The organism is Kitasatospora sp. NPDC030952 (assembly GCF_055571335.1).
Window position 1 is genome coordinate 55698 of the sequence record NZ_JBVIFM010000017.1, and the last position, 54286, is coordinate 109983.

General features: G+C 72.8%; 60 protein-coding genes and 3 pseudogenes (2 of these 63 only partly in view). 35 read left to right on the forward strand and 28 right to left on the reverse strand.

The window, feature by feature from the left end; translation table 11 throughout:
- Positions 1-330: the 5' end (the start) of a helix-turn-helix domain-containing protein gene (locus tag ACZ47G_RS26670; protein ID WP_465746760.1), read on the reverse strand. The gene continues 519 nt to the left of window position 1, outside the view; 330 of the gene's 849 nt are visible here — the first part of the coding sequence; it begins with the start codon at positions 328-330; the stop codon falls past the left edge of the window.
- Positions 331-605: 275 nt separating this feature from the next.
- On the opposite strand from ACZ47G_RS26670, the gene ACZ47G_RS26675 reads away from it, so the two are divergent.
- The 11 genes from ACZ47G_RS26675 (at position 606) to ACZ47G_RS26725 (ending at position 6579) form a co-directional block, all read left to right on the forward strand.
- Positions 606-974: an ATP-binding protein gene (locus ACZ47G_RS26675; RefSeq protein ID WP_465746762.1), complete on the forward strand. Its 369-nt coding sequence runs from the start codon at positions 606-608 to the stop codon at positions 972-974.
- The gene (locus ACZ47G_RS26680; protein WP_465746764.1) at positions 971-1252 is read left to right on the forward strand and encodes a hypothetical protein; all 282 of its coding nucleotides are present in this window, start codon (positions 971-973) and stop codon (positions 1250-1252) included. Before ACZ47G_RS26675 ends, ACZ47G_RS26680 begins: the two co-directional genes overlap by 4 nt.
- Positions 1240-1389 (forward strand): hypothetical protein, encoded by a 150-nt coding sequence (locus ACZ47G_RS26685; RefSeq protein WP_465746766.1) that lies wholly within the window; start codon positions 1240-1242, stop codon positions 1387-1389. The genes ACZ47G_RS26680 and ACZ47G_RS26685 overlap by 13 nt, the downstream gene beginning before the upstream one ends.
- A gap of 203 nt (positions 1390-1592) precedes the next feature.
- A complete protein-coding gene (locus tag ACZ47G_RS26690; protein ID WP_465746768.1) occupies positions 1593-1904 on the forward strand; it encodes a hypothetical protein in 312 nt (103 codons plus the stop codon).
- The gene (locus ACZ47G_RS26695; protein WP_465746770.1) at positions 1828-2358 is read left to right on the forward strand and encodes a DUF6879 family protein; all 531 of its coding nucleotides are present in this window, start codon (positions 1828-1830) and stop codon (positions 2356-2358) included. The genes ACZ47G_RS26690 and ACZ47G_RS26695 overlap by 77 nt, the downstream gene beginning before the upstream one ends.
- 34 nt (positions 2359-2392) lie before the next feature.
- The gene (locus ACZ47G_RS26700) at positions 2393-3241 is read left to right on the forward strand and encodes a helix-turn-helix domain-containing protein (RefSeq protein ID WP_465746772.1); all 849 of its coding nucleotides are present in this window, start codon (positions 2393-2395) and stop codon (positions 3239-3241) included.
- A gap of 97 nt (positions 3242-3338) precedes the next feature.
- Positions 3339-3758, forward strand: a complete 420-nt coding sequence (locus ACZ47G_RS26705; RefSeq protein WP_465746774.1) for a hypothetical protein — start codon at positions 3339-3341, stop codon at positions 3756-3758.
- Positions 3759-3847: 89 nt separating this feature from the next.
- Positions 3848-4411, forward strand: coding sequence for a hypothetical protein (locus tag ACZ47G_RS26710; RefSeq protein WP_465747037.1), 564 nt, complete (start codon positions 3848-3850; stop codon positions 4409-4411).
- Positions 4375-5217 (forward strand): serine/threonine-protein kinase, encoded by an 843-nt coding sequence (locus tag ACZ47G_RS26715; RefSeq protein WP_465746776.1) that lies wholly within the window; start codon positions 4375-4377, stop codon positions 5215-5217. The genes ACZ47G_RS26710 and ACZ47G_RS26715 overlap by 37 nt, the downstream gene beginning before the upstream one ends.
- Positions 5214-5693 carry a GNAT family N-acetyltransferase gene (locus ACZ47G_RS26720; RefSeq protein ID WP_465746778.1) on the forward strand — a complete coding sequence of 160 codons (480 nt, stop codon included), beginning with the start codon at positions 5214-5216 and terminating at the stop codon, positions 5691-5693. Before ACZ47G_RS26715 ends, ACZ47G_RS26720 begins: the two co-directional genes overlap by 4 nt.
- Before the next feature lie 67 nt (positions 5694-5760).
- Positions 5761-6579: a methyltransferase domain-containing protein gene (locus tag ACZ47G_RS26725; protein ID WP_465746780.1), complete on the forward strand. Its 819-nt coding sequence runs from the start codon at positions 5761-5763 to the stop codon at positions 6577-6579.
- 59 nt (positions 6580-6638) lie between these two features.
- Here the strand turns inward: ACZ47G_RS26725 and ACZ47G_RS26730 are convergent, their stop codons facing one another.
- Positions 6639-7133, reverse strand: a complete 495-nt coding sequence (locus ACZ47G_RS26730) for a hypothetical protein (RefSeq protein ID WP_465747039.1) — start codon at positions 7131-7133, stop codon at positions 6639-6641.
- On the opposite strand from ACZ47G_RS26730, the pseudogene ACZ47G_RS26735 reads away from it, so the two are divergent.
- A pseudogene (locus ACZ47G_RS26735) lies at positions 7086-7307 on the forward strand (hypothetical protein); the annotation flags it as partial. The gene ACZ47G_RS26730 and the pseudogene ACZ47G_RS26735 overlap by 48 nt on opposite strands.
- Positions 7308-7474: 167 nt before the next feature.
- Here ACZ47G_RS26735 and ACZ47G_RS26740 read toward each other — a convergent pair.
- Both ACZ47G_RS26740 and ACZ47G_RS26745 read right to left on the reverse strand, forming a co-directional pair.
- On the reverse strand, positions 7475-7966 hold the full coding sequence (locus ACZ47G_RS26740; RefSeq protein WP_465746782.1) for an SMI1/KNR4 family protein: 492 nt from the start codon (positions 7964-7966) through the stop codon (positions 7475-7477).
- Between the two features lie 34 nt (positions 7967-8000).
- Positions 8001-8555, reverse strand: a complete 555-nt coding sequence (locus tag ACZ47G_RS26745) for an HAD domain-containing protein (RefSeq protein ID WP_465746784.1) — start codon at positions 8553-8555, stop codon at positions 8001-8003.
- A gap of 313 nt (positions 8556-8868) precedes the next feature.
- Between ACZ47G_RS26745 and ACZ47G_RS26750 the strand changes: the two genes are divergently transcribed.
- Both ACZ47G_RS26750 and ACZ47G_RS26755 read left to right on the forward strand, forming a co-directional pair.
- Entirely contained in the window at positions 8869-9438 is a 570-nt protein-coding gene (locus ACZ47G_RS26750; RefSeq protein WP_465746786.1) for a hypothetical protein, read from the forward strand.
- Positions 9439-9562: 124 nt separating this feature from the next.
- Positions 9563-10123 (forward strand): SMI1/KNR4 family protein, encoded by a 561-nt coding sequence (locus ACZ47G_RS26755; RefSeq protein ID WP_465746788.1) that lies wholly within the window; start codon positions 9563-9565, stop codon positions 10121-10123.
- 22 nt (positions 10124-10145) lie between these two features.
- On the opposite strand, the gene ACZ47G_RS26760 is transcribed toward ACZ47G_RS26755, so the two are convergent.
- A complete protein-coding gene (locus ACZ47G_RS26760; protein WP_465746790.1) occupies positions 10146-10844 on the reverse strand; it encodes an aspartate/glutamate racemase family protein in 699 nt (232 codons plus the stop codon).
- 48 nt (positions 10845-10892) lie between these two features.
- The gene (locus tag ACZ47G_RS26765) at positions 10893-12752 is read right to left on the reverse strand and encodes a CocE/NonD family hydrolase (RefSeq protein WP_465746792.1); all 1860 of its coding nucleotides are present in this window, start codon (positions 12750-12752) and stop codon (positions 10893-10895) included.
- 352 nt (positions 12753-13104) lie between these two features.
- Here ACZ47G_RS26765 and nicT point away from each other — a divergent pair, with 352 nt between their 5' ends.
- A complete protein-coding gene (gene nicT, locus ACZ47G_RS26770; protein ID WP_465746794.1) occupies positions 13105-14241 on the forward strand; it encodes a Nickel transporter NicT in 1137 nt (378 codons plus the stop codon).
- 146 nt (positions 14242-14387) lie between these two features.
- Here the strand turns inward: nicT and ACZ47G_RS26775 are convergent, their stop codons facing one another.
- The gene (locus ACZ47G_RS26775) at positions 14388-15326 is read right to left on the reverse strand and encodes an SGNH/GDSL hydrolase family protein (protein ID WP_465746796.1); all 939 of its coding nucleotides are present in this window, start codon (positions 15324-15326) and stop codon (positions 14388-14390) included.
- A gap of 244 nt (positions 15327-15570) precedes the next feature.
- A complete protein-coding gene (gene lepB / locus ACZ47G_RS26780; protein ID WP_465746798.1) occupies positions 15571-16242 on the reverse strand; it encodes a signal peptidase I in 672 nt (223 codons plus the stop codon).
- 158 nt (positions 16243-16400) lie between these two features.
- On the opposite strand from lepB, the gene ACZ47G_RS26785 reads away from it, so the two are divergent.
- The 3 genes from ACZ47G_RS26785 to ACZ47G_RS26795 all read left to right on the forward strand — a co-directional run bounded on the left by ACZ47G_RS26785 (position 16401) and on the right by ACZ47G_RS26795 (position 19048).
- Positions 16401-16817 (forward strand): (2Fe-2S) ferredoxin domain-containing protein, encoded by a 417-nt coding sequence (locus tag ACZ47G_RS26785; RefSeq protein WP_465746800.1) that lies wholly within the window; start codon positions 16401-16403, stop codon positions 16815-16817.
- Between the two features lie 117 nt (positions 16818-16934).
- Positions 16935-17189: a hypothetical protein gene (locus ACZ47G_RS26790; RefSeq protein WP_270148018.1), complete on the forward strand. Its 255-nt coding sequence runs from the start codon at positions 16935-16937 to the stop codon at positions 17187-17189.
- A gap of 191 nt (positions 17190-17380) precedes the next feature.
- Positions 17381-19048, forward strand: coding sequence for a purple acid phosphatase family protein (locus ACZ47G_RS26795; protein ID WP_465746802.1), 1668 nt, complete (start codon positions 17381-17383; stop codon positions 19046-19048).
- Between the two features lie 60 nt (positions 19049-19108).
- Here ACZ47G_RS26795 and ACZ47G_RS26800 read toward each other — a convergent pair whose 3' ends face one another.
- Positions 19109-19441, reverse strand: a complete 333-nt coding sequence (locus ACZ47G_RS26800; RefSeq protein ID WP_465746804.1) for a YnfA family protein — start codon at positions 19439-19441, stop codon at positions 19109-19111.
- Positions 19442-19460: 19 nt separating this feature from the next.
- A complete protein-coding gene (locus tag ACZ47G_RS26805) occupies positions 19461-20675 on the reverse strand; it encodes a pyridoxal phosphate-dependent aminotransferase (protein ID WP_465746806.1) in 1215 nt (404 codons plus the stop codon).
- Between the two features lie 97 nt (positions 20676-20772).
- Here ACZ47G_RS26805 and ACZ47G_RS26810 point away from each other — a divergent pair.
- Both ACZ47G_RS26810 and ACZ47G_RS26815 read left to right on the forward strand, forming a co-directional pair.
- Positions 20773-21126 (forward strand): annotated as a pseudogene (locus ACZ47G_RS26810) (winged helix-turn-helix transcriptional regulator); the annotation flags it as partial.
- 332 nt (positions 21127-21458) lie between these two features.
- Positions 21459-22238: an SGNH/GDSL hydrolase family protein gene (locus ACZ47G_RS26815; RefSeq protein WP_465746808.1), complete on the forward strand. Its 780-nt coding sequence runs from the start codon at positions 21459-21461 to the stop codon at positions 22236-22238.
- Positions 22239-22314: 76 nt separating this feature from the next.
- Here the strand turns inward: ACZ47G_RS26815 and ACZ47G_RS26820 are convergent, their stop codons facing one another.
- Positions 22315-22956 carry a GNAT family N-acetyltransferase gene (locus tag ACZ47G_RS26820; protein ID WP_465746810.1) on the reverse strand — a complete coding sequence of 214 codons (642 nt, stop codon included), beginning with the start codon at positions 22954-22956 and terminating at the stop codon, positions 22315-22317.
- A gap of 138 nt (positions 22957-23094) precedes the next feature.
- Between ACZ47G_RS26820 and ACZ47G_RS26825 the strand changes: the two genes are divergently transcribed.
- The gene (locus ACZ47G_RS26825; RefSeq protein ID WP_465746812.1) at positions 23095-24012 is read left to right on the forward strand and encodes a pentapeptide repeat-containing protein; all 918 of its coding nucleotides are present in this window, start codon (positions 23095-23097) and stop codon (positions 24010-24012) included.
- 162 nt (positions 24013-24174) lie between these two features.
- Here ACZ47G_RS26825 and ACZ47G_RS26830 read toward each other — a convergent pair whose 3' ends face one another.
- From ACZ47G_RS26830 to ACZ47G_RS26850, 5 genes are all read right to left on the reverse strand, one after another.
- A complete protein-coding gene (locus ACZ47G_RS26830; protein WP_465746814.1) occupies positions 24175-24909 on the reverse strand; it encodes a tyrosine-protein phosphatase in 735 nt (244 codons plus the stop codon).
- 22 nt (positions 24910-24931) lie between these two features.
- Entirely contained in the window at positions 24932-25564 is a 633-nt protein-coding gene (locus ACZ47G_RS26835; protein ID WP_465746816.1) for a TetR/AcrR family transcriptional regulator, read from the reverse strand.
- A gap of 109 nt (positions 25565-25673) precedes the next feature.
- Positions 25674-25997, reverse strand: coding sequence for a hypothetical protein (locus tag ACZ47G_RS26840; protein ID WP_380459546.1), 324 nt, complete (start codon positions 25995-25997; stop codon positions 25674-25676).
- Positions 25994-26503 (reverse strand): DUF6232 family protein, encoded by a 510-nt coding sequence (locus ACZ47G_RS26845; protein WP_465746818.1) that lies wholly within the window; start codon positions 26501-26503, stop codon positions 25994-25996. Before ACZ47G_RS26845 ends, ACZ47G_RS26840 begins: the two co-directional genes overlap by 4 nt.
- Before the next feature lie 84 nt (positions 26504-26587).
- Positions 26588-26986, reverse strand: a complete 399-nt coding sequence (locus ACZ47G_RS26850) for a RidA family protein (protein WP_465746820.1) — start codon at positions 26984-26986, stop codon at positions 26588-26590.
- A gap of 72 nt (positions 26987-27058) precedes the next feature.
- Here ACZ47G_RS26850 and ACZ47G_RS26855 point away from each other — a divergent pair, with 72 nt between their 5' ends.
- Positions 27059-27961, forward strand: a complete 903-nt coding sequence (locus ACZ47G_RS26855) for a LysR family transcriptional regulator (RefSeq protein WP_465746822.1) — start codon at positions 27059-27061, stop codon at positions 27959-27961.
- A 42-nt stretch (positions 27962-28003) separates the two neighbouring features.
- On the opposite strand, the gene ACZ47G_RS26860 is transcribed toward ACZ47G_RS26855, so the two are convergent.
- Positions 28004-29350 carry a methyltransferase gene (locus ACZ47G_RS26860; protein WP_465746824.1) on the reverse strand — a complete coding sequence of 449 codons (1347 nt, stop codon included), beginning with the start codon at positions 29348-29350 and terminating at the stop codon, positions 28004-28006.
- 239 nt (positions 29351-29589) lie between these two features.
- Complete coding sequence (locus ACZ47G_RS26865; RefSeq protein WP_465746826.1) at positions 29590-30489, reverse strand: aminoglycoside phosphotransferase family protein; 900 nt, start codon at positions 30487-30489, stop codon at positions 29590-29592.
- 358 nt (positions 30490-30847) lie between these two features.
- Between ACZ47G_RS26865 and ACZ47G_RS26870 the strand changes: the two genes are divergently transcribed.
- A complete protein-coding gene (locus ACZ47G_RS26870) occupies positions 30848-33376 on the forward strand; it encodes a Tex family protein (protein WP_465746828.1) in 2529 nt (842 codons plus the stop codon).
- A gap of 74 nt (positions 33377-33450) precedes the next feature.
- Here ACZ47G_RS26870 and ACZ47G_RS26875 read toward each other — a convergent pair whose 3' ends face one another.
- Both ACZ47G_RS26875 and ACZ47G_RS26880 read right to left on the reverse strand, forming a co-directional pair.
- Entirely contained in the window at positions 33451-33909 is a 459-nt protein-coding gene (locus ACZ47G_RS26875) for an SHOCT domain-containing protein (RefSeq protein WP_465746830.1), read from the reverse strand.
- An 82-nt stretch (positions 33910-33991) separates the two neighbouring features.
- Positions 33992-34585 carry an NUDIX domain-containing protein gene (locus ACZ47G_RS26880; RefSeq protein WP_465746832.1) on the reverse strand — a complete coding sequence of 198 codons (594 nt, stop codon included), beginning with the start codon at positions 34583-34585 and terminating at the stop codon, positions 33992-33994.
- Positions 34586-34752: 167 nt separating this feature from the next.
- Here ACZ47G_RS26880 and ACZ47G_RS26885 point away from each other — a divergent pair.
- Positions 34753-35723: pseudogene (locus ACZ47G_RS26885) on the forward strand (RNA-guided endonuclease InsQ/TnpB family protein).
- Positions 35724-35758: 35 nt separating this feature from the next.
- Here ACZ47G_RS26885 and ACZ47G_RS26890 read toward each other — a convergent pair.
- From ACZ47G_RS26890 to ACZ47G_RS26905, 4 genes are all read right to left on the reverse strand, one after another.
- Positions 35759-36916 (reverse strand): type III polyketide synthase, encoded by a 1158-nt coding sequence (locus tag ACZ47G_RS26890; protein ID WP_465746834.1) that lies wholly within the window; start codon positions 36914-36916, stop codon positions 35759-35761.
- A gap of 36 nt (positions 36917-36952) precedes the next feature.
- Positions 36953-38161, reverse strand: coding sequence for a cytochrome P450 (locus ACZ47G_RS26895; protein WP_465746836.1), 1209 nt, complete (start codon positions 38159-38161; stop codon positions 36953-36955).
- Between the two features lie 198 nt (positions 38162-38359).
- The gene (locus tag ACZ47G_RS26900; RefSeq protein WP_465746838.1) at positions 38360-39076 is read right to left on the reverse strand and encodes a response regulator; all 717 of its coding nucleotides are present in this window, start codon (positions 39074-39076) and stop codon (positions 38360-38362) included.
- Positions 39077-39168: 92 nt separating this feature from the next.
- Complete coding sequence (locus ACZ47G_RS26905; protein ID WP_465746840.1) at positions 39169-39999, reverse strand: sensor histidine kinase; 831 nt, start codon at positions 39997-39999, stop codon at positions 39169-39171.
- A gap of 139 nt (positions 40000-40138) precedes the next feature.
- Between ACZ47G_RS26905 and ACZ47G_RS26910 the strand changes: the two genes are divergently transcribed.
- The 4 genes from ACZ47G_RS26910 to hemC all read left to right on the forward strand — a co-directional run bounded on the left by ACZ47G_RS26910 (position 40139) and on the right by hemC (position 45655).
- Entirely contained in the window at positions 40139-40867 is a 729-nt protein-coding gene (locus tag ACZ47G_RS26910) for an ABC transporter ATP-binding protein (protein WP_465746842.1), read from the forward strand.
- A gap of 150 nt (positions 40868-41017) precedes the next feature.
- Complete coding sequence (locus ACZ47G_RS26915) at positions 41018-43348, forward strand: ABC transporter permease (RefSeq protein ID WP_465746844.1); 2331 nt, start codon at positions 41018-41020, stop codon at positions 43346-43348.
- An 89-nt stretch (positions 43349-43437) separates the two neighbouring features.
- The gene (locus ACZ47G_RS26920) at positions 43438-44700 is read left to right on the forward strand and encodes a hypothetical protein (protein ID WP_465746846.1); all 1263 of its coding nucleotides are present in this window, start codon (positions 43438-43440) and stop codon (positions 44698-44700) included.
- Positions 44701-44719: 19 nt separating this feature from the next.
- A complete protein-coding gene (hemC, locus tag ACZ47G_RS26925; protein WP_465746848.1) occupies positions 44720-45655 on the forward strand; it encodes a hydroxymethylbilane synthase in 936 nt (311 codons plus the stop codon).
- Between the two features lie 103 nt (positions 45656-45758).
- On the opposite strand, the gene ACZ47G_RS26930 is transcribed toward hemC, so the two are convergent.
- On the reverse strand, positions 45759-45926 hold the full coding sequence (locus ACZ47G_RS26930; RefSeq protein ID WP_465746850.1) for a hypothetical protein: 168 nt from the start codon (positions 45924-45926) through the stop codon (positions 45759-45761).
- 83 nt (positions 45927-46009) lie between these two features.
- Between ACZ47G_RS26930 and ACZ47G_RS26935 the strand changes: the two genes are divergently transcribed.
- Positions 46010-46540, forward strand: coding sequence for a hypothetical protein (locus tag ACZ47G_RS26935; protein ID WP_465746852.1), 531 nt, complete (start codon positions 46010-46012; stop codon positions 46538-46540).
- Between the two features lies 1 nt (position 46541).
- Here ACZ47G_RS26935 and ACZ47G_RS26940 read toward each other — a convergent pair whose 3' ends face one another.
- On the reverse strand, positions 46542-47117 hold the full coding sequence (locus ACZ47G_RS26940) for a winged helix-turn-helix domain-containing protein (protein ID WP_465746854.1): 576 nt from the start codon (positions 47115-47117) through the stop codon (positions 46542-46544).
- Between the two features lie 120 nt (positions 47118-47237).
- Here ACZ47G_RS26940 and def point away from each other — a divergent pair, with 120 nt between their 5' ends.
- The 5 genes from def to ACZ47G_RS26965 all read left to right on the forward strand — a co-directional run bounded on the left by def (position 47238) and on the right by ACZ47G_RS26965 (position 51646).
- Complete coding sequence (def, locus tag ACZ47G_RS26945) at positions 47238-47819, forward strand: peptide deformylase (RefSeq protein ID WP_465746856.1); 582 nt, start codon at positions 47238-47240, stop codon at positions 47817-47819.
- A gap of 9 nt (positions 47820-47828) precedes the next feature.
- The gene (locus tag ACZ47G_RS26950) at positions 47829-48470 is read left to right on the forward strand and encodes a class I SAM-dependent methyltransferase (protein WP_465746858.1); all 642 of its coding nucleotides are present in this window, start codon (positions 47829-47831) and stop codon (positions 48468-48470) included.
- Positions 48471-48678: 208 nt separating this feature from the next.
- Entirely contained in the window at positions 48679-49887 is a 1209-nt protein-coding gene (locus ACZ47G_RS26955; protein ID WP_465746860.1) for a serine hydrolase domain-containing protein, read from the forward strand.
- 113 nt (positions 49888-50000) lie between these two features.
- Entirely contained in the window at positions 50001-51002 is a 1002-nt protein-coding gene (locus ACZ47G_RS26960; protein ID WP_465746862.1) for a uroporphyrinogen decarboxylase/cobalamine-independent methonine synthase family protein, read from the forward strand.
- 125 nt (positions 51003-51127) lie between these two features.
- Positions 51128-51646, forward strand: coding sequence for a hypothetical protein (locus tag ACZ47G_RS26965; protein ID WP_465746864.1), 519 nt, complete (start codon positions 51128-51130; stop codon positions 51644-51646).
- A gap of 96 nt (positions 51647-51742) precedes the next feature.
- On the opposite strand, the gene ACZ47G_RS26970 is transcribed toward ACZ47G_RS26965, so the two are convergent.
- Complete coding sequence (locus ACZ47G_RS26970; RefSeq protein WP_465746866.1) at positions 51743-52381, reverse strand: TetR/AcrR family transcriptional regulator; 639 nt, start codon at positions 52379-52381, stop codon at positions 51743-51745.
- A gap of 112 nt (positions 52382-52493) precedes the next feature.
- Here ACZ47G_RS26970 and ACZ47G_RS26975 point away from each other — a divergent pair, with 112 nt between their 5' ends.
- Positions 52494-53237: an SDR family oxidoreductase gene (locus tag ACZ47G_RS26975; RefSeq protein ID WP_465746868.1), complete on the forward strand. Its 744-nt coding sequence runs from the start codon at positions 52494-52496 to the stop codon at positions 53235-53237.
- 141 nt (positions 53238-53378) lie between these two features.
- On the opposite strand, the gene ACZ47G_RS26980 is transcribed toward ACZ47G_RS26975, so the two are convergent.
- Positions 53379-54286: the 3' portion of an SDR family oxidoreductase gene (locus ACZ47G_RS26980; protein WP_465746870.1), read on the reverse strand. 496 nt of this gene lie beyond the right edge of the window; 908 of the gene's 1404 nt are visible here — the last part of the coding sequence; its start codon lies off the right edge, out of view; its stop codon occupies positions 53379-53381.

Sequence of the window (54286 nt, forward strand, 5' to 3'; positions counted from 1 at the left end):
ATAGGTGATGGCGTCGGCTTCAAGGAGAATCAGGTCGGTTGTAGTGGTGTTGATGACATCGCGATAGCTCAGCCACCAGCCGCGCTTGCTTCCATCTTTTGTGATGGCGATGAGCCCGGCCCGGTAGTCCTCGTCGTCGCATCCGTAGAAGTCAAGGAGTTTGATGACGTCCTCGACCTTGGCTGCGGTGTGAGCGGTCTCGATCCGAGTGAGCTTGGCCTGGCTCATCCCGGTGGCCTCCGCGACGACCTCGGCGGTGAGCTTCCGCTCCTCACGTAGCTTCCGTAGTACGCCGCCGAGCCTCCGTCGGCGCACGGTCGAGACTGCCATCTTTCCCCTCCTGAGCTGTCAGTTGGCCAGTCTGCCCACGCAGAAGGCGTCGGCGCTACCGGCAACGGGCAGTTGGAGCTGCCGAATTCAGGTTCGATTTGCAAATTTGCGAGTGTCGAAGAGTGAGTTGCGCTAGATGCCGCATGGGCACCATGCTGAGAGTAGCGGGCCGCATGCGCTACGTATGCAGCGGCCTGTGATCTCGCCGTTGCCCAAGGCGTGCCTACCGGTATGCGGCGATGAGTGATCCAATTCGCCCCCACGGAGGTTCCTTCGTGTTCTCCCTCGAACTCCCCCCTGACTGGTCCGCCCCGCGCGAGGAGTTGCGCGAGGCCACCTCGCGCGCCGGGTGGAAGCCCGACCTGGTCGCCGACGCCGAGGTCGCCCTCCTCGAACTCTTCGTCAATGCCTGGCGCCACGGCGGCAGTGCGGCGCCCATCGTGGTCGTCCTCATCATCGGCGAGGTCCTCCGCGTCTCCGTCAGCGACGGGAGCCCGGCCTTCCCCGTCCAGCGCGACGACTCCGACCCCTTCGCCCTCTCCGGCCGGGGCCTGCACCTCGTCCGCTCGCTCACCCACCGCTTCGGCACGGAGCCCCGCAAGACCGGCAAGTCCGTCTGGTTCGAGCTGGACGCCGCCGCGTGAGCGCCGACGACCGCGTGCGCGGCCCGATCGAGCCGGCCGACCCGCTGATGCGCACCTACACCGAGCTCGAAGTCGCCTACCTGCTCACCGAACTCGCCGAGCGTGGCCGCAAGTTCGGCCTCCTGTGGCCCTCCGCCACCACCGACAGCGTCGTGGACGGCCGCGTCCTCGTCCGCTTCGGCAACGCGCCGGCCAGCACCGTGCTCAACCTCCTCACCCTCCTCCGCGACCACGCCAAGCACGACACGACCGAGGCGACCGACCCGTGCGACTCCTGATCGGCCTCGCCCTCCTCACCCTCCTGCTCCTCGCCATCGCCGTCGTCGGCCTCGGCGCGCTCGCCGTCCTGCGGATGCCCCACCGCCCGGACGACGCCACCCTCGGCCCCGCCCGCGACCGCCAACCGGCGGCCTGACCCTCGCTGAAACCCACGCCGCCCGGCCGGACCCGCCGGGCGGCAGGCCCTCGTCGACACGGCCTCCACACTGGTCACGGGTCTGTAGGTCAGCCGATGGCGCCAGGGCCCACCAGGTCGGCTGAAGCGCTGACAGCCCCTACGCGTACGCGCCACGATGGTTCACACGAGATCCCGCAAGTGGCATGACAGGAGAGGTAGCCATGAGCCTAGAGTTCTTCGGGATCGACCCTGACACCGAGAAGGAGGGCTCTCCCACCGTTTGGGCGGACCTCGCCCAGCGTCGGCTCGTCATCCAGAGCGACACCCTCACCGGGGACGAGTTCGCTGAGGTCAACGACACCGAGTGGGTCGCCGGGCACAAGGTCGGCGTGCCCACCGATGAGTCCGTCATCAGTGTCCCCGAGAGCATGATCCCGTTCATCAGGAAGGCTTGCGATGCAATCGAACGTGCCGGACTTCGAGACGCTGCTCAGGGCGACGACGAAGTCGGCCGTGCATCTGGAGATGCGTGACGCCTACGATGTCGGCGGCGAGTCGTCGGGCTTCACTCACTGGCTTCGCACCGGGGAACGCGACAATGACCCGAACTCGGACTACTGGCGTGACTGGGTGGAGATGATCCGGGCCACGGTTGACCGTGGTGTCGTCATTCGGCGTGCGCGCATCGTCTCGGAGCCGGTGACCGACTACATCCGGTACGAACACGGCGGCACGAACGTCAACCTCGCCTCCGGCGAACTGGTGCGTTGGCTCCCGCGCCGGCTGGCATCTGACATCGCGCTGCCGGGCAACGACTTCTGGGTGTTCGACGGCAAGCTCGTCCAGTTCAACCACTTCACCGGGGCCGGGGAATGGGCCGAGCCGCCCAAGGAACTGCGGACCGAGCCCGACGTGGCGAAGCTCTGCTCCACCGCCTTCGAGGCCGTGTGGGACCGGGCTGTCCCTCACGAGAAGTTCTCTGTCTGATCGTCCACACCACGAATACCGGACCACCCGCATGATGTCGCCGGCTTCCGCGTCGTCCAGCGCCCAAGCAGCCCGCAAGGCGCTCGCTGATCGTCTCCAGAACCTCCGCCGGGATGCTCAGCTCAACGGCCGGCAGCTGTCGGCACTCTGTGGGTGGCACCCGGCCAAGACTTCCCGCATCCAGGACGCCAAGATCGCGCCGTCAGAAGCGGACATCAGGGCGTGGTGCGTCGCCTGCGGCGCCGAGGATCAGCTGGCCGACCTGATCGCCGCATCCCGCTCCGTCGAGTCCATGTACATCGAGTGGAAGCGGTTGAAGTCAGCCGGCCTTCGGAGCCTCCAAGAGTCCTATATCCCTCTCTACGAGCAGACGCAGTTGTTCCGCTTCTACACGTCGGACGTGGTCCCGGGGATTCTCCAGACGTCTGCCTACGTGCGGGCGATCATGTCTCGGTCGGCCGGAAGCCGCTCCGAAGAGGACATGGAACAAGCCATCGCAACGAAGATGGAGCGGGCCGGCATCATCCACCGGGGCATGCACCGATTCCTGTTCCTGCTCGAAGAGTCGGTGCTGAGGTACCGGCTCGGCGACGCCGAGGCCATGGCCGGTCAGCTTGGCCACCTCCTCACCGTGATCTCGCTGCCCCGTGTCAGCCTGGGAGTGATCCCGTTCGCTGCCCGCCGGACCCTGTGGCCCGTGGAGTCCTTCCGGGTCTACGACGAAGCCCGCGTGCAAGTCGAGCTTGTGACCGCCGCAGTCAACGTGACCGCACCGAGCGAGGTGCGTCAGTACTTGGACACCTTCGCCGAGCTGCAAGCCATGGCCGTCTACGGCCTCAAGGCAAGGGGCCTGATCGCCGACGCCATCGCCTCTCTGGAGTGATGTCGCGCAATAAAGAGCAATCTCGTTGAGCGTCCAGTTCCGGGCTCCCTACGGTCTAACCCACGGACGAGCAGAGCCAACCCGATGGGAGAAGCAGATGAGCACCGCCACCATCAAGGCCGGCGTCGAGCTGGACGAGCTGGGCAAGTTCTTCGCGATCACCGCGCGCCGGATCGACGCGGGTGAGGCCGCGCCGCAGATGTTCTCCGCCGCGATCGACGCGGCCTGGCACGCCCTGGTCACGGACCCGGCCGCGCACGAGGCGTTCACCCTCCACCACGCCGGCCGCAAGCTGACCCACGTCGAGAGTGCGGGCAGCGGCTTCATCTCGTGGGTGAGCGCCTACGAGGAGGCGTACGGTCCCCTGCCGGAGGTCTGGTTCACCGACGTCGACGGCAAGCTCGACACCGAGACCCTGGCCCGCTACCGGGAGACCGGCGAGGTCCGGGCCGAGTGGAACTGCTCGCCCGCCCCGGGCGATGGCGACGACCTGACCCCGGCGGCGTTCTACCGGTGATCGCGGCCTCGTTCGACGGAGCGTCCCGGCCGACCGCCGGGGCGCTCCGCCTCGCCGAGGCCCGCACGGAGAATCCCGTCAGTTTGGACGTGGACGGGTACCTCGCCGGGCTGTACGAGCACTGCCCGTTCCTGCGGCCATCCACCCGGCGCGGCATGACCGGCTGGACGGTCTACGAGATCACCTCGGGCAGCCACCGGTACGCCGTGGAAGCCGAGTTGTTCTACGCCGGGGTCCAGACGGCCGAGTGGGTACGCCCGCTGATGACCCGGCCGTACGGCCTTCTCGCCTGCGAGAACATCGTGCTGCGCGGGCACTGCGCGGGTGCGGACCACCGTGAGCTGCTGGCCTGGCCGCACTGGGCGTTGAAGCACCTGTACGCCCCGGTCGGGGTCATGGTCGGCAAGTTCGCCCAGGGCGCTGTCGAGACCGGCCGGCACGGCCGGAGCATCCCGCCACCGCCCTTCTCGTTCCTCCCGGTGCGGGCGGGCGTCCGGCCGCTGGACCCGAAGTTCCTGGAGACCACCCCCGAGCTCGCGGCAGCCCTGGCGGCCTCGGCCGACGACGGCCGCAACGTCTTCGAGCACATCCCCTGTGAGTGGAAGGCAGTTCGAGAATGGGCGAGTTCCTTGCCGAGGCCCGAGAAGCGCTGAGGGCCGCAGAGGCCGTCTGCGGGCCGGTCGGGCTCAAGGAGATCAGCAACCGCCGGGGCTCGGCGGTGTGGAAGGCCAGCGGCCCGCTCGGCATGGCGAGCGTCAAGCTCGGCACCGGTGAGGCCGCCGAGGTCACCGCCCGCGAAGCCTCCGTGCTGGACCAACTGCCCGGCTACACCGTGACCGTCGGCCGGTTCGAAGGCGGCGTCTGGTACGTCACCCCCTGGCTGGTCGGGCCCTCCACCTGGGAGGTCTTCCGCCCCGTGCGCAACGACGACGGCGGGCGCGACGAGGCCCTGGCCGCTGCCGTCGGGCTGTGCCGCGCCGTGGCCGGCTTCCACGCTGACGGCTGGGTGCACGGGGACCTCCAGCCCCAGCACGGCGTCCACACCGACGACGGTGTCCGCCTCCTCGACTTCGCCTGGGCCCGCAGGCTCGACAGCACCCCTTGGTCGACGTTCGACGGCACGATGATCCACCTCACCGCCCCCGAACTGGCCGCCCGGATCATCAACGGCCCCCAACCTGTCGCCACGACGCAGACGGCCGACGTCCACGCCCTCGCCGGCACCCTGTGGACCTGCGTCACCGGCACATGGCCCCTGGACTACGGGACCGCCGGCCTCGGCAAGGGCACCCCGGTGGAGGCCATCCGCAAGGCCATCGCCCACCGCGCCGTCCCGATGTCCACCGCGATGCCCTGGCCCGCCCTCCAGGCCCGGCTGCGGTACGTCCTGCTGGCCGCCCCCGACGACCGGCCGACCGCCACCGAGCTGACCGAACTCGTGGAAGCGGTGGCCGGGTGATCGAGCTGCGGGAGCTGATCCCCGACGACGCCGGGGCGGTCCAGCTCATCTACGGTCCCGCGTCGGTCAGGTATCTCGGCCGGGGGCCGATGGGCACCACCGAAGCCCGCGCGTCCGTGGCCGGTGCCATCGCATCGGCGGAGTGCAGTCCGCGCACGCTCCACACCCTCGGACTCACCGTGGACGGCGACCTCCTCGGCGTCGTCAAACTCCACCTGGACCGGCCCGTCGCCGCCGTGAGCTACATCCTGCGGGCGGACGCCTGGGGTCGGGGCTACGCCACCGAAGGCGTGCGCAAGGCTCTCGGCCTGGGCCTGGGGCGCCTCGGCCTGCCGGAGATCCACGCCAGGCACCACCCCGACAATCTCGCCTCGGGCCGCGTCCTCCTCAAGGCCGGATTCACCTCCGCCGGCCTCCGCGCCGAGTTCGTGACCTACGCGATCCGGTCACCCCTGGCGACCACCGGTCCCCCCTGAGCTGATTCCGGTATCACCGCACCCCAGGATCGAGGACGACCATGCGCCCTCTCCTACACTGGACGTCGTGTCAGAACAGCACCCCACCTCCGCTTTCCACGCGCCCAACGCCGACCCGGCGGTCACCGACCGGCTGGTCGCCGCACTGGACGTCCAGGCCGCCAACCCGGGCGTGCGGCGGCTGCGCGAGTGGGCGCACGCCCGCTTGGCCGTGCGCCCCGGTGAGCGGGTGCTGGACGTCGGCTCCGGCACCGGCTCGGAGACTCTGGTGCTCGCGGCGGCGGTCGGCCCGGACGGTGCCGCGACCGGGCTCGAACCGAACCCCGGCCTGCGGGCCGTCGCCGAGCAGCGGGCCGCCGCGGCGGGCAGCCCGGCGCGGTTCCTGGCCGGTGACGCGCTCGCGCTGCCGCTGCCCGACGGCGAGTTGGACGCGGTCTGGTGCGAGCGGGTGCTCCAGCACCTGAACGACCCGGCGGGGGCCGTCGCCGAGATGGCCAGGGTCCTGCGCCCGGGCGGCCGGGTCGCGCTGCTCGACACCGACTGGGCCACCTTCGTGCTCCACCCGGTCGCCCCCGAACTGCGGCCCGTGCTGGCCACCATCGCCCAGGGCACCGCCGCCACCCCGGACGCCGGGCGCCGGCTCACCGGCTGGCTGGCCGCGGCCGGTCTGAGCGTCGACCACGTCGGCGCGGACGTGCTGCTGCACGAACCCGGTGCCGTCACCTGGCCGATCGTCCGCGGTCTCGCCACGGCGGCGCTCGGGCGCGGCCTGATCACCGAGGAGCAGCGCGACGGGCTGTACGCCGACCTCACGGCCGCCGCCGAGCAGGGCGCGTTCCACCTGTCGGTGACGCTCTTCGTCGCCGTCGCTCACCGCCCTGGCTGAGCCGCCGCCGAGTGACCGTGCGTAGGAAGTCGGCCCGTCCGACTTCCTGCGCACGGCGGTCAGTCCAGTGCGCCTGCCCAGTCGGCCAGTTGCGTGAAGTCGTCCGCCGTCAGCCCGGTCTTCGGGTCGACGTGGTGGAGGAGCGCCGGCCCGTCGTGGTGGGCCCGGACGAAGGCGCGGTCCGCCTCCGTGATGTTGTCGTCGACCCAGGCGAAGGGGCGGCCCCGCGCCCAGGTGACGATCTCCGGGGTCTTCCAGAACACCCCGCCCCCGGGCTCGGGCCGGGGGTCGGACCAGGTGATGACCGGCAGTTCGGGCAGTCCCAGGACGGGCCCGATGAAGGAGTTGGCCTCCTCCTCCCAGGTCGTCGCCCACACCAGGTCGAAGGGCAGCGCGGACAGCGCCGGCCCGTGCCCCGGGTCGAGCCACACCCGCAGCGGCTTCGGCTCCCTGTGCGGCAGACCCCACGCCGCCAGCCGGCGCCGCTCGGCGGCTGGTTCCCGCCCGTGATCTTCCTCTGGTTCCCCTGGCGGATCGCCTGCGACATCTGGCAGGCCGGTGTCCGGCCGGACGCGTCCGGGGCGCGGACACCGCTCCCGACGACGGTCGTCAACGCCTGGTGGGTCAGCTTCTTCCTGGTCAACGTGGTGGACATGGTGGGAAGCCAGGTGAGCGACGGGGCGCGTTCTCCGGACCGGTACCAGCAGGGCGTGGCCTGGCTGATCGCCTCCGACGCGCTCGAGCTGGTCGCCGCCGTCCTGGCCGTCCTGGTGGTGCGGACGGTGACGGCCATGCAGGAGGAACGTTTCGCCGAGCACAGCGCCGCCACCTCGTACGGGGTGTACGTCTCGGCCGTCGAGGGCCGTGCCGCCCCGCCCCGCCGAGGCGGCACGGTTCAGGCGTATGCCTCGGGATCGGTGAGTCCCTCCACGAACTCCTGGAAGTCCGCGGCCAGGGGGAGTTCGGATCGGAAGTCGGCGTCGAACCATCCGACCGTGGGGGCCGGACCCGTCCGGTAGTCCAGGGCGATCCAGCAGGGGCCCGCCCCGCTGAGGAGCACGAGCGGGGCCGGCAGGCCCCACTCCCCGATCAGGTAGGCGCTGTCGAGCAGGGACAGCGTCCCGGGGCGGTGACCGATCCCCATCAGGTGCTCGAAGGGCACGTGGTCCTCGGCCCAGGAGGTCGGTGCCGAGGTCGGGAAGGCGCACAGGCCGTCCGCGACCTGTCCACCGTTCCGGAGCCGGAGCAGCGCCACCAGGGAGGCCGGGAGGCTCACCCCCAGGGTGTGTTCGGCCTGGTGGACGAGCTGATCGGTCAGTGGCGGCTGAACGCCGCGGTCGGTGGAGCCGTCCCAGAAGACATCCTGCAGAACCTCGAAGCCGGGCATGGGCGGCATCCTACGAGGCGCTGCCCGCCGCGCCTCAGCCCGGGGCGCCGCTGGCCCAGGCTGCGAGCCGGCCGAAGTCGTCCGCCGTCAGGCCGACCTTCGGGTCGACGTGGTGCAGCAGCGCCGGGCCGGGGTGGTGGGCCGCGACCCAGGCGCGGTCCGCGTCCGTGATGTTGTCGTCGACCCAGGCGAAGGGGCGGCCCCGCGCCCAGGTGACGATCTCCGGGGTCTTCCAGAACACCCCGCCCCCGGGCTCGGGCCGGGGGTCGGACCAGGCGATGACCGGCAGTTCGGGCAGTCCCAGGACGGGCCCGATGAAGGAGTTGGCCTCCTCCTCCCAGGTCGTCGCCCACACCAGGTCGAAGGGCAGCGCGGACAGCGCCGGCCCGTGCCCCGGGTCGAGCCACACCCGCAGCGGCTTCGGCTCCCTGTGCGGCAGGCCCCACGCCGCCAGCCGGCGCCGCTCGGCGGTCCGCCAGCGCGGCGTCATCAGCCGGTGGGTGCCGTACCCCGCGGGCCGCCGGTGCGGCTTCGCCGCGTGGGGGTTCAGCGGACCGTCCACGTCCAGCAACAGCAGCGGCCGCACCATGTCGCACCCCCTCGATCGTCCCTGGACGGTACCGGGCGGGCCGGTTGCGCCAAAGCGGATATCGCCTCCCGCCGGCCGACTGTCGTAGGCGAGCGGCAAGCCGGCTCCGTGACCATCGCTCAGTCCCCGCCGCCAGCCGCACCGCCGCCGTGGCGTGCCCGCTCCGGGCTCGCCGAGGCGCTGCGCCTCGTCCAGATCCTGCGAACTGTGCGCGGGGAGAACGCCGTTGAGCTCACGGTGGCGGCTGATCGGCCCGGCTAGGAGGCTGCGCTGGCCATGGTGCCGGAGGGGTTGGTGGGTCTACGTTTGCGCGGTGAACGCTTCGACTCACTCCGCCCGCAGGCGGCGCGTGTTCTTCGCCGTCGGCTGGGCCGTGCTCCTGCTGGCGATCGTGGTGCCGCCGTTGGTGGTCGGCCCGGCCTTCGGCCGCTCGGGGGCGGTGATCGTGCCCGGGCTGGTGGCCGTGATCGGTCCCGCGATCGTGGTGGACGCCGGGACGGCGCGGCGGAGGGGGTGGCGGGTGGCCGGAGGAACCGTCCGAGCCCGCACCTGGTCGGGTGCGCGGGAGGTGGACCTGACGAACCTCGCGACCGTGCGCGCCTGGGAGGCGCTCTCCAGGTCCGGCTCGGTGACGTTCGTGCGGCTGTCGGACCGCTCCGGTGGGGGAGTGGTCCTCACCGTCGCCGACCGGGACATCCAGCTGATCGCCGATGCGGTGCGCCGCCACGGCGCGGGCTACGTGTCACCGTGGGCCATGACGCTCCTGGGGCTGAAGCCGGCCCGGTGGTACGTCTCCGGAGGGCGAATACTCGGGCTCCTCCTCGTCTCGATCGCACCACTCCCCGCCGGAATGCTCCTGGCCGCGGCGATCGCCCAACACTGAGCCGCAGCCGCAGCCGCAGCCGCAGGTGCCAGAACCGGAGCCGGAGCCGGGTCCGCGCCCTCACGGCTTGCGCCAGGTCGGCGAGTAGCGCCGCAGTACGGCCGCTCCGTGCGAGCATGGCCGCATGTGGGACGTCGAGGGCGTACGCGCGCGGTTGTGGGAGCTGGCGCAGGCCGACCCGCAGCACGAGCGGTTCGGCGCGCAGCGGCACCGGTACCGGCTGGATCCGCCGGTGGCCGAGGCGGAGGTGGCCCGCTTCGAGCGGGCCCACGGCTTCGAACTACCGCTGTCGTACCGGACGTTCATCACCACGGTGGGACGCGGCGGTGCCGGGCCGGCCTACGGCTTGTACCGCTGGGGCGGTGACACCTGGGCTCGGCTGCAAAGCGACCTGGGTGCTGACTGGGCCGACGGGTTCGCCGTTCCCTTCCCGCACATCGAACGCTTCCAGCCCTGGCCCGAATTGGAGATCTGCGCCCGGCACACGCCCGACGACGAGGCCTTCGATCCCTGTTGGTTCACCGGTTCGATGGTGCTGGCCGAGCTGGGGTGCGGCGGGTTCCTGCGGCTGGTGGTGACCGGGGAGGCGAGCGGCCAGGTGTGGTCGGACGACCTCGCGTACGGCGAGGGCCTGAATCCCGGGCCGGACTTCCGGGACTGGTACCTGGACTGGCTGGCGGGGTAAGTGGCGCTCCTCCTCGGGTAGTTCAGTCCTTCGCCAGGGCGGCGGCCACGGCCGCCTCGGCGTGGAGCCGGGCGGTGGGGAAGAGGGGGACGGGGCTGTCCTCGGGGCGGACCAGGAGTTCGATCTCGGTGCAGCCGAGGATGATGCCCTCGGCGCCCGCGGCGACCAGCTCGGCGATGACGCGGCGGTAGGCGGCGCGGGATTCCTCGCGGACGATGCCGAGGCACAGTTCGTCGTAGATCACCCGGTGGACCAGGGCGCGGGACGCGGGCCCGGGGGTGAGGACGTCCAGGTCGCCGGCGGAGGTCAATCGGCCGCGGTAGAAGTCCTGTTCCATGGTGAACGCCGTTCCCAGCAGGCCGACTTGGCGGATGCCGGCGGCTCGGACGGCGTCCGCGGTGGCGTCGGCGAGGTGCAGCAGGGGGATGGAGACGGCTTCGGCCACCTGGTCGGCGACCTTGTGCATGGTGTTGGTGCAGATCAGCAGCAGGTCGGCGCCGGCCGCCTCCAGGGCGCGGGCCGCGGCGGCGAGGACCGCGCCGGCCTCGTCCCAGCGCCCGGCGGTCTGGAGTTCCTCGATTGCGGCGAAGTCGACGGAGTAGAGCACGAGTTGGGCGGAGTGCAGTCCGCCGAGGCGGTCCCGGGTGAGCTGGTTGAGGGTGCGGTAGTACTCGGCGGTGGACTCCCAGCTCATGCCGCCGATCAGGCCGAGGGTTTTCATGCGGCTAGTTATAAGGCAAGTAATGCGCAAAAAGCAATTGTATAAGGATTAGTTTGAGCCGCTCTCCCGTGCCACCCGGTGCTGCCACTCCCGGGCGAACACCACCGACCCCGCCTCCAGCGCCCGCAGCTGCACCGTGCTGAGGAAGTGCCCGGCGTCGCAGCGCAGTTGGGTGCGGGTCTGGACGGTGACGTCCCAGCCGAGGTCCGGGCGTTCCAGCCGTACGGTGCGGTCGGTGCGGGCCTGGGCGCTGAGCGGGGCGCCGGTGAGGACTCGGTAGGCGGTGACGGTGTGCTCGTCGCGGACCAGGCCGTCGGGGTGGGTGCGGGTGCCGTCGGTGGCGGGGGAGAGTTCGGTGCGCCATTCGTGGCGGCCGATGTCGTGGACGGTGACGTGTTCGGGCCGGGCGGTGAGCGGTTCGGTGAGGTGGATGTCCAGCGGGTCGGGCAGCGAAGGCGTCGCGAGGGTGACGGGGGCGGCGCCGGCGTCCGCGGCCAGGTGGCGGACGGGCAGGCTGAGGGTGGAGTGGGAGGGGTCGAGGGCGTAGCCGGTGTCGTCGGGGGTGGGCCACACCCAGGGCCAGTAGACGGAGGAGAGGGCGAGCCGCAGCCGGTGCCCGGCCGGGACGGTGGCCGCGCAGGCGGCGAGGTCGACCTCGGCGTCCGGACCGGTGGTGGTCAGTACGCCCCGGGTGAGCAGGGCGGAGGTGCCGTCCGGGCCGACCGCGCACAGCCGCGCCACCACCTGGACGGGGGCGGCCCCGGACCGCAGCCGCAGCCGTACCGTCGGCGCGCCGAGCAGTTCGACCGGCTCGGGCAGCGGCTGGGAGTCGAAGCAGACCGAGCGGCCGTCCTCCTCGCGCTGGTCCGGCGGCCGGTCGGCGGGGCGGCCGTGCGGGACGTACGCGCCGGCGTTGAGGCCGGTGTGCTGGGGGGAGCGGACGTGGACGTACCGGTCGTCGGAGGCGGTGCCGGCGGTGCGCAGCTGGCCGTCCAGGTCGTAGTGGATCTCCCGGACGTCGGGGGAGGGCCAGGCGTCGTCGCCGGTCCAGCGGGTGCTGATCCAGCTGCGCAGGGCGGGTTCCTTGAGGGCGCCGGTGTCGACGCCGCGCAGCCAGTGGTCCCACCAGCGCAGGGTCTCGGGCAGGGCGGCCTCGGGCAGTCCGTGCGGCCAGGGGCCGAGCAGGGCGTGCGCGGTGGGGGATTCGGCGAGCAGCCGCAGCACGAAGGAGCAGGACGGGTCGCCCCAGCCGGCCACGGCGAACACCGGGACGGACACCGGCACGGTGGTGTCCCCGGCGGCGAGCCAGGCGTCGACGGGGGGCTCCAGGGATTCGAGCCGGGCCAGCCAGGCGGGCCGCCAGGCGTCGCCGAGGTGGCGCGGGTCCGGGGGGAGGGCGGCGTCGGCGATCAGGGTGGTGAGCCGGGTGTGCAGGTCGGCGGCGAGGACGGCGCCGCCGAGGCGGTGGCCGCCCTCGGGGCAGGCGATGACGGCCGCGCCGACGGTCTCCGGCACCCGGGCGGCGAGCCGCAGCGCGGTGGTGCCGGCGGCGCCGACGCCGAGCAGGCCGACCCGGCCGTTGCTCCAGGGGCGGCGGGCGAGCCAGTCGACGACGGCGGTGCCGTCGGTGAGCTCCTGCTCGCCGCCGGGTTCGCCGGGCAGTCCGCCGGAGTTGCCGTGGCCGCGGGTGTCGACCCGGACGGCGGCGTAGCCGTGGCCGGCGTACCAGGGGTGGCGGCGGGCGTCCTCGGCGGCGGTGCGGTCGGCGAGGCGGTCGGCCGAGTACTCCAGCAGGACGGGGACGGGCTCGTCGCTGACCGGGCGCCACAGGCGGGCGGCGAGCTCGGTGCCGTCGGGCAGCGGGATGCGGAGGTCCTCGCGGGTGGTGTGGAACGGGTACGACGGCATGGCCGCTCCCATCGGGGTCCCGGGCCGGTGACTGCCGAGCGGCCCGCGGCGCGGACGGGGATCGCGCCGCGGGCTCGGCATTCCGACCCTAGGGGAGGAATCGCCCGATTTCCTGATGAAAGCCCTGTGGTGGTGACACCCCGGTGGAGTGCGGCCGCGCGTCGCGCGCCCCCGGCCTGCGCCGTCGTGGATCGGTTCGCCGCCGTCCGGCATTTGCACATGACTTGCAACTGCTTGCCCGAGGGGGGAAAGATGGCCCAGCTTCGCCCGGAACCGTCCGAGCCCGGCCTGCCCGAGCCCGGACACCGAGCCCGAACCCGCCCGAGCCCGCACCGCCCGAAAGGACCACACGATGCCCAGCGCCGCCACAGGTGCCCCGGCAGGCGCCGCAGCCGTCAGATGGCGCGACCGGCTCACCCGCGAGGAGTGGATCCGGCTGGCCGGGATGGGCGGCTTCATCCTCGCGCTGCACGTCATCGGCTGGTTCACGCTGCTCGCGCTGGTCGCGCCCGAGCACTACGACGTCGGCGGCCAGGTCTTCGGCGCGGGCATGGGCCTGACCGCCTACACCCTCGGCATGCGGCACGCCTTCGACGCGGACCACATCGCGGCGATCGACAACACCACCCGCAAGCTGATGGGCCAGGGCAAGCGGCCGCTGTCGGTCGGCTTCTGGTTCTCGCTCGGGCACTCCTCGATCGTCTTCGGCCTCTGCGCGCTGCTGGCCTTCGGCATCCGCACGCTGGCCGACCAGGTCCAGGCGGACGACTCGACCCTGCACAAGATGACCGGCCTGATCGGCACGGCCGTCTCGGGTTCGTTCCTGCTGCTGCTCGGCCTGATCAACCTGGGCGCCTTCAACGGCATCCTCAAGGTGTTCCGCCGGATGCGCCTGGGCGAGTACGACGAGGCCGAGCTGGAGCGCCAGTTGGAGCGTCGCGGGCTGATGAACCGGATCCTCGGCAAGGTGACCCGGGCGGTCACCAAGCCCTGGCACATGTACCCGGTGGGCCTGCTGTTCGGCCTGGGCTTCGACACCGCCACCGAGGTGTCCCTACTGGTGCTGGCGGGCGGCGCGGCGGCCTTCTCGCTGCCCTGGTACGCGCTGCTGACGCTGCCGATCCTGTTCGCGGCCGGGATGAGCCTGCTGGACACCATCGACGGCTCGTTCATGAACTTCGCCTACGAGTGGGCGTTCTCCAAGCCGGTCCGCAAGATCTACTACAACCTGACCGTCACCGGCCTGTCGGTGCTGGTGGCGCTGGTCATCGGCCTGGTCGAACTGATCGGCCTGCTCGGCGAGAAGCTGGACATCACCAGCGGGCCGATCGCCTGGGTCGGCGGTCTGGACCTCAACTTCGTCGGCTACGCGATCGTCGGGCTGTTCGTGCTGACCTGGGCCGGGGCGATCGCGTTCTGGAAGTTCGGCCGGGTCGAGGAGAAGTGGTCGGCGGGGCTGGCGGCCGGTTCCGCCGCCGAGTCGGAATAGCACCGCCGTCGAAATGGCACCGCCGAGTCGGAACAGCACCGCCGAGTCGGAACAGCGTGCCGGAGGAGGAACCGAGGGGCCGGTGACCGGGGTCTGGTCACCGGCCCCTCGGGGCTTTCCGGAGTCACCTACGACTCACGTGCGGCTTACTTGAGCGCGGCGAGCACCGCGTCCGCCATCACCTTCTCGCCGGTCGCGTTGGGGTGGAACGGCACGGCGGGCGAGCCGGGCAGTGCGCCCTCGATCCAGCGGTCGTCCGAGCAGACGTCGTGCCCGCGGGTCGGCGTCGCGGTGTCCACGTAGGTGGCGCCGTTGGCGGCCGCGGTGGACTTGAGGGCGGCGTTCAGCTTGTCGAGCACGCCGTGCATGTACTCGACGTCGCCCGGGGTCACCGGCTGGCGCAGGACGCAGGAGTTGCCGTCGGCGGGCAGCACGGACGGGTAACCGACCAGCAGCACCTTGGCCTTGGGCGCCTTGGCGTGGATCTGCCGCAGGGTGGTGGCGATCTGCGGGGCGATGGTGGTGTTGATCCGCTCGGCCAGGTCGTCGTTGCCGTACTGCCAGGACATCGTGCGCCAGTCCCAGTAGCCGTGGTGGTAGACGTCCTTGCAGGGGGTGCCGAGCGGGTTGACGACGGCGCCGGCGATGCAGGTGGCGACCAGTTCGCCGAGGCCGAGGTCGCTGGCAGCGAGGTCGTTGCCGCCGATCCCGAGGGTGACCAGGTCGGTGTCGGCGGTCACCGCGTCCAGCTGGGGGTCGTTGACCCGGATGAAGGCGTCGTACTGCGGCTGCGTCATGGCCTTGACCTTGGCGGCGGCGCAGGTGACGTCGGTGTAGCCGCCGGCCCCGAGCGAGGCGGCGACCAGGTGGCCGTAGTTGTGGTCGGAGCGCAGGCACAGGCCGGCCGACGGGCTGAGTACGCCGGCGCCGGCGGCGTAGGAGTCGCCGAGGGCCACGTAGTGCTTCGGGGCCGGGGTGGCCGCCTGGGCGGTGGTGGAGGTGAGCGCGAGGGCGGCGCCCACGGCGACGGCGGCGAGAACGCCGGAATTGCGGAGTCGCCGGGAATTCCGGGCAGGGCGGAGCACGGTTCCTCCTGGGGGAGAGAAACGACGGGTGGGGGTCATGCCGAGCCGGGCCACAGCTACTCGCAGGTAAGTTACTGCCAGGTTTCGCCGTCGTCCATGGTTTCGACGGGATTTCCGGAAATCCCGTCAGATGGCACCGGGTGCCATTTCGAATTCCGCTCCACCGCGTTTCGGAATTGGCGTCGATTCAACGGCGATACGTATGGCCATACGTACGGCGATACGTACGGGAGTGGAATTCGGTTCAGTCGGCGGGATCGGCCGCGGGCCGCCGCCGGGCGGCGGCGAAGGAGACGAGCACCACCGCGGCGAGCAGGCCGGTCACGGTGACCAGGGCCCCCAGGACCATCAGGACCGCCGCGCCGATCAGCTTGCCGGGCAGGGCGGGGGAGTCGCCGCCGGAGTGCCAGACCACCCGGTTCCCGGTCAGCAGGGCGAGGTCGACCGTGCCCTGCTGGGCGTCGTCCACGTGCTGCCGGGAGTCGACCGCGGTGTCGCGGTGATCGCCCATCAGGAAGGCCCGCCCGGGCGGGACGGTGACGTCGAAGTCGTGGCCGCAGGTGCCGGCCCGGCGATCGGCCGGCTCGTCCAGCGGCGACCCGTCGAGGCTGAGCTGCCCGCCGGCGCAGGCGATCCGCTGGCCGCCGAGGGCCATCACCCGGAACACGGGGGAGCCGGGCAGGCCCCACGGGGAGTCGACGATGTGGATCCCGCCGCGTCGCACGTCCGCGGCCGCGACCCGGTCGGCGAGCATCCGGTCGCCCGGCCGGAGGTGCGGCGCCATCGCGGCGCCGTCCATGCGGTGGACGGAGTAGCCGCCGGTGAGCACCACCGAGAGTCCGAGCGCCCCGCACAGCAGGCCGAACACCGCCACGGCCACCGCGAACCACAGGCCCCGGGCCCTCCGCTTCGGCATCCGCCCGTTCCTCTTTCCGCTCTCCCCGACCGTTCGTCGGTCGGATCCTATTTCAGGCCGTTCGGGCAGCTCGCGGTGCCCGAGGGCCTGACAGGTACAGTTCCGATGCAGAGCGTGCCGTCGACCGGGGCCGCCGATCAGGAGGGGGACCAGAGCGGATGAGCCGCCGAGACCGCGACCGTGACCGCGAGGGCAAGCGGGGCGCCGGCTCCCCGGTGACCGTCACCGTCTGCCGGGGCTGTTGCTGCGGCACCGAGGCGAAGCATCCGGGGGTGGACCACGCGGGGCAGTACGAACGGCTGCGGACGGCGGTCGGTCCGGCGGGCCGGGTCCGTGCGGTCAAGTGCCTGGACGTCTGCTCCCAGTCCAACGTGGTGGTGGTCGGCCCGTCCAGCGAGGGGCGGGCGGCGGGCGGCCGTCCGGTCTGGCTCGGCTTCGTGCTGATGGACGAGATGATCGACGACATAGCCGCCTGGGTACGGGCGGGCGGGCCCGGCCTGGCCGATCCGCCCGGGCTGCTCGACCTCCAGCTGATCTCGGTCTCCCGCCGGGTCCGTGAGGGCCTGCCGGAATGACCGGATGCCCCGGACGGTACTGACGATTCGTCAGATCCACGCCCCGGGACGGCTTCGGGGCGGGGCCACTACCATGACCGGTGGCATCGAGCGGTTCCGCGCAAAGGGAGGAAGACGATGACGACGGTCTGCCGCATCTGCGCGGGCACCGGCCGGACCGCCGGCCTCAACTGCCGTACCTGCCAGGGCACCGGCACCACCGAGGTGGGGGGCGGGGGCGGCAACTGCTTCCTCTGCGACGGCACCGGGGTGTACGTCCGCTACCGGGTGGACGCGACCGGCGCCAAGCAGGCCTACCGGGACGAGATCTGCCGTACCTGCGACGGCACCGGCAACCGGTCGGCGAACCTCTGGGACGAACCCTCCGCCTGACGCCCGCTCCGCCCGGCCTGCCCGGCCCGGACCAAGAGCTCCGAGCCCGGGTCATGATCCGGCATCACTTCGATGTGGACATGCTCTTTACCTGTTCATGGTCGAACGTTGGTGTTCGATTGGGGGGCGCGCTGAGGCCCGTTCACCGGGCGTCCGCGTGCGGTCAACGCACCGCTGACAGAGTCCCGCGCATGGATATCCCCAACATGGGCGTGCCGGCCAAGCTTGCCGACCGCATGAGCATGGCCGAGCAGCACGAGTACCTGCGGGCCCGCTTCTCCCGCCGCCGCATGCTGCGCGCCGGCGCGGTGACCGTGGGTGCCGTCGCCGTCGGCGGTGCACTGGGCAGTGCGCCGGCCTTCGCCGCCCCGGCCGGGCCCCAGCTGCTGACCGGTGCCACGACGGCCGGCATCGACGGATCCCTGGTCGCGCCGACCGGGCGTCATCTCCAGTTCGGCCCCGAGCCGGACACCCAGTTCCGCGTCTCCTGGCAGGTTCCGGCGCCGGTCAAGAAGCCGTTCCTGCGCTTCGGCAAGACCCCGTGGGAGCTGAGCCACAAGATCCAGGCCGAGGTCCGCGCGCTGCACACCCCGGCGCTGACCCCGAGCAGCCAGCCGGTGGACCAGTACTACCTGCACGTGGCGCTGGAGGACCTCCAGCCCGACACCACCTACTACTACGGCGTCGGCCACGAGGGCTTCGACCCCGCCTCGCAGCAGCAGATCTCCACCCTGCACACCTTCCGCACCGCGCCCTCCCGGGACCACCGCTGGGGCAAGGTGTACGAGCCGTTCACCTTCACCGCCTTCGGCGACCAGGGCGTCAGCGCCCACGCGGCCGGCAACGACAACATCATCAAGGCCCAGAAGCCGGCCTTCCACCTGCACGCCGGCGACATCTGCTACGCCGACCCGGCCGGCTCCGGCACCGACCCGGACAAGTCCGTCTTCAACGCGAAGACCTGGGACGACTTCCTGGTCCAGACCGAGACCGTCGCCGCCGACATCCCGTGGATGGTCGCGTACGGCAACCACGACATCGAGGCCTGGTACTCGCCCAACGGCTACGGCGGCGAGAACGCCCGCTTCTTCCTGCCGGACAACGGCCCGGACCCGCGCGCGGTCCCCGGCGTCTACACCTTCCGCTACAAGAACGTCGGCGTCATCTCGCTGGACGCCAACGACGTCTCCTACGAGATCCCGGCCAACCTGGGCCTCTCGGCGAACCGGCAGACCAAGTGGCTGGAGCGCACCCTCAAGGACCTGCGCAACGACGAGACCGTCGACTTCGTCGTGGTCTTCTTCCACCACTGCGCCTTCTCCACCACCGTCGCCCACGCCTCCGAGGGCGGCGTCCGCGAGGCCTGGGTGCCGCTGTTCGAGAAGTACCGGGTGGACCTGGTCATCAACGGCCACAACCACATCTACGAGCGCACCGACGCCATCCTCGGCAACAAGGTCTCGAAGCAGGTGCCGAGCGGCGCCACCATCGAGCCGGCCAAGGACGGCGTGGTCTACGTGACCGCGGGCGCGGCCGGCCGCAGCCTGTACAAGTTCGACGTGCCGGACACCTACGAGGGGCACGAGAACCACCAGGACGAGGTCCAGACCTACTACTGGAGCAAGGGCCGGGTGAAGACCCCCGAGACCATCCAGTGGTCGCGGGTGCGCTACACCGGCTACTCCTTCATCAAGGTCGACGTCACCCCGGCCCACCTGGGCCGGAAGTCGGTCATGAAGGTCACCGCGCTGGCCGAGAACGGCACCCAGATCGACAACTACACGATCCTGCGCAAGGTCGGCGAGGGCTGGGACTCCAGCACTGACGACGACGGCCAGGGCGGCGGCTGGGGCTGGTAGTTCCCCGCGCTCGCGACGGTGCCCCGGCGCTGGAGGTTCAGCGCCGGGGCACGCCCGCGTTCAGCGCCGGGGCCCGTACATGATCACGCCGACCCCGGCCAGGCAGACCAGCGCGCCCAGCACGTCGAAGCGGGTCGGCCGGAACCCGTCCACGACCACGCCCCAGAGCAGCGAGCCGGCCACGAACACCCCGCCGTAGGCGGCCAGCACCCGGCCGAAGTCCGCGTCCGGCTGGAGCGCCGCGACGAAGCCGTACGCGCCCAGCGCCACCACGCCCAACCCGGCCAGCCACCAAGACCGTTGCTCCCGCACGCTCTGCCAGACCAGCCAGCAGCCGCCGATCTCGGCGAGCGCGGCGACGGCGAACAGGGCGATGGAGCGCAGGGTGGTCATGAGGGTGGATCGTAGGCGCTCAGACCTGCTTGTACGTCGCCAGGAAGCGCCCGATCCGGTTGATCGCCGTCTCCAGGTCGTCGGCGCGCGGCAGGGTGACGAAGCGGAAGTGGTCCGGGCGGGGCCAGTTGAAGCCGGTGCCCTGGACGACGTGGATCTTCTCGCGCAGCAGCAGGTCCAGCACGAACCGCTCGTCGTCGACGATCCGGTGCACCGCCGGGTCCAGCCGGGCGAAGGCGTACAGGGCGCCCTTGGGCTTGACGCAGCTGACGCCGGGGATCTCGTTGAGCGCCTTGACCGCGATGTCGCGCTGCTCGGTGAGCCGGCCGCTGGGCAGGACGAGGTCGTTGATGGACTGGTGGCCGCCGAGCGCGGCCTGGACGGCGTACTGCGCGGGCACGTTGGGGCACAGCCGCATGCCGGAGAGCATGGTCAGGCCCTCCAGGTAGTCGGTGGCGTGCTGCTTGGGGCCGGAGACCACCAGCCAGCCGCTGCGGAAGCCGGCCACCCGGTAGGCCTTGGAGAGGCCGTTGAAGGTGAGGGTGAGCACGTCGTCGGCGAGGGCGGCCAGGCAGTGGTGCTCGGTGCCGTCGTAGAGGATCTTGTCGTAGATCTCGTCGGCCAGCACCATCAGCTGGTGGCGGCGGGCCAGGTCGAGGATGCCCTCCAGCAGTTCCTTCGGGTAGACCGCGCCGGTGGGGTTGTTGGGGTTGATGACGACGATCGCCTTGGTGCGGGCGGTGATCTTGGCGGCGATGTCGTCGAGGTCCGGGTACCACTCGGCCTGCTCGTCGCACAGGTAGTGCACGGCCTTGCCGCCGGCCAGCCGGACGGAGGCCGTCCACAGCGGGTAGTCCGGCATCGGGACGAGCACCTCGTCGCCGTCGTCGACCAGCGCGGTGATCGCCATCTGGATCAGCTCGGAGACGCCGTTGCCGAGGTAGACGTCGTTGACGCCGACGCCCTGGACCCCGCGCTGCTGGTAGTACTGCACCACCGCGCGGCGGGCCGGCAGGATGCCGCGCGAGTCGCTGTAACCGTGCGCCGAGGGCAGGTTGCGGATGATGTCCTGGATGATCTCCTCGGGCGCCTCGAAGCCGAACGGGGCCGGGTTGCCGGTGTTCAGCCGCAGCACGCTGTGCCCGGCCTCCTCCAGGGCGTTGGCCTGGTCCACCACCGGGCCCCGGATCTCGTAGCACACGTCATTCAGCTTGCTGGACTGGCGAAACTCCACCTGCGGCCTCCCGACCGTCACCACCGCTCCGTTGCTTCAGCTTTGTTCTACCAAGTTGGCACTTGGAAAGTCCAACCTCTTGGCTATGCTGATCCACATGTCACGCCGAAGCTACGACCAGTACTGCGCCGTCGCCCGCGCCCTGGACGCGGTGGGGGAGCGCTGGAGCCTCCTGATCGTCCGTGAACTCCTGCGCGGCCCCCGCCGCTACACCGACCTGCACGCCGACCTGCCCGGCGTCTCCACCGACATCCTCGCCGCCCGGCTCAAGCAGCTGGAGGGCGAAGGACTCGCTCTGCGCCGCAAGCTGGAGCGGCCGGCCAACGCCACGGTGTACGAGCTGACCGAGCGCGGCCGCGGACTGCGGCCGGTGATCGAGGCCCTGGGGGAGTGGGGGCTCGGCGCCCTCGGCGAACAGCGGCCCACCGACGCGGTGCGCGAGCACTGGTTCACGGCGACGGCGACGGCTCCGCCCGCTCCGACGGCGACGGCGACTGCTCCGCCTGCTCCGACGGCGACGGCGACTGCTCCGGCTTCGGCGACGGCTCCGGGCGCGACCGTCGCGGGGTGAACGTCCCGCCGGTGCGGTGAGGGGGCGGCGGCAAGGCCCCCGTCGCCGGCCGCCGCCCCGTGGACCCAGGATGGCCCGGGGCGATAAACGCGCACTGGACACCGAATGAGCGGCCCGGGCCCCCGCGGAACTGGTTGGCAAGTGCACGCGTACGATCGTCGGATCGCTTCGTCGGAGCCACCGGAGCCAGCAGAGGAGAGCGGAGGCCGCCCGTGCCCACCACCAGCCGCAGCTACACCAGCTACGTCGCCGTCGGGGACTCCTTCACCGAGGGCATGTGCGACGACGTCCATCCCGACGGCCACTACCGGGGCTGGGCCGACCGGGTCGCCACCGCGCTCGCCGGCCAGGCCGAGGACTTCCGGTACGCCAACCTCGCCGTCCGCGGCAAGCTGATCGGCCAGATCCACGACGAGCAGCTCGCCACCGCGGTCGGGATGAGCGCCGAACTCGTCACCCTGGCCGGCGGCCTCAACGACGTGCTGCGCCCCGGCTGCGACATCGACCGGGTCGAGCGGCTGCTCGGCCGCTGCGTCGAGGAACTGCGCGCCGCCGGCGCCACCGTCGTCCTGTTCACCAGCACCGACCCCACCCGCCGGATGGCCGGCAGTGCCCGGCTGCTGCCCGCCATCCTGCGGATGAAGGCCTTCGTCCAGGAACTCGGGCGGCAGGACGGCATCGCCGTCGTCGACCTGTTCTCCGCCCCCTGCTTCGACGACCGCCGGCTCTGGGCCGAGGACCGCCTGCACCTCTCGCCCGAGGGCCACCGCCGGGTCGCCGAAGGCGTCCTGGAAGCCCTCGGCCGCCCCGCCGCCTTCGACTGGCGCGCCCCGCTGCCCGCCGCCGCCCCGCCCGGCCGCGCCGAGAAGCTGCGCTCCGACGCCCGCTGGCTGGGCACCCACCTCGGCCCGTGGATCGGCCGCCGCCTCACCGGCCGCTCCTCCGGCGACGGCCGCCCGCCGAAGCGGCCGGAGCTGCTGCCGTACCGCTAGGCCCGGCCGGGCAAGATCGGCCGGCAGGGCCTGGCCAGGCCCTGCCCGGCCCAAGGCCCGTCGGCGGGGCCGCTCGTCAGGGCTCCAGCACCAGGCTCGCCATCGGGGCGCGGGTGGTCCAGCCGAGGGCCGTGTAGAGCGCCTGGCCGTCCACCGTGCCGACCAGCACGCCGGTGCGGGCGCCCGCCTCGTACGCGCCGGACCGCAGGGCCCCCATCACCACCGAGCCCAGGCCCCGGCGGCGGTGCTCGGGGGCGGTGACGATCTGGTCCGGCACGGCCACCGCGCCGGCCAGGCCCGCCTGGCCGCGGGCGGCGAGGTGCCCCTCCTCGGTGCGCAGCAGCACCCGGAGGATCCCGCCCCGCTCCCAGTGGGTCAGGGTGTAGCCGGCCGGGAGGGCCGGCCGCTCGGGGGTGAGCGGGGCGGTCATCAGGAAGCCCGGCGGGTCCAGCCGCCACTGCGGGCCCAGCCAGGGCCGGACGGTCGCGTCCTCGGCGAACAGCTTCAGCCAGGTGGTCGGCGCGGTGGTCGCCTCGGCGAGCTTGCGGACCTCAGCCTCGGTCGGCTCGGGCAGCACGTGCCGCCCGACCTCCCTGGCCGGCGCGCCGACGTCGATGGTCCAGCCCCAGGGCTGCTCCACCGGGTCGGCGGCGCCCCGGGAGACGGTCCAGCCGCTGATCCACATCCGGACCAGCTCGGTGATGTCCGACTGCGACATGGCGCGATTCCTCCGCTTGTAAGGGTCTCTCTCGGGATAGAAACCTTACCTGCGTGGGAGGTGGCCTGCCCAGTAATCTTGACGGGTTCGACGCGCCGGACTCCCACCGGCGTCCAGCCGCTGGAAGGACCCCGGACCGTGAGTGAGACCGAGTCGCCGCAGGACCCCACGGCGGCCGCGCCGACCCCGCTCCAGTCCGACTGCGGCAGCTGCTTCGGACTCTGCTGCGCGGCCCTGCCGTTCGCCGCCGGCGCCGACTTCGCCATCGACAAGGCCGCCGGCACCCCCTGCCGCAACCTGCAGACGGACTTCAGCTGCGGCATCCACGCCCGGCTCCGCGACAGCGGCTTCCAGGGCTGCACCGTCTACGACTGCTTCGGCGCCGGACAGCGGGTCTCCCAGGTCACCTTCGGCGGGGTCAGCTGGCGCGAGGAACCCGCGAGCGCCAAGCCGATGTTCGACGTCTTCCCGGTCGTCCGGCAGCTCCACGAACTGCTCCGGTACCTCACCGAGGCGCTCACCTTCGCCCCCGCCCGGCCCGTCCACCCCGAACTGCGGCAGGCCCTCGAAGAGACCGACCGCCTCGCCGGCGGCACCCCCGAGGAGATCCTGGCCGTCGACGTCCCGGCCCACCGCGGGCGGATCAGCGACCTCCTGCTGCGGGCCAGCGAACTCGTCCGCGCCGCCGTCCCCCGCCGCCGCGAACACCGCGGCGCCGACCTCTTCGGCGCCCGTCTGCGCGGCGCCGACCTCCAGGGCGCCAACCTGCGCGGCGCCCTCCTGGTCGCCGCCGACCTCTCCGGCGCCGACCTGCGCCTCGCCGACCTCATCGGTGCCGACCTCCGCGACGCCAACCTGGCCGGCGCCGACCTCACCACCGCCCTCTTCCTCACCCAGGCCCAGCTCAACGCCGCCCGCGGGGACGCCACCACCCGCCTCCCGGCGGCCCTCACCCGCCCCACCCACTGGCCCGACACCGCCCCGGCCCCGGCGTCCGCCGACCGCAAGCCCGCGCGCAGGGGCGGCAGCCGCCCCGGCAAGCCGCGTCGGCGGTAAGGCCCGTCTGGCAATTCCCGCCGGGCGCGAATTGTCAGACACGTCCTGGGCCCGCGCCGCTGAGGGATCAGGGCCCGGGGCGGAGCGGGTCCTCGGGGACGACCGCGGCGATTCGCCCGGTGGAAGGCCGGGGAGGCATGCCCGGTCACCCGCCACACGTGGTCAGGATGTGAGCAGCCGCGACCGCAGGGCGGCTATCCGGTCGGGGGTGAAGCCGACCGGGCCGGTGAGGTAGGCCTCGACGGAGCCGTGGCGGGCGGCGAGGTCGGCGAGGGTCAGGCGGATGACGGTCTCCGGGGCGCGGCCGTAGCCGGGCCAGCCGAGGGTGCGGCCGGGGTGGGCGGCGTGCCAGTCGGCGATGAGCCGCGGGGTGGCGAGCTCGGTGAGGGCGAAGTCGGCGGCGATGTCGTCCTCGGAGACGCCGAGCAGGGTGAGCACCAGGGCGGCGATCAGGCCGGTGCGGTCCTTGCCGGACGCGCAGTGGAAGACGACCGGGGCCTCGGCGTCGGTGATCACGTCCAGGGCCCGGCGGATCTCCCCCACGCCGTCCTCGGCGACCTCGGCGAAGCGGTCGGCGAGGTAGCGCCAGGGGTCGAGCGCGGGGTCGATCGAGGCCTGGTCGTACGGGCGGTGCTCGATCGAGAGGTGGTGGTACTCCAGGCCGTCGAAGTGGGGCACCCGGCCCTTGGCGGCGATCTCCCAGTCGTAGCGCAGGTCGATCACGGTCCGTACGCCGAGGGTCCGGAGGCGCTCCAGGTCGGCGGGGGAGGTGAGCTTGCCGAGCGAGTCGGAGCGGTGGAGCAGGCCCCAGCGGACGGTCCGGCCGTCGGTGGCCGGGTAGCCGCCCAGGTCGCGGAAGTTGTGCAGGGCCTCGAATTCGATGTGACGCGTTGTCATGCCCGGACTGTAGCCACTGGTGTCAACCCTGGCCGTAGCCCCCGGCGAGCAGGTCGAAGGCGCGGTCGGCGGCGGCGACGGCCTCGGGGTGGAGGTCGTCGGCGGTGCGGCCGCCGTCGTGGATGAGGTGCCAGTTGTGCAGGGCGAGGACCCGCTGGGTGGCGGTGACCTGGGCGGCGAGCAGCGGGGCGGTGAGTGCGCGGGGCTGCGCGAGGTCGGGGGCCTCGCGCAGCGCCTCGGCGAGGGACTGTTCGGCGCGGGCCAGGTAGGAGCCGACCCGGGCGGCCAGGCTCGGGGTGCCGTGGACGAGCGCGGTGAAGGCCAGCACCTGGGGGTGGTCGTTGAGGCCGGTGACCGGGTCGTGCCGGGCGAGGCCGTCCAGGAAGTCCCGGCGCAGGGCGTCGAGGACGCTCTCGCCCTCGGCTCGGCCCCGGACCACGTCCGCCGCCTGCTCCTGGTGGTCGGCGAAGCGGTGGACGACCAGGTCCTCCTTGCTGGCGAAGTAGCTGAACAGGGTGGGCTTGGAGACCTCGGCGGCGGCCGCGACGTCGGCCACCGAGACCTGGTCGAAGCCGTGCTGCAGGAAGAGCGCGATGGCCGCCTCGGAGATGGCCCGTCGCGTCCGTTCCTTCTTGAGCTCCCGCAGTCCTGTCATGTCGGTCAGGCTAGCAGCCGGGATTGACCGGGGCAGGTTTCTGACCCGGTACGAAAAGTCGGGGCGAAGATCGGGAGCGGAGATCGGGAGCGGAGATCAGGAACGGAGATCAGGAGCTGAGCGAGTCCAGGATCCGCCGCACCGACTCCACCACCGGCGCGCCCGCCCGGACCAGCGAGGCCACCCCCGAGATGTTGCGCAGCGCCCGCCGCAGGGCGGACGGCGAGGCCTCGGAGCCGTCGCCGATGGCCTCCAGCGACTCGTCCAGCACCTCGCGGTCCTCGGCCGGCACCTGGTCGCGCAACAGCCTTACGGCGGTGACCAGTTCGCGCAGGGCGGCCTGCGGGTCGACCGGGCCCTGGTTCTTGACGATGCCGATGTTGTGGTCGCCGTGCTGGGTGACGGAGTCACCGAAGTGGAAGGAGTTGCTCACTGCCCGACCCGCTTTCCGGTGTTGTGGTCGCCGTACTGGGTGATCTTGTCGCCGACGTGGAGGTTCTCCACCTGGAGCGCGAACTCCGCCTGGGGGTTGTCGATCGCCTCCATGATCATCTGGATCAGGTTGCTGATCTGCCACTCGTTGTGGCTCACCACGGCGGTGGTCGCGGCGTTCGAGGTCTCGATGACCAGCTTGTAGAGGGGTTTCTGCCGCAGTCGGGTGACGAACCGGTAGAGGAAGAACAGGAAGCCCGCCACCAGCAGCACGCTCGGAATGGCCACCTGCGTCTTGTCCGTCGAGTTGTGGGTGAGCGCGCTGAGGAAGCTCACGGCGAACAGCAGCCCGAGCACCTGCCGGACGAACCTGATGATCGTCCGCGAGCGCTTGGGTGGCCACCACACCAACTGCCGTGCCCGGGCGATGTGCTGCAGCGGATACGCGTCCCCGCCGATCCACAGCACCCGCCGGCTCACCCTGACGTCGATCACGTTCCGTGCCAAGTCCGCTCCCCCTGCCGCTCGTGCGGGGAGAACCATAGCAATGGCCGCGGACGGGCGGTGGCCTGGCGGTGAATCAGCCCGGCCTCACGCGCTCCGCCGCCGGGCCGTCACCTCGATCTCGATCCGCATCCGAGGGTCGGCCAGACCGCAGACCTGCATCGTCGCGGCCGGCCGGACCTCACCGAAGCAGCGGCGCAGCACCGGCCAGCAGGGCTCGAAGTCCGCACGCTCGGGAAGCAGGTAGCGCACCCGTACGACATCGGCGAAGCCGGAGCCGGCCTCGGCCAGCGCGGCCCCGATGTTGCGCAGGCACTGCTCGGCCTGCTCCACCACGTCCTCGGAGATGGTCATGGTGGCGTAGTCGAACCCGGTCGTCCCGGACACGTGCACCCAGTCGCCGTCCACCACGGCGCGGGCGTAGCCGATCTGCTCCTCGAAGGTGGAGCCGCTGAGGACGGCGCGTCGATCCGTCGTGTTCGTCATGCGCCGAACGCTAGGTGGCCTGCGGGGATACGTCCAATACTCGTCCGGTGCCGATCTGATATCCCTACGCGTATGGAGCGCCCGGAACTACCCCTGCCGCAGCTGCACGCCTTCGCCGTGCTCGCCGAGGACCTGCACTTCGGCCGGGCCGCCGCCCGCCTCGGCATCGCCCAGCCGCCGCTGAGCCAGCAGATCCGCCGGCTGGAGGAGAAGGTCGGCCACCCGCTGTTCCGGCGGGAGCCCGGCGGCGTCACCCTGACCCCGGCCGGGCACGAGCTGCTGCCCGCCGCCCGCCGGGCCCTGGCCGACCTCGCGGACGGGCTGGCCGCCGCCCGGGCGGTCGGGGGCGGCGAGGCGGGCCGGCTGCGGATCGGTTTCTCCGCCTCGCTCGCCCTGACCGTGCTGCCCGGGCTGCTGCGCACCTTCCGGGACCGCCACCCCGGGGTGCGGCTGGACGTACGGGAGATGACCAGTGCGCCGCAGCTCGCCGCCCTGCACGAGCGCGGCATCGACGTCGGCCTGCTCCGCGAGCCGCCGGCGGACGAACCGGAGCTGCGGTTCCGGACGGTGCTCAGCGAGCCGTTCGTCGCCGTGCTCCCGGCGCACCACCCGCTGGCGGCCCAACGGACCGTCCGGCTCGGGCAGTTGGCGGACGAGCCGTTCGTGCTGCTGCCCCGGGAGGAGGGGCCGCAGCTGTACGACCGGATCACCGGCCTGTGCACCGGGGCGGGCTTCACCCCGCGGACCGGGCAGCAGGCGGTGGAGTGGCAGACGGTCTGCGCCCTGGTCGGGGCCGGCCTCGGCGTCTCGCTGGCCCCGGCGAGCATCCGGCGGATCCGGCTGCGCGGCGTGGCCTTCCGCCGGATCGACCCCGGCACCGCCCGCACCCGCGCCGCCGTCGCCTGGCGCGCCGACGACCGCAGCCCGCTGGTGGCCCACCTGCTGACCATCACCGGGCAGGTCGGGGCGTCCTAGGGACTGCCCGGCACGCTCCGCCGGACATGACCCGGACAGGACCTAGTTCCGCAGTTCGTAGACCAGGTTGAAGGGGGTCTCGGTGGCTCGGCGGAAGTGGGGGAACCCGGCCTCTGCGGCCACCTCGCGGGTACGGGCCTCGCCGGCGGCGGCGCCGAGGGCGCGGCCGACCGGCTGTGCCTGGGACGCCGGGACGCAGATCAGTGAGGACGCGCTGTAGAAGGCCCGGCCGAGGGGGTTCAGGTTGTCGGCGAGGTCGTCCTGGGTGTGCGGTTCGACCAGCATCACCACGCCGCCGTCGGAGAGGCGCGCCCGGCAGTGCGAGAGCACGCCGACGGGGTCGCCCATGTCGTGCAGGCAGTCGAAGAAGGTGATCAGGTCGTACGGGCCGCCGCCGAAGTCCGCGGCGCCGGACACCTCGAAGGCGGTGCGCTCGGCCAGCCCGTTCTCCTCGGCCAGGGCCCGGGCCTTCTCGACCGAGGGCAGGTGGTAGTCGAACCCGGTGAAGCCGGACGCGGGAAAGGCCCGGGCCATGAGCATGGTGGAGTGGCCGAGCCCGCAGCCGACGTCGGCGACGCTGCCGCCGGTGCGCAGCCGCTCCACCGTGCCGTCCAGGGCCGGCAGCCACTCCTGCACCAGGTGCGCCGCGTAGCCGGGGCGGAAGAAGCGCGCGGTGCCGGTGAACAGGTCCGGGTGGTGCTGCTCCCAGCCCACGCCGCCGCCCTCGACGAAGGCGCGCTCCAGCTTCTCGCGGGTCCCCTGCGCGGCTGCGGCCATGAAGGCCTGGAAGCCGCCGAGGGCGAAGAAGGGGCTGTCCTCGTCGCAGAAGGCGGCGACCTGCTCGGGAGTGAGCCGGAACCGTCCGTCCGGGTCGAGCGCGACGTAGCCGCTGGCCGCCATCGCCGCCAGCCACTCCCGGACGTTGCGCTCCTGGGTGCCCGTCCTTTCGGCCAACTCGGAGGAGGTGAGCGGTACTTCGTCCGCCATGGCCCGGAAGAGACCGAGCCGGTCGCCGATCGACAGCAGCGGTGCGATCGCCACGGCGCCCAGATCGTTGACGACGCGGCCCATCAGGATCTCCAGCGCGTCCTCGTCGAGCGTCATGTCCCGGACCACGTCCAGGTTGACGAAGCGCGGCGCCCCGTCGCATGCCTCCCGCATCTCCTCGGCGATGTGCCGGGTCTCCGGCAGGTCGCTGTTCTTCATCGCCTCCTCGTAAGAGGGGAACTCCACGATCTGGACGAAGTGGGAGGGCCGGTCGCGGTCCTTGCCGATCGTGGCGTGCTGGGCGGTGCGTTTGCCGTGGGTGGCCCGCAGCCACTCGTCCATGAGCCGGTCGACGCGGTCGGCCTCGGTGGTTTCGTATTCGATGACCTGCATGAACGACATGCCGATCAACCCCCTTCCAGAGGTGTAAGAACAGCGTCCCGCTCCCTCCGGGCCGCCACAACCCGCGTCATCCCCGTCCCGGGACGATCTCCGGCGAGCGGCCGTCCCCGCCGTGTCCGTCACGGCCGTCTCGTACCTGTCCGTTACCTGTCCGTGCACGGGGACTCGCAGACTGCGATCTTCCGCGACGACCTTTCGCGACGACCTTTCACGACGACCTTCAGACGCGCGGGCGGCCTTCAGACGCTGCGGTCGGCGAGCACCTCGCGGACCACGTGGCGGGCGTGGGCGGTGCGGGCCGAGTCGGTGTGGCGGTAGTACGGGATGGTCACCAGGGCGATGGAGAAGGCCCAGGCGCGGCCGCGGGCCCACATCGCGTCGTCGGCGCGCAGGGCGGCCCGGAAGGCGGGGCGGGCGGAGGCGGGGAGGAGGTTCCAGGCGGGCAGCAGGTCGGTGGTGGGGTCGCCGACGCCCATCAGGGCGAAGTCGAGGACGGCGGCGAGCCGGCCGGAGCGGTTCAGCAGCAGGTTGCCGGGGGTGAGGTCGCCGTGCATCCAGACCGGTGGGCCGGCGTGGTCGGGGAGGCGGAGCGCCTTGTCCCACAGGGCGGTCGCGGCCGCGGTGTCGATGGCGCCGGTCAGCTGGGCGATCGCCGCGCGGGTGGAGCCGTCCCGGGAGGCGAGCGGCACGCTGCGGGGGCCGGCCGGGGCACCGTCCGGGTCCAGGGTGCGCAGGGCCTTGACGAAGCCGGCCAGGTCGCGGGCGAGCGCCTCGGGCGCGGCGAGCACGCCGACCGCCGGGTTGACGCCGTCGAGCCAGCGCACCACCGACCACTCCCACGGATAGCCCGCGGCGGGGCGGCCGACGGCCAGCGGGGCGGGGACGGGCAGCGGCAGCAGCGGTGCCAGCCGGGGCAGCCAGCGGTGCTCGCGGCGGACGTCCCCGGCGGCCCACTCCACCCGGGGCAGCCGGACGGCGAGTTCGGGCCCGAGCCGGAACATCGCGTTGTCCGTCCCGGCGGACCCGACCGGGGTGACCGGCAGGCCCACCCACTGCGGGAACTGGGCGGAGATCAACCGCCGTACCAGGGCAGCGTCGACGACCGGTTCATCGGGGTGCATCCGGGCGGCAGCGCACATGCCCGGCAGCGTACAGCGCGGATCGCCGGGGATCAGCCGGATCGGCGAACTGCGTACCGGAGTTCGATCAGCGGACGGTGATCCGCACCCCGACGGTGCCGCCCCGGCCGTACCGCAGCACGTTCCCGGCCGGCGCCACCGCGCACAGCGGCCCGGCGCGGCGCAGGCCTCGGAGGTGTCCGGGGTGTTCACGCCCGGCAGCCTGGGAATCCGCAACTGGACTCCGCCCGCACCTCGTTGGGGCCGAGGCCGATGCGCGCCACGCCCGCCGCCCCGGGTACGGCCGGGAGCCGTCACCGGTACCTGCCAGAATGCTGGGCGTACGGCGAAAGCACTGAAGGAGAAGGTGACCGGCTTCGTGACCACGCCAGTCGAACAGGTGGCCCGGCAGGCCCAGCAGGCGATCGAGCGCAAGATCGCCGAGGAACTGGGCGTCCGCGAGGGGCAGGTGAAGGCCGCCGTCGAGTTGCTCGACGGCGGCTCGACCGTGCCGTTCGTGGCCCGTTACCGCAAGGAGGTCACCGGCTCGCTGGACGACGCCCAGCTGCGCACCCTGGAGGAGCGGCTGCGCTACCTGCGGGAGTTGGAGGAGCGCCGCGCGGCGGTGCTGGAGTCGATCGAGTCCCAGGGCAAGCTGGACGACGCGCTGCGCGCCCAGGTGCTGGCCGCCGACTCCAAGGCGCGGCTGGAGGACATCTACCTGCCGTTCAAGCCGAAGCGGCGGACCAAGGCGCAGATCGCCCGCGAGGCCGGGCTGGAGCCGCTGGCCGACACCCTGCTCGCCGACCCGACGCAGGACCCGGCCGCGCTCGCCGCCGGGTACCTGAACGAGTCGGTGGCGGACGGCGCGGCCGCGCTGGAGGGCGCCCGGGCGATCCTGGTCGAGCGCTTCGGCGAGGACGCCGACCTGGTCGGCTCGCTGCGCGAGCGGATGTGGAGCCGCGGCCGGGTGGTCGCGCGGGTGCGGGACGGCAAGGAGGCCGACGGCGCCAAGTTCGCCGACTACTTCGACTTCGCCGAGCCGTACCCCAAGCTCCCCTCGCACCGCATCCTGGCGATGCTGCGCGGTGAGAAGGAGGAGGTGCTGGACCTCGAACTCTCCCCCTACGACGGCGACTCCGAGGGCGACCTGCCCGGCGAGAACGACTACGAGCAGCGCATCGCGGCCCGCTTCGGCATCGCCGACCGCGGCCGCCCGGCCGACAAGTGGCTGGCCGACACGGTCCGTTGGGCCTGGCGCACCCGGATCCTGGTGCGACTCGGCATCGACCTGCGGTCCCGGCTGCGGGCCGAGGCCGAGGACGAGGCGGTACGGGTCTTCGCCGCCAACCTGCGCGACCTGCTGCTCGCCGCGCCGGCCGGCACCCGCGCCACCATGGGCCTGGACCCGGGCTTCCGCACCGGGGTGAAGGTCGCCGTGGTCGACGCCACCGGCAAGGTGGTCGCGTACGAGACGATCTACCCGCACCAGCCCGCCAACAAGTGGGACGCGGCGCTGAACACCCTGGCCGCGCTGGCGAAGAAGCACGACGTCGACCTGGTGGCGATCGGCAACGGCACCGCCTCCCGGGAGACCGACAAGCTCGCCGAGGACCTGCTGGGGCGCCACCCCGAGCTGAAGCTCACCAAGGCGATGGTCAGCGAGGCCGGCGCCTCGGTCTACTCGGCCTCGGCGTTCGCCTCCCAGGAGCTGCCGGAGCTGGACGTGTCGATCCGCGGCGCGGTGTCGATCGCCCGCCGCCTCCAGGACCCGCTGGCCGAACTGGTCAAGATCGACCCCAAGTCGATCGGCGTCGGCCAGTACCAGCACGACCTGAGCGAGGTGAAGCTCTCCCGCTCGCTGGACGCCGTGGTCGAGGACTGCGTCAACGCCGTCGGCGTCGACGTCAACACCGCCTCGGCGCCGCTGCTCACCCGGGTCTCCGGCATCACCGCCACGCTGGCCGACAACATCGTGGCCCACCGCGACACCAACGGCCCGTTCCGCACCCGCCGGCAGCTCAAGGACGTCTCCCGGCTCGGCCCCAAGGCCTTCGAGCAGTGCGCGGGCTTCCTGCGCATCCCCGGCGGCGACGACCCGCTGGACGCCTCCAGCGTGCACCCCGAGGCCTACCCGGTGGTGCGCCGGATCCTCGCCGCCACCGGCGGGGAGCTGCGCGAGCTGATCGGCAACGGCGAGCGGCTGCGGGCGCTGCGCCCGGCGGACTTCGCCGACGACACCTTCGGCGTCCCGACCGTCACCGACATCCTCGGCGAGCTGGACAAGCCGGGCCGCGACCCGCGCCCGGCCTTCCGCACCGCGACCTTCAAGGAGGGCGTCGACAAGATCGGCGACCTGGAGGTCGGCATGGTGCTGGAGGGCGTGGTCACCAATGTGGCCGCCTTCGGCGCCTTCGTCGACGTGGGCGTCCACCAGGACGGCCTGGTGCACGTCTCGGCGCTGTCCCGGAACTTCGTCAAGGACCCGCGCGAGGTGGTCAAGCCGGGCGACATCGTCAAGGTCCGGGTGCTCACGGTGGACGTGCCGCGCAAGCGGATCGGGCTGACCCTGCGGCTGGACGACGAGGTCGGCGGGGGCCGGGAGCGGGGCGGCGACCGCGGTGACCGGGGCGAGCGGGGCGAGCGGCAGGCCCGCCCGCCGCGCCAGGAGCGGCGCGGCGGTGACCGGGGCGGCCAGGGCGCTCAGGGCGGCGCTCAGGGCGGCCGTGGCGGCCAGGGCGGCGGTCCGGGTGGTCAGGGCGGCCGTGGCGGCCAGGACCGGCGCGGCGGCGGCTCCGGCGGCAACGCCCCGCTGGCGAACAGCGCCATGGCGGACGCGCTGCGCCGGGCCGGTCTGACCGGCGGCGGCGACGGCGGCTCCAAGGACCGGCGCTCCGGACGGCGCTGAGCGGTCTCCGGGAACGGCCGGGCCGGTGGACGCCTCACGCGTCCACCGGCCCGGCCGTGGTGCTGCTCGGACGGTCAGACCAGGAGTCGGTCCTTGGCCTTCTGGTACTCCTCCTCGGAGATGGCGCCGCGGTCCTTCAGGTCGGCCAGTCTCGCCAGGTCCTCGACGTGGCTGCGGCCGGCGCCCGCGCCGCCCCCGCCGGCGCCGCCCTCCGAGGGCGGCCCGGCGGCGTCCCGGATGTACGCCCGGACGGCCGCGTCGGCCTGTTGGGCCTGTTCGATGTCCCGCTTCCCCATGCCCTGGCCGCGGGCGATCAGGTACGCGAGGATGCCGATCAGCGGCAGGATGATCACCAGGACCAGCCAGCCGGCCTTGCCCCAGCCGCTCAGGTCATGGCTGCGGAAGATGTCCGAGATGATCTTGAACAGCAGGAAGAACCAGAGGATCCACAGGAACAGCTCCAACATCGTCCAGAAGATGTTGAGCACCGGGTAGTCCACTGCCAGCGAAGCAGCCAAGGCGTTGGTGTCCATGGAATAATTCATATCACCGCAAAACGGACACTGCTCTCCGCTGTTCGGCCATTCCAGTGATCTTCCGCCCCGGCGGGAACGCTCAGCCCTGCCGGGCCCGGCGCCGCAGCTCCACGGCCAGCCCGATCAGCTCGCCCCACCAGGCCTCGTGCCCGGTGAGCAGCAGCCGCTGCGCCTCGGCGACCGGGACGGCCCGGACCTCCACCACCTGCTCGCCGTCCGCCGGGTTGGTCGGCGTCGAGTCCAGCTCGACCTCGCCCCAGCCCCACAGCCAGGCCTTGTCCGGGTGCGGCTGCCACGGCCGGTACGGCACCGGGTCCTCGGTGTGGCAGCGGTGCGCGCCGAGCCAGCCCGGCTCGCCGAGCAGCCGGGCGCCGGCCTCCTCGCGCAGCTCGCGGGCCAGGCAGTCGGTGACCGACTCGTCCCGCTCCCGGGTGCCGCCGGGCAGGAACCAGTGGTTCCGGTCGTCCCGGCAGAGCACCACGCCGCCGCCGGCGAACCCGACCAGGTGGATGTTGGTGACCAGCTCGTCCGGCGGCAGCTCGGTGGAGAACTGCGCGTCGTAGCGGCCCCAGGCCCAGTGCTGCGGCGCGTGCAACGCCGGGAACAGGGCGGAGAGTTCGGCGGCTCTGGCGGAGGTGTCCGCGGTGTCGGCGCGGTCCGTGGTGTCGGTCATCTGAATATCTCCGAGGAGGTGAAGGTCTTGGAAGCCGGGAAGGAATGAGACATCTCGTGATGGATCCTCGGTCGAGGCTGGGGAAGTGGCGAGGTCGGCTGTTTTGAAGGCGGACGAGTCGGCATCGAGGACGCGAGAGCCCGAATGGTACAAACTGATGGCCTATCATGTATGCCGTGGCCACTTGCGTGAAGCGAGCCCTCAAGTACCGCTTCTATCCGACCGATGCGCGGGCGGCCGAGCTGTCTCGCACGTTCGGGTGCGTGCGGAAGGTCTACAACATGGCGTTGGAGGCCCGGACCGCCGCGTGGCAAAGATGAGCGATCCGCTCGTCGTCGCGTGGTCCCGGCCGCTGCCGACGGGAGTTCAACCGTCCACGGTGACCGTCAGCCAGGACGCGGCGGGCCGCTGGTTCGTCTCCCTGCTGTGCGAGGACCCCCGGGTCGGACCACTCCCCCCGGTGGACACGGCGGTGGGGATCGACGCGGGCACGACCTCGCTGGTGACGCTGTCCACCGGGGAGAAGGTCGACAACCCGAGGTACGAGCGCCGCGACCGGGAACGCCTGGCCAAGGCCCAGCGTGAGTTGTGTCGGAAGGCCAAGGGATCGAACAACCGCGAGAAGGCCCGTGTCAAGGTCGCCCGCGTGCATGCGCGGATCGCCGATCGGCGCGGGGACTTCCTGCACAAGCTCACCACTCGACTCGTCCGTGAGAACCAAACGCTCGTGATCGAGGATCTGACCGTCCGCAACATGCTCAAGAACCCGGGGCTCGCCCGCGCCATCAGTGACGCGAGCTGGAGGAAACTGCGGACGATGCTGGAGTACAAGTGCGCCTGGTACGGCCGCGAGCTGGTGACCGTCGACCGGTGGCTGCCCAGCTCGAAGCTCTGCTCGGGCTGCGGCATCCTGCGCGACAGGATGCCGCTCGACGTCCGTGTATGGACGTGCGGCTGCGGCATCACCCATGACCGGGACGTGAACGCGGCGAAGAACATCCTGGCCGCCGGGCTGGCGGTTGCAGCCTGTGGAGACGGTGTAAGACCTCAACGGAGAACTCCGGGCGGGCAGTCGTCGGTGAAGCAGGAAGTCGTCCCACCGCGGCGCACGCGCGCAGCGGCTCAGCCGCGAGGGTGAGGGGGAACTCCCTCGCCCTCGGGCGGGAGGGGAAGTCAATCGGAGATCGTAGTGCCGGCGGGGAAACGGCGGGGGGCGCCCTGATGGACGAGGGCGATGTCGGAGGTGGAGATGGCGCGCGGCCGCCGGCGGGCCTGCTCGATGGTGGAGTCCACCCAACTGCCCAGCGAGATCTCGGCGGTGATGCCCGGTCCGAAGCCGGCGATCAGCCCGGTGGTGCCCTCGCCCACCCCGCCGTCGGCGAACAGCCGGGCCAGGGCGTCGAAGACGACGGCGCTGGCGATGTTGCCGCGTTCGGTCAGGGTGGCCCGGCTGTAGCGGAACGTCGAGGGCTCCAGGTTGAGGAAGTGGCAGAGGTCGTCCAGGATGCGCGGGCCGCCGGCGTGCACGATGTAGAAGCCGAGCCCGGAGACGTCCCAGCCGTGCTGCCCGGCCAGGGTGCGCAGCGCGGGGGCGAGCATCTCCATGGTGCGGGGCACCCGCTTGTCCAACTGGAAGTGGAAGCCGGTGTCCTTGACCCCGTACGAGATCCAGCCCTCGGTGTCCGGGACGAGGTGCGAGCCGTTGCGTTCGACGTGCACCCCGCGGCCGCCGTGGCCGCGCATCACCACGGCGGCGATCGCGTCCCCGAACAGGCCGTTGGAGAGCAGTGAGCCGACGCCGAGGTCGCTCGGCTGGTAGCAGAGCGAGCAGAACTCGCAGGCGACGATGAGCACGTTGGCGCCCGGGTAGGCGCGGCAGAAGTCGTGGGCGCGGTTGACGGCCGCGCCGCCGGCGGCGCAGCCGAGCTGGGCGATCGGCACCTGGCGGGTGTCGGAGCGGAAGCCCATGGTGTTGATCAGCCAGGCCGTCATGGAGGGCATCATGAAGCCGGTGCAGGACACGTAGATGATCAGGTCGATGTCCTGGGCGCCCAACTCGGCGTGGCCGAGGGCGCGTTCGACCACCTCCGGGACGCGGAGCTTGGCCTCCCGTTCGTACACCTGGTTGCGGTGGGTGAAGCCGGGGTGGGTGAGGGTCTGCTCGATCGGCTGCACCAGGTGCCGGGTGCGCACCCCGGTGTTCTCGATCAGCCGTAGGGCCAGGCCGAGTTGGGGGTGGCCGGCGTGCAGGGTGCGGGCCAGGTCGAGGGTCTCGTCGAGGGTGATGACGTGTTCGGGTACCGCGATGGCGGGGCGGCAGAGGGTGGCCATGAGGGGGGTCTCCTGGGTCTCCTGGGGGACGGGGGGCTACCAGGCGACCGGCAGGGTGCGCGGGAAGCGCCAGATCGAGCCGGAGTTCCAGTCGAGTTCGGCCGGGTCGACGGCCAGCCGCAGCCCGGGGAAGCGCCGCAGCAGGGTGCCGATGGCGACCTGCAGCTCCATCAGGGCGAGGTGCGAGCCGAGGCAGCGGTGCTGGCCGTGGCCGAAGGCCATGTTGACCGGCCCGTCGGTGCGGTCGAGGTCCAGCTCGTCGGGGCGCTCGTACACCGAGGCGTCCCGGTTGGCGGTGAGGTAGGAGACGTGCACGGCCTCGCCGGCCCGGATCAGCACCCCGCCCAGCTCGACGTCCTCGGTGGCGACCCGGGCGATGCCCGGGCCCTGGCGGAACGGGATGAAGCGCAGCAGCTCCTCCAGGGCGCGCGGCAGGGTGTCCGGCCGGGTGCGCAGCTCGGCGAGCTGCTCGGGGTGGGTGAGCAGGGTGTACGTGATGTTGCTGAGCTGGTAGGTGCTGGTGTCGTGGCCGGTGACCAGCAGGACCATCGCCATGACGGTGAGCTCGTCGGCGTCCAGCAGGTCCTCGCCGTCCCGGGCGGTGGCCAGCGCGCTGATCAGGTCCTCGCCGGGGGCGGCGCGGCGTTCGGCGGTGAGCGCGGCGAAGTAGGCCCGCAGGCCGGCCTTGGCGGCCTCCTGGCCCTCGCGGCTGCCCGGGCCCATCCGCATCATCGCGACGGCCCAGCCGCGCAGCCGGTCGCGGTCCTGCTCGGGGATCTCCAGCAGCTCGCAGATGGTGGTGAGTGGCAGCCGGGCGGAGAGGAAGTGCGCGAGGTCGGCGGGGGCGCCGTGCTCCGCCATCTCGTCGAGGTAGCCGTCGACGATCCGCTGGGTGGCCGGGCGCAGCCGTTCGACCTGGCGGTTGGTGAAGCCCTGGGCGACCAGTCGGCGAAGCCGGTTGTGCTCGGGCGGGTCCATCAGGTTGATCGACTCGGCCTGGGCGATGGTGGCGGGCGTCATCCGGGGCAGGTCGCGCCCGATGCCGGCGGCGCGGCTGAAGCGGCGGTCGGTGGTGACCACCTTGACGTCCTCGTAGCGGGTGGCCAGCCAGGCCTCGCCCTCGCCGTGCGGCAGTCGGATCCTGGCGATCGGGGCCTCGGTGAGCAGCCGCTTGAGGAGGGGGTCGAACTCCAGGCCGTCGGTGTGGTGGAAGGGGCAGTCCCACACGGGGGTGCTGGTGGTCACGGGCCTGTCCAATGGTGTTCGTCGTGCGGGTGATGCCGCGGGTGATGCCGCCCGGACCGGCTGTCGGCGGTTGGGGCGCGGTCACGCAGATGTTCCCCCATGGACTGGCAAAGATGTGAATTCCCGGAGCCGTTCCCCCTATTGAGTGAGATGGCTGATTGTCATGCGAATCATCTTCGCTGGTACCGAAGTTGACGATCAGTCGTTCGCACCCGGTGCGACCAGTCCGGTCTCGTAGGCGAGCACCACGGCCTGGGCCCGGTCGCGCAGGTTCAACTTGGAGAAGATCCGGGCCACATGGGTCTTCACGGTCGACTCGCTGAGGGTCAGTTCGACCGCCAACTCGGTGTTGGACAGCCCGCGTCCGAGCAGTCCGAGTACCTCCACCTCGCGCGGGGTGAGCGGGGCGAGATCACGGTGCAGCCGCGGGGTGGCGGTGCCGCGCGCGGCGGGGTGCGGGGCGCCGGCCGCGAAGCGCTCGACCAGCCGGCGGGTGATCGACGGGGCGAGCAGGGCGTCGCCGGTGTCCACCAGCCGTACCGCGGCGGCGAGATGGGCCGAGGTGACGTCCTTGAGCAGGAAGCCGCTGGCGCCGGCGGACAGCGCCGAGTAGACGTAGTGGTCCAGGTCGAAGGTGGTCAGCATGATCACCCGGCAGCCGGGCACCGTGGCCAGGATCCGGCGGGCGGCCTCCAGGCCGTCCATGGTGGGCATCCGGATGTCCAGCAGGGCCACGTCGGGCCGGTGCAGGGTGGCGGCGGCCACCGCCTCGGCGCCGTCGGCGGCCTCGGCGACCACGTCGATGCCGCGCGCGGTGAGGATCATCCGGAAGCCGGTGCGGACCAGCTCCTGGTCGTCGGCGATCACCACCCGGGGGCGGCGCTGCTCGTCCTGCTCCACGGTCCTCCCGGTCACGGCTTCCACGGTCCCCTCTGCCAGGGCTTCCACGGTCCCTTCGGTCACGGCTTCCACGGTCCCCTCGGTCACGGACTCCGCGGTCCCCTTCGTCACGGCCGGTCCAGCGGGATGCGGGCGCGCACCCGGTAGCCGCCGCCGATCCGGCGCCGGGCGTCCAGGTCCCCGCCGTAGACCGCGACCCGCTCGCGCAGGCCGATCAGCCCGCGTCCGGCGCCGTCCGCCCGCCGGGGCGCGGGTGCGGGCGCCCCGGAGAGCACGCTCTGGCCGCTGTTCAGCACCTCCACCCGCAGGTAGTGGTCCGCGTAGCGCACCGTCACCTGGGCCGTCACCCCGTCCCCGTGCTTGAGCGCGTTGGTCAGCGCCTCCTGGACGATCCGGTAGGCCGTCACGTCGATGCCGCCGGGCAGCGGCCGCGGCTCGCCGGAGATCCGCACCTCCACCGGCAGCCCGGCGAAGGCGAACCGGTCGATCAGCGGGCTCAGCCGGCTCAGGCTGGGCTGCGGCGTGAACTCGTTCCGCTCCGGCTCCTCGCTGCCGTCCGCGGCCGGGGCGAGCAGGCCCAGCAGGTGCCGCAGTTCGGTCATGGTGTCCCGCCCGGCCGCCTCGACCGCGCCCATCGCGGCCGCCGCCTCCTCCGGCATGGTGGCCAGCACCTCCCGGGCGGCCCCGGCCTGCACCACCATCAGGCTCACGTTGTGGCTCACGATGTCGTGCAACTCGGCGGCGATCCGCGCCCGTTCGGCGTCCACGGCGGCGCTCGCGGCGCTCTCCCGCTCCCGTTCCAGCAGCCAGCCGCGCTCGCCGATGGCGGCCCGGTACAGCCGGCGTGCCCGTACCAGCGCGACGCCCAGCCAGCCGGCGCCCGCACAGGCGGCGCCCGCCACCGCGAGCGCGATCCAGTCGGTCCCCGTTCCCCACACGACGCCCAGCCTCCCAGGTCGGCCCTTGATCCACATCATCCGGGGGTGCCGCCGCCGTACATCCCCGGTACTACGGCCACCTGCGGTTACACCCGGGGTGGGACGTCCGGCCCGGGCCGCCGCGCCTACCTTCGTCGGCATGAGCAACGACCACGACGGGACCACCACCCGCTCCGACGACACGCCGTTCGTCGTCGAGCTGTCCGGGGTGCACAAGGAGTTCGGCGACGCCAAGGCGCTCGACGGTGTCGACCTGCGGATCCGCGCGGGTGAGGCGGTGGCCGTGATGGGCCCCTCGGGGTGCGGCAAGTCCACCCTGCTGAACATGGTGGCCGGACTGGACCGGCCCACCTCCGGCACCGTACGGGTGCAGGGGCAGGACCTCGGCGGGCTGAACGAGAACGGCCTGGCCCTGTTCCGCCGCCGCCACATCGGCATGATCTTCCAGTTCTTCAACCTGATCGACGACCTCCCGGCCCTGGACAACGTGGCCCTGGCCGCCCAGCTGACCGGCACCAGCGCCCGCCAGGCCCGCCGCCGGGCACTGGAGCTGCTGGACGAACTCGGCGTCGCACACCGCAAGGACGTCTACCCGGCCACCCTCAGCGGCGGCGAGCGCCAGCGGGTCGCGGTGGCCCGCGCCCTGATGAACCGCCCGGCGCTGCTGCTCGCCGACGAGCCGACCGGCGCCCTGGACAGCCGCTCGGGCGAGCAGGTGATGGACCTGCTGATCGACCTCAACCAGATCGGGCAGACCCTGCTGATCGTCACCCACGACCCCAACCTGGCCACCCGCTGCGCCAGCCGGCTGGTCGAGGTCGCGGACGGCAAGGTGGCGCGCGAGCGGATGCTGGAGGCGTCGTCGTGAGCGAGCGAAGCGAGCGAACCATCGAGAGGTGCGGGTTTCGCGAAGCGGCCGCCGAGCGCAGCGAGGTGGGCACGTGAACGAGCGAAGCGAGCGAACCATCAGCAGGTGCGCGTTCCGCGAAGCGGCCGCCGAGCGCAGCGAGGTGGGCGCATGAGCGAGCGAACCATCAGGGGGAGCGGCGCCGTCTGGCGTGCCTCCCGGGCGGCGGTGAAGCGCCGCCGGGTGCAGACCGTCGTGATCGGCCTGGTCGTCTTCTGCTCCACCGCGACCGTGCTGCTCGCCCTCGCGGTGATCAGTGCCGCCCGGTCCCCCTTCGACACCGCCTTCGAGGCCGAGCGCGGCGCGCACGTCAACGCCGTCTTCGACCCGGGCAAGGCCTCGGCGGAGCAGCTGGCCGCCACCGCCCACCGGCCGGGCGTCGAGGCCGCCGCCGGGCCCTTCGACCAGGCCGTGGTGACCATCCCCACGGACTGGGCCGGCCGCCCGCCGGGCCCGCTGACCCTGGTCGGCCGGCCCGACCCGGCGGCCGCGCCGGTGGACCGGGTGGAGCTGCTGTCCGGCCGCTGGGCCACCGCCCCCGGCGAGCTGGTGATGGCCACGGGCGGGGGCTCCGGGGAGGGAAACCTCGGCAAGTCGGTCACCACCAACACGGGGCTGAAGCTCACCGTCGTCGGCTCCGCCACCGACATGAGCCAGTCCGCCGGCGGCTGGGTGACCCCCGAGCAGGCGGCCGCCCTGCACCCCACCGGCCGGCAGATGCTCTACCGCTTCGCCGACGCGGACACCGAGCAGCAGCTGACCGCCTCGCTCGACAGGGCCACCGAGGGCCTGCCGAAGGACGCGGTCGCCAACGGGCAGTCCTACCTGGTGCTCAAGCAGGCCTTCTCGGCCGGCGCCGACGCCTACCTGCCGGTGATGACGGTCTTCGGCGTGCTCGGCCTGATCGTCGCCACGCTGATCGTCGGCAACGTGGTGAGCGGCGCGGTGGTCTCCGGCTACCGGCACATCGGGGTGCTGAAGTCGATCGGCTTCACCCCGCGCCAGGTGGTCACGGTCTACCTGACCATGGTCTCGGTGCCCGCCGTCGTCGGCACCGTCCTCGGGACGGCGGCCGGCTGGGCGGCCGCGTACCCGATCCTCCAGACCGCCTTCTCCGGGATCGCGACCGGCACCGCCGTCATCGCACCGGCCGGCTGGCTGCCGGTCGCCACCCTGCTCGGTGTCCCGCTGCTGGTCGTCCTCGCCGCGCTGGTGCCCGCCTCGCGGGCTCGCCGGCTCTCCGCCGCCCAGGCCATCTCGGCGGGCAGCGCCCCGCGCAGCGGGCGCGGGCTGAAGGTGCAGCGCTGGCTGAGCGGCACCCGGCTGCCCCGGGCCGTCAGCCTCGGCCTCGGCCAGCCCTTCGCCCGTCCGGCCCGCACCGCGCTGACCATGGCGGCGATCGCGCTCGGGGTGGTCACCGTGACGGTGACCACCGGCCTGACCGGCACCCTGGCCAAGGCCATGTCCGCACCCGACACGTACACCCACATCGACGTACTGACCGGTGGCTTCACCGTGGACAAGGGCGCCCCCCGGCTGACCCAGGAGCAGACCGAGGCGATGCTGCACGCCGCCCCCGGCGCCGACCGGGTCTCCGTCCGGGGCCTGGTCCGGGTCGCCGTCGTGGGCCAGCCCCAGGTGGTCTTCGCCAACTTCTACGGCGGCGACGCCATGGTCGACCACAGCCGGTTGAACGTGGTCGAGGGCCGCCCGGCGACCGGGCTGGGCGAGGCCGAGGCCGGACCGGCCTTCCTGGACCAGCGCGGGCTCAAGCTCGGCGACAAGGTCACCCTGGTGCTGGACGACCGGCAGACCACCGTCACCCTGGTCGGCCTGGAGTCCCAGGGCAACGCCAACGCGCTCACCTCCAACGACGCCACCCGGGCCCTGCTCACCCCGGACCGGCACGTGGTCGAGTACGACGTACGGCTCGCCGCCGGCGCCGACGCCAAGGCCTACCAGGACGCGGTCTCCGCCGCCGACCCGACCCTGTCGACCTCGGTGGTCACGGCGGGCACCACCGGGTCGGTCGTCGCGATCAAGACCTTCAGCACGACCTTCTCCGTCCTGCTGTCGGTGGTCGCCGCGCTCGGCGTCTTCAACACCCTGCTGCTCACCATCCGGGAGCGCCGCCGCGACCTCGGGATGCTGAAGGCGATCGGGATGACGCCCCGGCAGGTCGTCGGGATGACGGTCACCTCGGTGGCCTGGCAGGGCGTGGTCAGCGGGATCGTCGGGATCCCGGTCGGGATCCTGGTGCACCGGCTGATCGCGGAGAACGTCCGGATCATCCACTTCACGGACGGCATGATCGACGTCTGGGGCGCCCCGCTGCTGACCGCCCTCGCCCTCGCGGGCGTCACGATCGCCGTCCTCGGCGCGCTCGTCCCGGCCCGCTCGGCGGCCCGGCTGCCGATCGCGGAGGTGCTGCACAACGAGTGAGCCCACGGGGCACGCGGACGGCCGGGCGGGGAACCGCCCGGCCGTCCGTCGCGTCCCAACTCCCGTCGACATCGGGGGAGCTGAGGCGAGTGTCCGTCCACCGTTCCGAACTGCTCCGGCGAGCGGCCGTCACGCTCGGCGGGGTGGTGCTGTTCCGGCTCGGGCAGAGTCTGCCGCTGCCCGGCGTCGACCCGGCCGTGCTGCGGCGGGTCGCCGACCGCACCCTGCCGGGCGACCAACTACGCGGCCTGGCCGACCTGCTGACCGGCGGCGGGCTGTACCGGCTGGCGCTGCTCCCGTTCGGCGTCCTGGCGGTCTTCCTGGCCCGCCCGATCGTCCTGGCCCTCACCCGGCTGCACCCCCGGCTCGCCGCGCTGCGCCCCGAACGGGCGGCCGGCAGCCGCGCCGGGATGCGGCGGGCTGAAGCCTGGACCACCCTCGCCCTCGGCCTGCTCGGCGGGCTGGCGCTCGCACTGGCCGCCGACACCGGCCGGCTGCTGCCCGGCCCGGCCGCCGGGGACGGCGTGCTGCGGTGGCACGGCGCGCCCGCCGTCGCCGTGCTCACCGGCTGCACCGCGGTCGGCGCACTGGCGGTGCTGTGGCTGGCCCGGTGGATCGGCCGGTACGGGCTCGGCGACGGGGTGCCGGTGCTGCTGTTCGCCCAGGTCCTCGCCGTGCTGCCGGGCCAACTGTGGGCGGTGGAGGGGGAGTCCGGGCCCGGCGGCTACGCGCTGGTGCTGGAGGCGGTGCTGTTCTCCCTGGTGGCGACCACCGCGCTGGTGGTCGCCGGGCGCCGGGGCGAGCGGCGCGTGCCGGTGCAGTACGCGCGGCGGATGATCGGGGTGCGGTCCGGCGGCGGCGGGACCCGCTACCTGCCGCTGGTGCTCAGCCACCGGGGGTTCGTCCCGGCGGTGGTGGCGGCCCTGCTGCTCGCCCCGTTCCCGCTGCCCCGGATGCCGTATCTGGCGCTGCTGTTCGGGCTGGCCGCCGTCGGCGCGTGGCCGGCCGTACTGGCCGGGCGGTCGGTGCTCGGGAGCGCGGACGTGATGATGCGCGAGGGGGCGTTCGTCCCCGGGATCCGGCCCGGCCGGCCCACCGTCGAGTTCCTGGCCTACCTGCGCGGACGGCTCGCCGTCGCGGAGGTGCTCGGCACCGGTCTGGTCGCCGTGCTGCCGGTGCTGGCGCTGGCGGCCGTCGGCGCGGCGGACGGCCACGGCTTCAGCGGCGCGAGCCTGCTGGTGGTGGCCGCTACGGCGCTCGACGCGGTCTTCTCGGTGCTGCGGGACGCCCGGTGGGCCACCGTGCCACGCCGTTACGCCGAGTACGTGACGCACCCGCAGCCGCAGCCGTAGGAGCGCCTATCATCGCGCCATGGCCACCGCTGAGCTGATCCGCATCGTGTCCCGCTCCTCTCCCATGGCGCTCGCCCAGGTCGATCGGGTCCGCGCCGAACTCGCCGCGCTGCACCCGGGACTGCGCACCGAGGTGGTGCCGGTCACCACCTCGGGCGACCGCTGGACCGGGGACCTCGCCGCCCTGGGCGGCAAGGGCGCGTTCACCAAGGAGGTGGACGCCGCGCTGCTCGCCGGGGAGGCCGACGTCGCCGTGCACTGCCTCAAGGACGTGCCCGCCGACCGCCCGCTGCCCGCCGGCACCGTCTTCGCCGCCTACCTGCGCCGCGACGACATCCGCGACGCGCTCGTCCACCCCGGCGGCCTGACCCTGGCCCAACTCCCGCCCGGCACCCGGATCGGCACCTCCTCCGTCCGCCGCACCGCCCAACTCGCCTCCTCCCACCCGCAGCTGGAGTGCGTCCCGATCCGCGGCAACGCCAACAGCCGGCTCGCCAAGCTGGCGGCGGGGCACGTCGACGCGCTGCTGCTCGCCGTCTCCGGCCTGGAGCGGATCGGCGAGCGGGCCCGGATCACCGAGGTCCTCGGCGTCGAGGAGATGTGCCCGCCGATCGGCGCCGGGATCCTGGTGCTGCAGTGCCGGGAGGACGACGCCGCGACCATCGAGGCCGTGACCGGCCTCGGCCACCACGACACCTGGCGGGAGGCGGCCGCCGAGCGGATGTTCCTGCACGTGCTGCAGGGCCACTGCAACAGCCCGATCTCCGGCTTCGCCCGGGCCGAGGGGGACGGCCGGCTCTCGCTGCGGGGCCGGGTCTTCACCCCGGACGGCAAGCGGGTGCTGGACGCCCACGAGTGGGCGGGGGTGCTCAGCCCGGAGGACCTCGGCACCTCGGTCGCGCTGGCGCTCAAGCGGCAGGGGGCGCAGGAGCTGATCTCCTCGATCCCGCACTGAGGCCGGGGTCGGTGATCTTTCCGCCTCCGTGAACCGTTCCGCCTCCGTGAACCGTCCCGCCGCGCCCACGGCTGAGCCGATTCCGGCTGCGTGACGGTGGCGCTCAGGAACGCCGGAGGAACCTGGCGTAGCAGGCCGTGAACACCAGGACGATCCCGACGTTCACCGCCAGCCGCTCCCAGAAGTGGTGCCGGAAGAACAGGACGTCCACGCCGACCACGACGGCCACCATCGCGAGCACGTAGACCACGGCGATCGTCTTGCTTGCCATGCTTCCTTTGTACCGCGCGCGGGCGGTACCGGAACCCGCGCGCGGGGGAGAACCGAGCGGGTGTTCGGGGCGTCCGTTGAGGCGTGATCAGTGCGGTGCTCGGCGGGATGCCGAACTTCTGGCCCGGGCTGCTGCTCTCGCTGGTGCCGGCCGCCCTGCTGAACCGGCCGGTGGGGCGGCTGCTGCGGGCCCACTGGGCGGTGGGCTTCCTGCTGCTGCTCGGGCTCGGCGGGGTGGTGGTGGCGACCCTGCTGCCGGAGGCGTTCCAGCTCTCCCGGGACGCCGTGCGGCACTGCACGGTGGCCGGCGCCCGGCCGCGCTCGCCGTACGAGCTGCTGCACGTACGGCACATCGAGCTCAAGCTGGCCACCTACGCCCCGGTGGGGTTCGCGGCCGCCCTGGCCGGGACCAGGCGGCGGGCGGCGGTGGCGCTGGTGGGCACGGCCGTGCTGCCGTTCGCGGTGTCGGCGCTGCAGTACGCGGCGCCCGCGATCGGGCGGGCCTGCGACGCGCAGGACGTCTGGGACGGTGTGCAGGGGGTCGTGCTGGGGGCGGCGGTGGGCCTGGTGGTCGGGCCGGTGGTGCGGGCTCTCCGCGCCCGCGCCGCCGCCTGAGCTACTGGTCGAGCTGCTGGTCGAGCTGGTCGAGCAGCGGGAACAGCCGGGCCACGGCCGCGACCGGACGGGCCCCGGCGGGGCGGGCGGCCGGGTCGGTGTCCCGGTCGCGGTAGCGGGCGAGCAGCCGGCGCACCTCGGCGCCGACGGCGGTCAGCTCCTCGGGGGTGAGGTGGACGACGGCGCTGAACGCCTCGTCCTGCTGCCACTCGGCCGGGGCCCCGGCGCGCCCGGCGAGCCAGCGCCGGTAGCTCTCGTCCTCCAGTCCTCGGGCCAGCTCGCTGAACTCGTCCTGCGGTCCGGGCGGTCCGGGCGGTCCGGGTAGTGCGGGCAGTTCGGACGGTTCGCTGTCGGGGAGCCGCCACGGCCGGGCCCGCCCGTCGGCGGCCGGGGCCTCCTCGATCAGGCCGTACCGGGCCAGCTGCCGCAGGTGGAACGAGCACAGCCCGGAGCTGAGGCCGAGTCGGGCGGCGGCCTCGGTGGAGGTGAGGGTGCCGCGTTCGGCGAGCAGCTCCAGCAGCGCGGTGCGGACGGCGTGTTCGGGGAGGGCACCGGATCTGACGAGGTCTTCGGTCACTTTGCAAAGTCTGCTACTTTGCAAAGTCGACAGCAAGTCCACCCACCTGCAAGTCCGCCCACCTGCAAGTCCACCGACCTGCACGTCCCGAACGGCAAGTCCACCGAAGGGGGAACACCCGTGTCCGAGCTGCGCGACCGTCCGACCGTCCTGAGGATCACCGAGGTGGGGGAGGAGATCCTCCGCCGCACCTGCCGCCCGGCGACCGAGGAGGACTTCGGCAGCGAGCGGCTGGCCCGGCTGATCGACGACATGTTCGCCACCATGTACGTCGCCGACGGCTGCGGCCTCGCCGCCAACCAGGTCGACGTGGACCTGCGGCTGTTCGTCTACGACTGCACCGACGAGGACGGCGCCCGGCACGTCGGACACGTGCTCAACCCGGTGGTCGAGGAGCAGGAGCCCGGCCGCCGGCTGGCCGAGGACGTCGAGGGCTGCCTCTCCGTACCCGGCGCCAACACCCAACTCGCCCGCCCCGCCCACGCGGTGGTGCACGGCGTCGACCAGCACGGCGCCCCCGTGACGATCGAGGGCGTCGGCTACTTCGCCCGCTGCCTCCAGCACGAGACCGACCACCTCAACGGCGGCCTCTACCTCGACCGGCTCTCCGCCCGCGACCGCAAGCGGATGATGAAGCAGACCGCCGACCGCCGGGAGAAGGTCTTCGCCGAGCGCGCCGCCAGGACCGCGAAGGCCGGTTAGGGTGGCGCGGTGACCGAGCCCGCCCACCTCGCCGCCGTCCGCGCGTCGTACGACACCGTCGCCGCCGACTACCTCCGCCTGGTCGTCCCGCCCGAGGGCATGGACCCGGTCTCCCGCGCGATGCTCGCCGCCTTCGCGGAGCTGGTCCGGGAGTCGGGCGGCGGCGAGGTCGCCGACCTCGGCTGCGGGCCGGGCCGGCTGACGGCCTACCTGACCGGGCTGGGGCTGTCGGCCCACGGCGTCGACGTCTCGGGCGGGATGATCGCCCTCGCCCGCCGGGCGTACCCCCGACTGCGGTTCACCGTCGGCTCGATGGCAGCCCTGGACGCGGCCGACGGCAGCCTCGGCGGCATCCTCGCCTGGTACTCCGTCCACCACACCCCGCCGGCGCAACTGCCCGGACTCTTCGCCGAGTTCGCCCGCGTCCTGGCCCCCGGCGGCCACCTGCTGCTGGGCGGCCACGTCGGCGACGGCGAGCGGCGTCCGACCACGGCCTACGGCCATCCGGTGTCGTACGCCTCGCACCTGGTCCCGGCGGGGCGGCTGGCCGAGCTGCTGGAGCGGGCGGGGTTCACCGTCACCGCCCGGCTGGAACAGCCCCACCCGGAGCGAACGGACCGCTCGCACGTCTGCCTGCTGGGGCACGTCTGATCCGGGGCGCTCCGAGGTGGGGGCGCTCCGAGGCGGGGGGTCTCCGAGGTGGGGGTCTTCGGGGCGGGCTTCTCCGGGTCGAACCCTGACGGAAGACCAGGGATCGCCGGGGCCCCGACCCTGATGCTCGGGGCGCGGCGGGTCGGCAGACTCGTCTCCGGGCCGGACTCCTCCGGCCCGATGACGACCAGTCTGGAGCCGAAACACCGTGAACGCCGCTACCCACCGCAGCCGTTGGGCCGTCGTCGTCGCCGCCGGAGCCCTGGCGGCCGCGCTGACGGTCGGCGCCGGCACCCCCGCCCTCGCCGCCGCTCCCGCCGCTCCGGCCGGTGCGGCGGGCGTGTCCGCACCGGCGCCGCTGGACCGGGCGGCCGTCCGGGCGGCACTGGCCGAGCGGCCGGCTGCCGACGTCTCCGCCGCCTTCGTCCGCATCACCGGCACCACCGGGCGGTTCGAGGGCGGTTCGGCGGAGGACGGCATGGCGGTGGACCCGCACGGCCGGTTCCGGATCGGGTCGGTCTCGAAGGTCTTCACCACCACCGTCGTCCTCCAGCTCGCCGCCGAGGGCCGGATCGACCTGGACGCCACCGTGCGGCAGTACCTGCCGGACTTCCCCTACGAGGGGGTCACCGTCGGCCAGTTGCTCAACCACACCAGCGGACTGCCCAACGGCTCCAACGTGCCCTGGGGCGACGGCAGCACCACCTGGTTCGAGGCCCACCGGCTGGACTCGTTCACCCCCGAGCAGGTCATCGCCACCATGCACGGCTACCCGCTGGGCTTCCGGCCGGGCACCGAGCAGCAGTACAACGGCATGAACACCTTCGTGGCCGGGCTGGTCGTCGAGAAGGTCACCGGCCACGGCTTCGCCGACGAGCTGCGCGACCGGATCATCCGGCCGCTCGGTCTGCACGACACCTCCCTCCCGGACGGCGACGACCCCGAGCTGCGGCACCCCGCCACCCATCCCTACCTGTCCGTCCCCGACGCCGACGGCGGCACCCACCGGGCGGACGTGACCGAGCAGAGTCCCTGGCCCTGGGCGGAGGGTGGCATGATCTCCAGCGCCGCCGACCTGGACCGCTTCATGACCGCCCTGTTCCGCGGCCGGCTGCTCCCCGCGGCCCAGCAGGAGCAGCTGTTCACCGTGCCCGACGTGCCCGTCGCCGCCCACAGCAGCCACTGCCCGGACGGCAAGGCGTGCATGAGCATGGGCCTGGAGCGCCTGCAGTCCCACGGCATCACGGCCTGGGGCAAGACCGGCTCCCGCCCCGGCTCCACCAGCGGGGTCTTCGCCACCCGCGACCTCTCCCGCAAGGTCGTCTACTCGATGGACCCGACCACCCTGAACGGCGCCGAGACGCCGTACGCCCTCGGGCTGGTGGCGGCCTCCTTCGGGCTGAGCTCGGTGGTCTGACGCGGCGTCGACGTCAAGCCGGATCACCCGCGTTACCACCAAGGAGCGGGATCGCGGGTGGGACCGGCACTATTCGGCGGCCGGGCGCCCACCCGCGCCTAGGCTGCCGCACCGTGACCATTCCTTCCGAACCCATCGGCAGCCTGCCCCGCTCCACCGACTCCTCGACCGCCGTCAAGGACACCGTCGCGCGACTGGAGGCGCTCGGCTCGCCGGTCGTCACCGACGGCGACCAGGCCAAGCCGAGCGCCTACACCTATCCGCTCGACGGGGCCGCCGGCCTGGCCCCCCACGGTGTCGTCATCCCCTACTCCGACGGCCACACCCGGCAGTTGCCCCGGCTGACGGCCGGCCCGTTCCGCTACCGGGTGCACGCCGAGCAGTACCTGCGGGCCGCGCAGGAGGCCGCCACCGTACCGGTGAAGCAGTCCGTCGTGGCGCCCTCGACGCTCAGCCTGCTGTACCCGCCGGACGGCATCGCCGGGTACTCGCGGGAGGCCTTCCTCGACGATCTGCTCGACGGCGCGGAGGCGGACATCCGGGGCTGCCTGGACGCCGGCGCCCACGTCGTGCAGCTCGAACTCACCGAGGCCCGGCTGTCGCTGAAGCTCGACCCCAGCGGCGGGGTGCTGCGCGACTTCGTCGAGCTGGACAACCGGGTGCTGGAGCGGTTCTCCGCCGCCGAGCGCGCCCGGATCGGGGTGCAGACCGACCCCGGCAACGACCAGGGCGCCACCCACAGCCTGGACGTCGACTACGCGGAGCTGCTGCCGACGTTCTTCCGGCTCAAGGCGGGCAACTTCTACCTGTCCCTGGCGAGCGAGGCCGACCCGGACCGCGCGCTGGCACTGATCGCCGAGCACCTCCCCGCCGACGCCAGGGTGTTCGTCGGGGTGACCGACCCGAGCGACCCGCGGGTGGAGACCGCCGAGCAGGTGCGGGACCGCGTCCTCACCGCCGCCCGCCACCTGCCCGCCGACCGCCTGGGCAGCTGCGACGACAGCGGCTTCGCCCCCTTCGCGGACGACCGGTCCACGTCCCGCGAGACGGCCTTCGCCAAGATCAGGGCCCGGCTGGAGGGGACGGCCCTGGCCGCCGAGCAGCTCGGCCTCTGACCTCCCCGCACCGGAGGCCGCTCCCTCCTCCTCCCTTGTGGTGAGCCGCGGTTGGCTCTCCCGGGGGAGGAGGGGGGACCGCGGGGCGGAGGTGGCGGACGGCTGGTGTCCGCGACGGTGGACCCATGCTGATGAACCTCCCGGTCGGTGACACCGAACGCCCCGTTCCCGCTTGGGCCCTGCGGCTCGCCAAGGCCCTGCCACTGGTCCTCCTGCCGCACTGCCTGTGGCGGCTGCCGTTCGCCTTCGGCTTCGAGATGGGCATCGTCGACCCCGGCAGCCCGCCGCACACCTGGTGGGCCACCCCGTACGTCTTCGGCCTGAGCCTGGTCACCGAGGGGCTGGCGCTGCTCACCCTGGGGCTGGTCAGCGGCTGGGGCGAGGTGTTCCCCCGCTGGGTGCCGCTCCTGCGCGGCCGCCGGGTGCCGCCGCTCGGGCCGCTGCTCGCCACGCTGCTGGGCGGCCTGGTGCTGTTCGGCCTCTTCGGCCTCCAGCCGCTGGCCTGGTTCGGCCTGCAGGACGAGGTCGGCTTCGGCAACGGCTGGTGGGAGGCGCTGGCCCGGGTCTGCATCGGCCCGGCGATGCTCTGGGGGCCGATCACCATCGCCCTCGGCATCGCCTACTACCGCCGCCGCACGGCTTGAAGGATCCCCGGCAGCGCGGGAAGTCGGCCCGGCTTCCCGCGCCGAGGCAGGTGGCGGGGCCGAACTCGCCGACGGCCACCGGCTCGGCCCGGGCGGTCAGTTCGCGGATGCCGTCGCCGGTGAGTCGTTCCCGGTGATCAGGGTGTCGGCGAGCCGCTCGGCGGTGGACTCGTCCAGTGGGCCGTGGCCGAGCAGGAAGCGGTACCAGAACACCCCGTAGACCTGGTCCACGATCAGGTCGAGGTCGGCGTGGTCGGCCAGTTCGCCGCGCTCGCGGCCCCGGGTGAGGAGGTCGTGCAGCGCGGTGCGCCGGGTGGCGGTGAAGGTCCGCATCAGCTCGGCCAGGTGCGGGTCGCGGGCGGCCTCGCGGGCGACGGTGCGCAGCGCGGAGGCGGTGGTGCCGCGCTGGGCGGCGTCGAAGGTGGTCCCGATGAAGGCGCGCAGGTCGGTGCGGAGGGTGCCGGTGTCCGGGTGGTCGGTGACGTCCTGGTCGGCGCGGTCGGTGAGGGCGTCCAGCAGGACGGCGCCCTTGGAGGGCCACCAGCGGTAGACGGTCTGCTTGCCGACGCCGGCGGTGCGGGCGATGGCGTCGATGGTGACGGGCGTGCCGTCGGAGTCGGCGAGCAGGTGGAGTGCCGCGTCCAGGATCGCCCGGTGGGCCGCCTCGTTGCGGCGGCGGCCGGTGTGCGGCCGGGCGGCGGAGGCCTGCTCGGCCGAGGGGTCGCTCTTGCTCATCGTGGTCCCTTTCTTCCTTCCCCCGCTTGACAAGACTAACAGTCTCGGCAACCATCATTACCGGAACTAGCGGTCTCGACAAGAACTCGAGCAAGCCGGAAAGGCCAGAACCATGAGCACTGCAACGAACCTCTTCGCCGGACAGCACGTCATCGTCATGGGCGGCAGCTCGGGCATCGGCGAGGCGACCGCGACCGCCTTCGCCGCCGACGGCGCCGAGGTCGTGATCACCGGCCGTGACCGCGAGAAGCTGGACGCCGCCGTCGCCCGGATCGGCGGCAAGACCAGCGGCGCCCGGCTCGACGCCACCGACCCGGCCGCGCTGGCCGCCTTCTTCGCCGGGGCCGGCACCGTCGACCACCTGGTGGTCGCGGTCAGCGGCGCGGCCGGCAGCGGCCCGTTCGCCGAACTCGACCTCGCCGACCTCGCCCACGGCTTCGACGCCAAGTTCTGGCCGCAGGTCCGGGTGCTCCAGGCGGCCCTGCCGCACCTGCGCAAGGACGGCTCGGTCACCCTGATCACCGCCGCCTCGGCCCGCGCCGCCATCCCCGGCACCGCCGGACTGGCCGCCATCAACGGCGCCCTGGAGGCGATGGTCCCGCCGCTGGCCGTCGAACTCGCCCCGCTGCGGATCAACGCCGTCTCGCCCGGCGTCATCGACACCCCGTGGTGGGACCGCGTCCCCACCGAGCAGCGCACCGCCCTCTTCGACGGCCTGGCCGCCACCACCCCGGTCGGCCGGGTCGGCCGCCCCGAGGACGTCGCCCGGGCGATCCACATGTTCGCCGCCAACACCTTCGTCACCGGAGTGGTGCTCGACTGCACCGGCGGGGCCAACCTGCCCACCGGCCGCTGAGCCCTCCTGCAACGCCGACGGCCCGGCCCGGGACCACCCCGGGCCGGGCCGTTCCGGCGCACCGCTACGGCACCTGGTGCGACGGCTGATGCGACACCTGATGCGACGGCTGGTGCGACGGCTGGTGCGACGGCTGGGACGTCACCACTCCGCCACCCGGTAGTCCTTGAGGAACACCCCCGACACCGGGTGCCCGGCCTCGCCGCGCACGATCGGGTCGTAGACCCGGGCGGCGCCGTCCACGACGTCCAGCGGGGTGCGGAAGCCCCGGGCGGCGATCCGGGCCTTCGCGGGCGCCGGGTTCTCGTCGGTGATCCAGCCGGTGTCCACGGCGCACATGTGCACGCCCTTCGGGGCGAGTTCGGCGGCGCTGGTGCGGGTGAGCATGTTGAGCGCGGCCTTGGCCATGTTGGTGTGGGGGTGGCGCGCGGTCTTGTTGCGGACGGCGAACCGGCCCTCCACCGCCGTGACGTTGACGATGTAGCGGGCGGGGCGCGGGGAGGCGAGCAGCAGCGGCAGCAGTCGGTCGCAGAGCAGCGCCGGGGCCAGGGCGTTGACCAGCTGGGTCTCCAGCACCTCCGCCGGGTCGAGCGAACCGAGCGTGGTGGACCAGGAGTTGACGGGCGCGAGGTCGGGCAGCAGTCCGGCCTCGTCGGTGAGGTCCAGCAGTGAGCCGGCCCCCGACGGCAGTTGGGCGACGTCGGTGAGCGGACGGAACCCGGGCGCGTGGGTGATGGCCCGGCGGTCGGCGCCCGGCAGGGCGGTGGACTCCCCGGCCGCCAGCAGGGCGTACGACTCCGGCGGGCGCCGCAGGGTCTGTGCGGCGTTGTTGACCAGGATGTCCAGCGGCCGCCCGTCGGCGCGCAACTCCTCGGTCAGGCCGAGGACTTGACGCGGGTCGCGGAGGTCGATGCCGACCACGGTGAGCCGCTCCCACCACTGCCCGCTGCCCTCGGCGGCGCGGAAGCGGCGGACGGTGTCCCGCGGGAAGCGGCTGGTGACGATCAGCTCGGCGCCGTCCCGCAGCAGCATCAGCGCGAGCTGGAAGC

What these genes read in the sequence shown, in the direction of transcription:
- ACZ47G_RS26740 (WP_465746782.1), bottom strand. Translation starts at nt 7,966, where the DNA reads ATGCCCGGCTTCGAGGTTCTGCAGGATGTCTTCTGGGACGGCTCCACC.
- ACZ47G_RS26795 (WP_465746802.1), top strand. Translation starts at nt 17,381, where the DNA reads ATGGATATCCCCAACATGGGCGTGCCGGCCAAGCTTGCCGACCGCATG.
- ACZ47G_RS26880 (WP_465746832.1), bottom strand. Translation starts at nt 34,585, where the DNA reads ATGACCGACACCACGGACCGCGCCGACACCGCGGACACCTCCGCCAGA.
- ACZ47G_RS26910 (WP_465746842.1), top strand. Translation starts at nt 40,139, where the DNA reads ATGAGCAACGACCACGACGGGACCACCACCCGCTCCGACGACACGCCG.
- ACZ47G_RS26760 (WP_465746790.1), bottom strand. Translation starts at nt 10,844, where the DNA reads ATGAAAACCCTCGGCCTGATCGGCGGCATGAGCTGGGAGTCCACCGCC.
- ACZ47G_RS26975 (WP_465746868.1), top strand. Translation starts at nt 52,494, where the DNA reads ATGAGCACTGCAACGAACCTCTTCGCCGGACAGCACGTCATCGTCATG.
- ACZ47G_RS26830 (WP_465746814.1), bottom strand. Translation starts at nt 24,909, where the DNA reads ATGACAACGCGTCACATCGAATTCGAGGCCCTGCACAACTTCCGCGAC.
- ACZ47G_RS26875 (WP_465746830.1), bottom strand. Translation starts at nt 33,909, where the DNA reads ATGGACACCAACGCCTTGGCTGCTTCGCTGGCAGTGGACTACCCGGTG.
- ACZ47G_RS26915 (WP_465746844.1), top strand. Translation starts at nt 41,018, where the DNA reads ATGAGCGAGCGAACCATCAGGGGGAGCGGCGCCGTCTGGCGTGCCTCC.
- lepB (WP_465746798.1), bottom strand. Translation starts at nt 16,242, where the DNA reads ATGCCGAAGCGGAGGGCCCGGGGCCTGTGGTTCGCGGTGGCCGTGGCG.
- ACZ47G_RS26695 (WP_465746770.1), top strand. Translation starts at nt 1,828, where the DNA reads ATGCAATCGAACGTGCCGGACTTCGAGACGCTGCTCAGGGCGACGACG.
- ACZ47G_RS26785 (WP_465746800.1), top strand. Translation starts at nt 16,401, where the DNA reads ATGAGCCGCCGAGACCGCGACCGTGACCGCGAGGGCAAGCGGGGCGCC.
- ACZ47G_RS26970 (WP_465746866.1), bottom strand. Translation starts at nt 52,381, where the DNA reads ATGAGCAAGAGCGACCCCTCGGCCGAGCAGGCCTCCGCCGCCCGGCCG.
- ACZ47G_RS26820 (WP_465746810.1), bottom strand. Translation starts at nt 22,956, where the DNA reads ATGTCGCAGTCGGACATCACCGAGCTGGTCCGGATGTGGATCAGCGGC.
- ACZ47G_RS26705 (WP_465746774.1), top strand. Translation starts at nt 3,339, where the DNA reads ATGAGCACCGCCACCATCAAGGCCGGCGTCGAGCTGGACGAGCTGGGC.
- ACZ47G_RS26865 (WP_465746826.1), bottom strand. Translation starts at nt 30,489, where the DNA reads ATGTGCGCTGCCGCCCGGATGCACCCCGATGAACCGGTCGTCGACGCT.
- ACZ47G_RS26965 (WP_465746864.1), top strand. Translation starts at nt 51,128, where the DNA reads ATGCTGATGAACCTCCCGGTCGGTGACACCGAACGCCCCGTTCCCGCT.
- ACZ47G_RS26745 (WP_465746784.1), bottom strand. Translation starts at nt 8,555, where the DNA reads ATGGTGCGGCCGCTGCTGTTGCTGGACGTGGACGGTCCGCTGAACCCC.
- hemC (WP_465746848.1), top strand. Translation starts at nt 44,720, where the DNA reads ATGGCCACCGCTGAGCTGATCCGCATCGTGTCCCGCTCCTCTCCCATG.
- ACZ47G_RS26765 (WP_465746792.1), bottom strand. Translation starts at nt 12,752, where the DNA reads ATGCCGTCGTACCCGTTCCACACCACCCGCGAGGACCTCCGCATCCCG.
- ACZ47G_RS26700 (WP_465746772.1), top strand. Translation starts at nt 2,393, where the DNA reads ATGTCGCCGGCTTCCGCGTCGTCCAGCGCCCAAGCAGCCCGCAAGGCG.
- ACZ47G_RS26930 (WP_465746850.1), bottom strand. Translation starts at nt 45,926, where the DNA reads ATGGCAAGCAAGACGATCGCCGTGGTCTACGTGCTCGCGATGGTGGCC.
- ACZ47G_RS26800 (WP_465746804.1), bottom strand. Translation starts at nt 19,441, where the DNA reads ATGACCACCCTGCGCTCCATCGCCCTGTTCGCCGTCGCCGCGCTCGCC.
- ACZ47G_RS26890 (WP_465746834.1), bottom strand. Translation starts at nt 36,916, where the DNA reads ATGGCCACCCTCTGCCGCCCCGCCATCGCGGTACCCGAACACGTCATC.
- nicT (WP_465746794.1), top strand. Translation starts at nt 13,105, where the DNA reads ATGCCCAGCGCCGCCACAGGTGCCCCGGCAGGCGCCGCAGCCGTCAGA.
- ACZ47G_RS26835 (WP_465746816.1), bottom strand. Translation starts at nt 25,564, where the DNA reads ATGACAGGACTGCGGGAGCTCAAGAAGGAACGGACGCGACGGGCCATC.
- ACZ47G_RS26715 (WP_465746776.1), top strand. Translation starts at nt 4,375, where the DNA reads ATGGGCGAGTTCCTTGCCGAGGCCCGAGAAGCGCTGAGGGCCGCAGAG.
- ACZ47G_RS26690 (WP_465746768.1), top strand. Translation starts at nt 1,593, where the DNA reads ATGAGCCTAGAGTTCTTCGGGATCGACCCTGACACCGAGAAGGAGGGC.
- ACZ47G_RS26850 (WP_465746820.1), bottom strand. Translation starts at nt 26,986, where the DNA reads ATGACGAACACGACGGATCGACGCGCCGTCCTCAGCGGCTCCACCTTC.
- ACZ47G_RS26860 (WP_465746824.1), bottom strand. Translation starts at nt 29,350, where the DNA reads ATGTCGTTCATGCAGGTCATCGAATACGAAACCACCGAGGCCGACCGC.
- ACZ47G_RS26755 (WP_465746788.1), top strand. Translation starts at nt 9,563, where the DNA reads ATGTGGGACGTCGAGGGCGTACGCGCGCGGTTGTGGGAGCTGGCGCAG.
- ACZ47G_RS26855 (WP_465746822.1), top strand. Translation starts at nt 27,059, where the DNA reads ATGGAGCGCCCGGAACTACCCCTGCCGCAGCTGCACGCCTTCGCCGTG.
- ACZ47G_RS26790 (WP_270148018.1), top strand. Translation starts at nt 16,935, where the DNA reads ATGACGACGGTCTGCCGCATCTGCGCGGGCACCGGCCGGACCGCCGGC.